Source organism: Ignavibacteriota bacterium, assembly GCA_016713565.1.
Lineage (GTDB): Bacteria > Bacteroidota > Ignavibacteria > Ignavibacteriales > Melioribacteraceae.
Genome location: JADJOX010000005.1, coordinates 115,343 through 173,013, shown reverse-complemented (window position 1 = coordinate 173,013; position 57,671 = coordinate 115,343). Strand labels below are relative to the sequence as shown.

Below are 57,671 nucleotides of genomic sequence, written 5' to 3'. Positions count from 1 at the left end.
AAATGCGGCATCCATTTTTTCTTTTGCTTTTTGAATTGGGTCTGAATTTATTAACCATGGATATTTTTTTGTATCTGAACCGAAGGGATCCGCGCCGTTGGCTCCAAATGAATGCCAATAAGCAATTGCAAATCTAAAGTGTTCTTTCATAGATTTTCCCGCAACAACTTTATTCTCATCATAGTATTTAAACGACATTGGATTTTTGGAATCTTTTCCCTCAAATTGAATTTTACCAATACCTTTAAAAAATTCTTTTTCGCCGATTGATATTTTGACTGCCATAGTTATTCTCTCTTTTTTATTGTGAATTTCAATTAAATTAAATATAATTAAATAGTGTAATAAATACAATATGTATTGTGTTAAAAATACACTAAGTTATGAGGAAAAATTGATACATAAACCCAACCAAACTATTAAAAATTTATCAATTGATTGTGTTGTATTTGGATTTGAAAATAATCGTTTAGAAGTTCTTTTAATCAAGCGTTATGTAAATCCGGATAAAGGGAAATGGGCATTGCCCGGCGGATTTGTATTGAAATCTGAAACTCTGGATCAAGCTGCCGTAAGAATTTTGGAAGAAACGAGTAACGTTAAAAATATATACCTTGAACAAGTTCACACGTTCAGTAAAATTGACAGATTCCCAATCAGACGCGTAATCAGCGTCGCATATTTCGCGCTTATAAATCCGGAAAAACATTATCTAAAAGCCGGTTTAGGTTCAACGGATGTTAAGTGGTTTAGTATAAATGATGATTTAAATTTACCTTTTGACCATTCTGAAATATTATTGAAGTCGCTTAATTTACTTAGGCAAAAAGTTCGTATCAAACCTATTGGTTTTGAACTTCTGCCCGAAAAGTTTTCATTAACTCAGCTGCAAAACTTATATGAATGTATTCTGGGAGAAACGTTGGATAAACGAAATTTTAGAAAAAGAATCATCGCTTTAAAGATGCTTACTCAGTTAAATGATTTTCAAAAGGATGTACCTCATAGAGCCGCAAGATTATATAAGTTTAATTCAAAGGCATACAACGATCTAAAAAACAAAGGGTTTAATTTTCAACTATAGTGAGAATAAAAATGACAAAAAGTTATTTACTTGGATTTGATATTGGCAGTTCATCAATTAAAGTTTCTGTGATCAATAGCCAAACCGGAGAATTGGTCAGCTCTGCATTTTCTCCCGAAACCGAAATGAAAATTGAGGCTCCGAATTTCGGCTGGGCAGAACAGCATCCTAATATTTGGTGGGAAAATTTAATTGACGCAAATAAGAAAGCTTTTAATAAAATTTCAGAAAAAGATTTTGAGGTGCGTGGAATCGGAATATCTTATCAAATGCATGGATTGGTTATGGTTGATAAAAATAAAGAGATTTTGTATCCTTCCATTATTTGGTGCGACAGTCGCGCGGTTGAAATTGGTGAAAACGCGTTTGAAAAATTAGGCTCTGAATATTGTTTAGGAAGTTGTTTAAATTCTCCCGGAAATTTTACCGCTTCAAAATTAAAATGGATTAAAGAAAACAAACCGGAAATTTATTCTAAAATAAATAAAATTATGCTGCCTGGAGATTACATCGCTTATAAATTATCCGGTGAAATAAATACAACTATTTCTGGTTTAAGCGAAGGAATTTTTTGGGATTTCAAAAAAAATAAATTAGCCGATGAAATATTTTCGAATTACGGATTAGATAAAGATTTTATTCCTGAAATTGTTCCAACATTTAGTGAGCAAGGCAAATTAACAAAATCTGCCGCTAATGAACTTGGACTTAAACCTGGGATCCCAATTTCATATAGAGCCGGAGATCAGCCCAATAACGCATTTTCGTTAAACGTTTTGAATCCCGGAGAAATAGCCGCAACCGCGGGAACTTCCGGCGTAGTTTATGGAATTGTTGAAAATAATTCTTATGATCCTTTTTCCAGAGTTAATAGTTTTGCGCATGTAAATTATTCAAAAGAAAAGCCTATAAAAGGTGTTTTGCTTTGTATAAATGGAACTGGAATTATGTATAGCTGGATGAGAAATGAAATTATGAAAAGTAATGTACCTTATGAAGAATTAAATAAACTGGCTAATGATGTTAATGTAGGTTCCGATGGAATAATAATTTTACCATTCGGCAATGGAGCGGAAAGAGTTTTAAAAAATAAAAATATAGGCAGCAGTATTTATGGGATAAATTTTAATACTCATTCTCATAAACATTTAATTCGCGCCGCACAAGAAGGCATTGCATTTACTTTCAGATATGGAGTTGATATAATGAAAGAAATGGGAATTTCTGTAAACACAATGAGAGCCGGCAAAGCCAATATGTTTTTAAGCGATATTTTCTGCGAAGCCGTTTCAAATTCAACAAATTCATGCGTTGAACTTTATAATACAGACGGCGCTCAAGGCGCGGCAAGAGGCGCTGGAGTCGGTGCAAAGATTTACAATTCATTCAGTGAAGCATTTGTTGGATTTAAGAAATTAAAAGTGATTGAACCAAATACCGAATTGATTTCCAAATATGAATCTGCATATTATAAATGGAAAGAAAAATTAGATCAATTTTTAATATCTTAGAATTATAGTTTTGCAAAATTAATTATGGAGAATTTGTGAATAAGAAAGTTGTGACTTTTGGCGAAATTATGCTTCGTTTATCAACAAAAGGTTTTTCAAGGTTTATTCAAGCTCAAAATTTTGACGTAACTTTCGGAGGCGGTGAAGCAAATGTTTCTGTTGCTCTAGCAAATTTCGGTTTGAATAGTTTTTTTGTAACCGCGCTTCCAAATCATGAGATTGGCCAATCAGCTGTAAATCATTTGAGAAGATTTGGCGTAAATACAAATTCTATTTCAAGAAAAGGTGATAGGATAGGCATTTATTTTTTAGAAACTGGAGCTAGCCAAAGAGCTTCAAAAGTAATTTATGACAGAGCAAATTCGGCAATAGCCAATGTAGAAAGAAAAGACTTCGATTGGGAAAATATTTTGGAGAATTGTACTTGGTTTCATTGGACAGGAATAACTCCGGCAATTGGAAAAAACGTTCAGTTAGTATTAAAAGATGCTCTTGAAACCGCAAAATCAAAAAAAATTAAGGTTAGCTGCGATCTTAATTTTAGAAAAAAAATGTGGTCGACAGAAGAAGCTCAAAAAGTCATGATACCTTTGATGGAATATGTGGATGTTTGCATTGCCAATGAAGAAGACGCAGAAAAAAGTTTGGGCGAAAAACTTGGCAAAACTCAAATTGAAAAAGCCGCGATTGACGAAGATGGTTACTTTAAAACCGCTGAGTTGCTTAAAAATAAATATGACTTTGAAGCTGTAGCAATTACATTGAGAGAAAGTTTTTCGGCTTCCAGAAACGGCTGGAGCGCCATTTTGTTAGATAATAAAAACTGTAAAAGTCCATACAGATCGAAAAAATATGATATTCAAATTGTTGATAGAGTCGGCGGCGGAGATTCTTTTGCTAGCGGATTAATTTATGGATTATTAAATTATGAGAATACAAAAAACGCTTTGGAATTTGCGGTCGGCGCTTCATGTTTAAAGCAGACAATTCCCGGTGATTTTAATTTAGTAACTGTCGATGAAGTTGAGAAATTAATTAAAGGCGATGGTTCCGGCAGAGTTGAGAGATAGTCCAAATAATTAAAAATTTAAGAATTTAAAATGGTAAGTGAAATGAATCAATATATACCTTCGGAAAACCGATATGAAAAAATGATATATAAAAGATGCGGAAACAGCGGATTGAAATTACCTTTAATATCATTAGGTCTTTGGCATAATTGGGGCGGATTTGATGTGTTTGAAAACAGCAGAAATATGTTAAGAACAGCTTTTGATTTAGGTATAACTCATTTCGATTTGGCAAATAACTATGGGCCGCCGTATGGATCTGCCGAAGAAAATTTTGGACAAATGTTTAAGAAAGATTTTTCAAATCTTAGAGATGAATTAATCATTTCATCAAAAGCCGGCTGGGATATGTGGCCGGGACCATACGGCAATTTTGGATCGAGAAAATATTTAATAGCAAGTTTGGATCAAAGTTTAAAAAGAATGGGTCTGGATTATGTTGATATTTTTTACCATCACCGACCAGATCCGGAAACACCGCTTGAAGAAACAATGGGCGCGTTGGATTTTATTGTAAAAAGCGGAAGAGCTTTATACGTTGGAGTTTCTCAATATAATGCCGAACAAACTTATAACGCGTATAATATTTTGAAGCAAATGGGCACAACTTTGCTGATTCATCAGCCGAAATATAATTTATTTGAAAGATGGATTGAACACGGACTTACTAACGTTTTAGATGAAAAAGGGATTGGGTGTATTCCTTTTTCACCGCTTGCACAAGGGATTTTAACAGATAAATATTTGAACTCTATTCCCGCCGATTCCAGGGCCGGAAAAATTCACGGCTATTTGAAAAAGGAACAATTGACCGATGATAAAATGAGCAAGGTCAAAGCATTAAATGAAATCGCGAAAAATAGAAATCAATCATTGGCGCAAATGTCCGTCAGTTGGGTACTTAATAATAAAACAACAACATCAGCGTTGATTGGCGCCAGTAAACCGGAACAGATAATTGAATTGGTTAAAACAATTGATAATCATAATTTTTCGAATGATGAGATAAATCAAATAAATTCGATTGTCGGTTAAACTAGTTTGAATCTATTTTAAAAGAAGCATCTTTTTTGATTGAATAAAATGATCGGTTTTTAACTGATAAAAGTAAACCCCGCTTGATAAAGCAGTTGCGTCAAAATTAATTTTATAATTGCCGGGTCTTTGATTCTTATTCACAAGTGTTTTAACAACATTGCCTAATGCATCATAAATATTCAATTGAACTGACACTTGGGTAATCAGTTTAGCTTTTGACGTTTCACTTTTCACATTTGACGGAATAGAATATTCAATTGTTGTAGTTGGATTAAACGGATTTGGATAATTTTGGTATAAGTTAAATTCTGAAATTACGGTTGGATTCTCTTCATTTGTTGAAGTTATATTCGGGAGATTTTCTTCAATCCAATTTATTCTTCTTATTATCCATCCTTTTAAAGTTAAAATTTCATCATAATAATTATTGGGATTTATTATTCCTGTCCATTTATTAAAATTTCTAACACGAGCTTCCGCTGTATAATCAACAAGACTGTCTATCGTCGAAAACAAACTATCGTACGATAATACATTCTCTCTTAAGCTGTACCATCTTCTTGTAAATTTTTCTTTGAATTCCTGATTTTCAAATAATTTATTCCACCAAAAAGGAACTCGAAATCCATCATATGGGTGATCGATAGTATAATTAACTTGCCAGCCGTCGGCTCTGAACATATCTTCTTCATTCCATGCATCGCCGAATGTTAAATTATAATCCCAAATTGGTCCGGCAAATAATTTCCCATTGATCGAATCTCTGTCCTTATACAAATATGAACTTAATCTAAACGCGTCAACATTTTTTGTAAATTCACCTAAAATTAAATGATCGACAAAAGAACCATCATCAATGAAATTTTTATAATTTTCCGGGTGTGTAAACATTAATTCTTCAAAATCATTAAAATAGTTTTGAATATAAGACTTTTGTTTGGCTGTAATTTCATTTGCTTTGGGATAATGATATTGATAAGGTGTTCCGTAATTTGAGTACCACATGTCATAGTTTTCACCATCCATCTTATCTATTTTTACAATATAACCGCCGGAAATATCATTTAAATTCTCTGCGATGTTTACACGGTGTTTATCTCGTTTAACCGTTTCCAAAAGCAAATAAACTCCTTGATATTCGCTGTTTAAGAAAAGTTCAACGAAAACTACTCTGCTTGCGTATCTGCCAATTTTATTTGATAGACCATAAGAAATCGCGTTTCTTAACAGCGTTTTATCGTTATACGGTCCATTTAGAATCCAATCATTTTCTTTTGGTAAACCGCAAAGTTTTACGTTTAAATTTTCACCCGTTGAATCTACAGTTTCAATTCTAAATTGTTTTTTTGGATATGCAATCGAAGAACTTCCTCTCAGTTCAATTGTTATTTTACCATTATAATTATTTAAGCTGTCCGCTAAATAATTAACTTTACCGGAGTCATTATAAATAACTCCCATATCAGCGTCAATTCTATATTCGTCAACAATTTCCTGCCCGTTTGTGTTAATAAAAAAAAGCGGCAAATTAGAATATTCAAAATCATAATTTTTTTGAACAGAATATTCTTTTTTAAGTTGAGGAAATAAATTTTGATTAAGTAAAAATAAAATGATTATCGGAAATATAAATTTTCGAAGGTAATAATCAATTAACCGGAGAATTAGATATTTATTCATATTAAAAATTTAATTAATAAAATTAATTGAAATTTCCTTACAAAAAAATGTAATTTATTTAATCGGAATATTATTGGATAATATAGATCAAATTATTAAATCATCATCGTAATAATTTCATTTTAATCAAACTTTTAATTAAAAAAAAAGATGCTTAATTTTAGATTATAAAGTAATTTTGACAATAAATAATTTTAGGGAATCTACATGGCGACAGATAAAATAATTTGGACAAAAATTGATGAAGCTCCTGCATTGGCTAGTTATTTTTTACTTCCGATAGTAAAATCTTTTACAAAAGGTACCGGCATTGATGTTGAATCAAAAGATATTTCATTGGCCGGAAGAATAATTGCAAATTTTCCGGAAAATTTGTCAGATGAGCAAAAGATACCGGATTATTTAAGTGAACTTGGTGAATTGGCAAAAACACCAAATGCCAATATTATCAAATTGCCGAACATAAGCGCTTCAATTCCCCAATTACAAGCGGCAATTAAAGAACTTCAGGAAAAAGGTTATAATATTCCAAATTATCCTGAAGAACCAAAAACAGATGAAGAAAAAGAACTGCAAAAAAGATTTTCCAAAGTTTTAGGCTCGGCGGTTAATCCTGTCTTGCGTGAAGGCAATTCTGATAGAAGAGCATCAGCTTCTGTTAAAAAATTTGCCCAGAAATTTCCGCATAAAATGATGAAGCCTTGGCCATCTTCAGGGTCAAAATCCAAAGTTGCATTTATGAAGGATAAGGATTTTTACGGAAGTGAAAAATCGGTTACAATTGAAAATCCAACTAACGTTAAAATTGAATTTATTGATGAAAATGGGAATTCCAAAATTCTTAAAGAGAAAATTTCACTTTTAGCGGGAGAAGTAATAGACGCCGCGGTAATGAACGTAAATGCGTTAAGAGAATTTTATGCAGAACAAATAAATGAAGCAAAAAATAATAATGTGCTTTTATCTCTTCATCTAAAAGCGACAATGATGAAAGTCTCCGATCCGATTATGTTTGGTCATGCCGTTTCGGTTTATTTTAATAGCGCTCTTTCTAAACACGCTGAAACACTTAAGGAAATTGGAGCTAATGTAAATAATGGATTGGCTGATGTATTAGATAAATTAAATAAACTTCCGTCTGAGAAAAAGTTAGAAATTGAAAATGATATAAATGAAGTTTATAAGTTACAACCTCAATTGGCAATGGTTGATTCAAGAGTTGGAAAAACCAATTTACACGTTCCTAATGATGTAATTGTCGATGCGTCAATGCCGAATGTTGTTAGAGATGGCGGGAAAATGTGGAATAAAAATGACGAACTTCAAGATTGCATCGCAATGATTCCGGATAGATCTTACGCAACAATATATAATGAAATTATTGAAGACTGCAAGATCAATGGTCAGTTTGATCCCGCAACTATGGGCGCGGTTTCTAATGTTGGTTTAATGGCGCAGAAAGCAGAAGAATATGGCTCTCACGATAAAACATTTCAAGTTGCTGATAACGGAATAATTAATGTAACTGATTTTAACGGAAATATTTTACTTCAGCAAAAAGTTGAGAAGGGCGACATTTTTAGAATGTGTCAAACAAAAGATGCTGCAATTAAGGATTGGGTTAAATTAGCCGTGAACAGAGCAAAAGCAACAAATTCAGATACAATTTTTTGGTTAGATGAAAATAGAGGTCATGATAGTGAAATAATAAAGAAAGTTAATAAATATCTTGCTGATTATAATCTGAATGGATTAGTAATAAAAATATTAAAACCGCAAGACGCAATGAAATATACTTTAGAAAGAACTCGAAAAGGTTTGGATACAATATCGGTAACGGGCAATGTGCTGAGAGATTATTTGACCGATCTATTCCCGATATTAGAATTGGGAACGAGCGCAAGAATGCTTTCCATCGTTCCTTTATTAAACGGCGGCGGATTGTTTGAAACAGGAGCAGGCGGTTCGGCTCCAAAGCACGTACAGCAATTATTAAAAGAAAATCATTTAAGATGGGATTCTTTGGGCGAATATTGCGCGTTGGTACCTTCGTTCGAACTGATAGCAGAAAAATCCGGAAATAAAAAAGCAACATTATTGGCTTCCACACTTGATAAGGCAATTGGCAATTACCTTGAAAATGGTAAGATGCCTTCTCGTAAGGTAAATGAATTGGATAATAGAGGCAGTTCATTTTATCTTTCGTTATACTGGGCTGAAGCATTGGCACAGCAAAATGATGATTTGGAATTGAAATCCAAATTTGAAAAAGTATATGAAGAATTAAAAGAAAATGAAAATAAAATAAATGATGAATTAACTTTTGTTCAAGGTAAAGCCGCGGATATTGGCGGTTACTATATACCGGATAATGATAAGGTTAATAAAGTTATGCGTCCAAGCTTAATTTTCAATTCTATAATTGATTCATTGTAAATTAAAATTTGAAGCGGGGAATTATCTCCGCTTCTTATTTATAATTTTTTACGGTTTCAACAAAAGCTTTTACCAAAGCCAAATTTGCGGCACCGTTTACTAACACACTTGAATATGCGTGAAAAGAAATTTTATTAGATTTATTTAATAATTTTTCTAAAATTTTTACAACATTATTTTGAGCTATTCCGCCGCCAATAACTACTTCAATTTTATTTTCCGCAGAGTTTATTATTTTGTTAAGAATATCCACACCATCAACAGCTGATTTATTCTCGTTCCACTTTGTACCGCTTGTTAAAATTCTGTCGACTCCATATTCAATCAAAATTTCTAACGTCTCAAGCGGATTTGGAGTCGCGTCAAAAGCCCTATGGAATGTAACTAGTAAGTCGAGACTTTTAGAAATATCAACACAGCGCTTTAGTGAATCAATATCAACATTATTATTTTCGCTCAATGGTCCGAACACAACTCCGTTTGCTTTGCATTCGGCAGCTAATTTAATTTGATTGCACATTTCCGAAATTTCAATTTTGGTATAATTGAAATTTCCGGCTCTGTTTCTTATCATTACCATTAATCCTGATCTGTCTTCAAAAGCTTTTCGAGCTTTTATTATTTCTTTCTTCCCGGGTGTTAATCCCGATAAATGCATTTGACTGCAAAGTTCAATTGTATCAGCGCCTCCAATGTAAGCGGAAGAGACAGACTGTGAAATAAAATTATCGCTGTTAACACATATTTCAGTTTTAATCATATATTGTTAGTGCTTTATTCAAAATTAATTATTAATTATCTTTTAAAAATACAAAATCTCTGCCGTTCCAGTATTTAATTTGTGATTTTAATAAATTACAATATTCCTCGGTATCTGTAAGTGGTGGATTTGAAAAGTTACAGTACTTTGCTTTAATAAAATATTGAACATTTATTTTAACAAAAATATTGCTTCTTATTTTTTATTTTTATGTAATCAAAAACGAAATTTAGAAAAGGATATAAATTGAAATTTTATTTGCTCCACCCTCGAGAACAAATTGTTCGCATAATGAATAGAATATACAACAATAAAATGACAACACTTTCCGGAGGTAATTTATCCATAAGAGATTATAACGGTGATATCTGGATTTCACCCGCGGGAGTTGATAAAGGAAATCTTACGCCCGGTGACATTATGTGCGTTAAAGATAACGGTGAAATAATTGGCAAACATAAACCATCGTCGGAATTGCCTTTTCACGTTTCAATATATAAGGCTCGACCTGATATAAAAGCGGTTGTTCACGCTCATCCGCCTGCGTTGGTTTCGTTCAGCATCGTAAGAAATTTACCTGATACAAATATTATTCCCCAAGCAAAACGCGTTTGCGGTAATGTCGGTTACGCGCCATATGCATTGCCCGGAAGCAAGAAATTGGGAGAAAATATTGCAGAAACCTTTGGAAAAGGTTTTGATGTTGTTTTGCTGGAAAACCATGGGGTGGCAACAGGTGGTAAAGATATTTTAAATGCGTTCCACAAATTAGAAACTTTGGAATTTTGTGCCAGAACAATAATCCAGGCAAAAAGAATTGGGGATTTTTCAACTTTAACCGAAGAACAAATTTCCTTTTTTGACCATAGGAAATATGATTTGCCCGAATTTGAAATAACGGAACATTCAAGTCTTGAGAGAGAAATAAGAAGTCAAATTATTGAAATTGTGCACAGAGCTTGTGATCGGAATTTAATGATCAGCACAGAAGGAGTTGCGTCTATCAGATATGAGAATAATGACTTTCTAATTACTCCAACTGGATTAGGAAGAAGAAGTATTGATATTGAAGATATAGTAATGATAAAAAACGGAAAAAAGGAAAAAGGTAAAAACCCAAGCCGTTCGGTTTTACTTCACCAGGAAATTTACAATAATAACCCAAATATAAACTCAATTATTACCGCACAATCTCCCAGTGTAACAGCTTATGCAATTTCTAAAGAATATTTCGAAACAAGAACAATTCCGGAAAGCTATGTCGTCCTCCGCGACATTCCCAAAATTGAATTCGGCGCGCAGTTTAACGACCCGATAAAAATAGCGCGAACATTATCTGAACGTAAACACACAATTTTAATTCAAAATGACGGTTTATTAACTACCGGCAAAAATATTCTTGAGGCATTTGACAGATTGGAAGTTGCGGAATTCAGCGCTAACTCTTTGATCACTTCTCACGATCTTGGAAATTGTTTTAAAATAAATGATGAGCAGATCAAAGAATTAAATGAAAGGTTTTTTCTTGAGCATTAATAAATTTCTTACGGTATGAATATGAGAATTGCTTTCAAAATGAATTTATTTCCCGGAAACGAGAAAGAATATAAAAAAAGACATAATCCCATTTGGTCTGAATTGGAAAATACATTGATTTCTCATGGAGTCAAATCCTATACAATTTTTCATGATAGACAAACAAATTATTTATTCGGTTATGCTGAAATAAATAATTTACAAAAATGGCATGAAATTGCTGAAACGGAAATTTGTAAAAAATGGTGGCATTTTATGGCTCCTTTAATGGAGGTAAACAAGGATGAAAGTCCGGTTACAACTAATTTGGAAGAAGTATTTCATTTTGAAATATAGAAATTAAAGATTATGCTATGATTAAAAATATTATTCCCATTTTCATATTTTATTTATTCTACTTGCCAACTATTTTTGCACAAAATTATAAGTTGCTTTTATGGGAAGATAAAATTCCCAACCAAAATAATATTAAAGTAGAAGAAAAAGTTCAAATAACAGATAAACTCAGAATCACAGAAGTTGATAAACCAATGGTTGACGTGTATTTACCTGAAAAGAACTATTCCAGCCGTGCCGCAGTAGTAATATTCCCAGGCGGTGGTTATAAAATTTTAGCTTATGATTATGAAGGAACTGATGTCGCTAAATGGCTTAATTCATTTGGAATAGCCGGAATAGTTGTAAAATACAGACTTCCGCACACACCAAATAATATTGATGGAAGATTATCTCCTTTTTTGGATGCTCAAAGAGCAATACGTTTAACAAGATATAATTCGGAAAAATGGGGAATTGATTCTAATAAAATTGGTATCATGGGATTTTCAGCCGGTGGTCATCTGGCAGCTACGTTAGGAACCCACTTTAACGAAAATTTTTTTACATCTGATTCAATTGATTTGCTAAACTGCAGACCTGATTTTATGATTTTAATATACCCGGTTATAACATTTACAGAACCTTATTTGCATTCAGGCTCAAAATTAAATTTAATAGGCGAAAACCCAAAAACAGAACTTATCGATTATTATTCAAATGAACTCCATGTTACCCAATTTACGCCGCCTACATTTTTGGTGCACGCATCGGATGACAGCGGAGTTCCGGTTTACAATAGTTTAATGTTTTTTAATGAGCTTAAGAAAAATAATGTTAGATGCGAAATTCACATTTTTGAAAAAGGCGGACATGGTTTTGGATTAGCAATAGGAAAAGGAAGATTGGAACAATGGAAAGATGTTTGTATATCTTGGATCAAAGATATTATTTCAAAATAATTTTTGAATAAGTTAGCTTTAACAATCTAGGAATGACAATGAAAATAATTTCGAAAATTTCTAAAATTCTTAATTTAACTTTTTTCCTTTCCTACATAATTTTTGCTCAAGGAAAAATAAAAACCCCTTCATTTATTTCTGATAATATGGTTTTACAGCAAAACTTTAATGCTCCAATCTGGGGTTGGGCTGAAAAAGATTCAAAAATAACAATAATACCCAGCTGGGATAAAAAAAATTATCAAACCACTGCGGATCAAAACGGTGATTGGAGTATCAAAATTAAAACACCTTCTGCCGGTGGACCATATTCAATTATCATTAATGATGATACCTTAAAAAATATTTTAATAGGTGAAGTTTGGATTTGTTCAGGCCAATCCAACATGCAATGGTCGCTTGAACAATCGGAAAATTCAGAAGCTGAAATTCCCAAAGCTGATTTTCCAAATATCAGAATGTTTTATGCTGCCAGAGATAACGCGAGACAACCTAACAAAGATGTTTATGGCAGCTGGAAAGAATGTGCGTCTGAAGTAGCAAAAACTTTTAGCGCTGTTGCGTATTATTTTGGAAAGGAATTATTTAAGGAACTTAATGTTCCAATTGGACTTCTGCATTTCAGTTGGGGCGGTTCTCCTGCTCAGGCTTGGACAAATCCCGAAGCATTGGCTAAAACAAAAGAAGGAAAATATTATCTTGATCTATTTAATGAAAAAATAAAAAATACTCCGCCCGGAGAATTGCCAAGAAATTACAGAGATCCCGGCGCAAATTATTATGGAATGATAAAGCCATTAATTCCATTCGCTATAAAGGGTGCTATTTGGTATCAAGGAGAGAATAATGTATTTGAACACGAAATGTACAGGAACTTATTTGAAACAATGATTACCAATTGGAGAGATGAGTGGGGACAAGGTGATTTCCCATTTTATTTTGTTCAGCTCGCGCCGTTTAATTATTCCAAACCAGTTGTTGGTGCCGCTCTTCGCGACGCGCAGCGCGAATCTCTTGAAATTAAAAATACCGGAATGGCGGTTACTCTGGATATAGGAAATCCGGATGATATTCATCCAAAAAATAAATTGGATGTTGGTAAAAGATTGGCATTGTGGGCTTTGGCAAAAACTTATGATAAAAATAATATTGTATTTAGCGGTCCAATTTATAAATCAATGAAAGTTAAGGAGAATAAAATTATCTTACAGTTTGATTATATCGGCAGCGGACTTTTATGCAAAGGTGAAAAACTTACTAATTTTACCATTGCTGGAGAAGATAAAGTATTTCATAAAGCTGAAGCTGTTATTGAAGGAAATGAAATAGTGGTTTCTTCGAACAATGTAAAAACACCAGCTGCTGTTAGATATGCTTTTGAAAACACTGATCAACCAAATTTATTTAATAAAGAAAATTTACCAGCCTCAACATTTAGAACAGATAATTGGGAGATAATTACTGAAGATAAAGAATGATATTTATTGTAAAAAAATATTATCTTGGATTGTCATGAAGAGAGTTACAAAAATTATTATTCTTAAAATAAAATTATTAGGAATGAGCCTCCCGCTTTTATTATTGTTCAGTTACAGAGCGGAACATGTTCATAAGCCCGAAAATACAAAACCGAACATTGTTTTATTTGTCGCAGATGATCTTGGTTGGAATGATGTAGGATATCATGGTTCGGAAATTAAAACTCCAAATATTGATAAACTCGCTAAGAATGGAGTTGAACTAAATCAATTTTATGTTTATCCAACAAGCTCACCGAGCAGAGCTTCGCTGCTTACGGGAAAGTATGCAAGCAGATTTGGAATTGGCGGACCAATTGCACTTAACAGTAAACAAGTATTACCATTAAACGTTGAAACAATTCCTTTAATCCTTAAAAAAAGCGGGTATGAAACAGCAATAATGGGAAAATGGCATTTAGGACTTTCGTTAGAAAACGGACCTAATCATTACGGCTTTGATTATACATACGGATATCTTCATGGACAAATAGATCAATACACGCATTTATATAAAAACGGTGAAATAACATGGAATAGAAATGGAAAATTTATAAATGAAGAAGGTCATGCAACAGATTTGATAACAAAAGAAGCCATTAAATACTTAAAAGAAATTCATAAAAAGGAAAATCCATTCTTTTTATATATTCCATACAGCGTTCCGCATTATCCGCTGCAAGAAGAAGCAAAATGGATTGAACCATATCAAAATTTAAATGATGTTGAATCGCGAAAAATATTTGCGGCTTCCGTAGCCCATATGGATTTTTCTTTGGGTGAAATATTGCGGTATTTGGAAAATGAAAAATTGCTGGAAAATACTTTAATAATTTTTATAAGTGATAACGGTGCTGAAAGAGACTGGTATCCAAATAAAGAAAAAGGATTAAATTTATATAATGGTAAACACGGACCATATCCAAAATTGGGAGACAACTCACCTTTAAAAGGATTTAAAACTGAGCTTTCCGAAGGCGGAATTAAAGTTCCGGCTATAATTTATTGGAAAGATCATTTAATGAAAAATAAGTTGGAACAATTGATTAAAGTGACTGATATTTTTCCAACAATTCTATCTGCTGCTCAAATTGACGGAAGTAATTTGAAAAACTTGGATGGAGAAAGTGTTTGGAAAAGCGTTATTGATCCTGCTAAAATTACTTTTGAAAGAGAGCTTTATTTAAGGACTGATAAACATTCAATGCTAAGAATGGGTGATTGGAAAATTATTCAGCTTAATAATTCAGATAATACAAAATATGAACTTTACAATATTCTTCAAGATCCGTTTGAAAAAGAAAATTTAATAGATAAATACCCGCAAAAAAGAGATGAACTTATTGCAAAATTGAAAATCCTAAATACGCAATAAATTATAAAGTTTAATCAAATTCTGAAAGTTTTTAGAAATTCCTCAATTCTTCACAAACTTTTTATTGTTTTTAGAAATATTATTACAAATAAATTGCGAAGTTATATTATCTTTGTATAACTTACTAAAACGGTTTAGTAAATATTTACGAAAATCACATAATAAGCACGAAAAGAAAATTAAATTTTGTAAAATTAAATAAAGTGCTTTAGTAAAATAATTTATTCACGCTGTGAAAAGGAAATAAAATGAAAAATTTAAGCAGAGAAGATTTTATTAAAACCAGTTTACTGGCTTTAGGCGCGGTAATGGTTCCCAAAAATTTTCACTCCATTGATAATAGTCCTAATAATAAATTAGATGAAATAATTTTAGAAAAACTTATATACGGCAATAATAATACAATTGATAAATTTCTAAGTGAAAAGGATTCACCTCAAAGAATACAATATTATAGGAATTTAAGCGGTATACTTGCAAATCTAAGCGCCGGATTTTGTCATCCTAAATCAAAATACTATAAGTCATCTGAAATAATTTCTCCAATGGAAAATACAATAAAAAAACTTTTAAGTTTACAGTATCCTGATGGAACTCTTGATTCTGGCGGAAATAGAAAATCAGCTCCCGATACTGCTTTTCTTCTTGAAAGTTTGTGTCCCGCCGCTAAAATTATAAAAGAAAACAATTTTCCTGAATTGGAAAAGATTAATAAACTGCTCGATTCGTTTTTGATTAAAGCCGGAGAAGGCATAAGTACCGGCGGTGTGCACACTCCGAATCATAGATGGGAAGTTTCAGCTACGTTGGCAAAATTGTATTCACTTTATAAAGATGAAAAATATCTTCAAAGAATTGATGAATGGCTTGAAGAAGGAATTTATATCGATGAAGACGGTAATTATCCCGAGAGAAGCAGAAACTACGCTGTGGTTGAAAACAGCTCCTTTATAACTCTAGGTGAAATTTTAAAACAACCAAGATTTTTTGAAATTGTAAAGAGAAACCTGACTGAAAGTTTTTATTACCTTGAAGATGATGGTGAATTAGTAAGCCTAAATTCCCGCCGTCAAGATCAGTATGCGCCAATATCAATTTTAAAGGCTTATTTAGAATATAGATTTATGGCAATCCATGAAAACGATAAATTTCTTTCGGCTGTTACGAGTAAAATAGAATTACTTCCGGATTTTCAAAAGAGTATTTTGTCGAGGAATCTACCACATTTTATGGCAACTCCGCTATTGCTTAATGAACTGCCAAAGGGTGAAGAACTTCCCCAAAATTATACTAAGTTTTTTACTGTTTCAAATTTAGTTAGAATAAAAAATGGTGATATTTCAGCTTCTATTTTCGGAGGAAACGACAAACCTTTGATTATTGCTTCAGGTAGATCTTGTATTCCGACGTTTTTTACTTATCGTAAGAAAACCGCCATTCTAGATTACATGAGAATGTCAACGTCGTTTTTCAGTATGGGTTATTTTAGAAGCGATGGAATTAAAAAAGATGGGAATAAATATATTTTGCACGAGAAGAAAGAAGCGTATTATTATCATCCGTTTCCTAAAAATAAATTAAATAAAGATGGTGATTATGAGCTGACTGAATCGGTTGACGGAAGATTCTGGAGTAAAATGAATTTTGGCGATAGACCCAAAACTACGATGTCAATTGATTCAACTATACGAATAGAGGAAATTAATGACGGTTTCGATTTGGAATTTGAAATTACAGGCGCGGAAAATGTGGAAGTAACAATTGAACTTTGTTTTAAGGAAAACGGAAAATTAGAAGGAGTAAGCAACGGAAATAATCAAGATGATTTTTTCTTGGAAAGTGGCTCGGCAAAATATACGTTTGGTAATGATTCAATTGAAGTTGGTCCAGGAAAATTTGAGCATTCAAGTTTATATAATTTGGATGGCGAAGAATATTCTACGCATTTCGGAACTCTAAAAGGTAAAGGAATGCATTTATATATTACCGGATTAGTTCCATTCAAACATAAATTAACAATTAAATAAAGTTGAACATGAAAATTAATGATTCAAACACACAGCTGCATTTGCTGAAAGCTGCTTATCCAATATCGTATGAAATTCCTGAACCAAAAAAAATTATTTACGAGCTAAGTAAAGTTTTGAATTTTTTAGAAAAGTCGACACCTTCCAATCTAATAGATAAGACTACAAAAAAAATAATTTCTCAAAAAAATCATGTGAATGAAAATACGATAATTCCCAATAGTACGTTTCGTTTGACAAGTTATGAATGGGGTGTTACATATTTTGGATTGTTGAAATTTGCGCAAATTTCCGGTAATGAAAAATTCTCAAACTATACAATAAAAAGACTCGAGATGATCTCGAGATTATATGATTTCCATATAAAAAACCCACAAATAAAAATTGAAGAAAATTCAACAATATATTCAGTTGTTTTTCCCGCAGCTCTTGATGATTGCGGCGCTCTATGTTTTGCCATGTTAAATGTAAATCAACTTAACACAAGCATTATATTAGATCCGATTATAAAAAATTTTATTGAATACATCAGCGAAAAACAATTTAGATTTAAAGACGGTACATTAGCAAGAAATCGTCCTTATCAAAATACTTTATGGATTGACGATTTATTCATGAGTGTTCCCGCTCTAGCTATGATGGGAAAAATATCAAAAGATGAAAAATACTTTAATGACGCAATTAACCAAGTTTTGAGATTTTCACAAAGAATGTTCATTAATGAAAAAGGATTGTTTGCTCACGGTTGGGTTGAGAAAATGGAACCGAAACCAAAATTCTATTGGGCAAGAGCAAACGGCTGGGCATTAATGGCAATGGTTGAACTTTTATCCGTAATGCCTAAAAATCATAAAGATTATCAAAAAGTGTTGGATCAATTTTCAGCTCATTTAAATGGGTTGATAGAATATCAATCAGGTTCTGGCTTTTGGCACCAATTATTGGATAAGAACGATAGTTACTTGGAAACTTCAGCTACTTCAATTTTTACATACTCTATAGCAAAAGCAATAAATGAAGGAATAATTAATAAACTTACATATTCACCGATTGCGGTTTTAGGCTGGAACGCAATTTCGTCTAAAATAAAATCGAATGGTCAAATAGATGGCATATGTGTTGGTACGGGAATGGGTTTTGATAATTCATTTTATTATCATCGTCCGGTAAATAATTTTGCCGCGCATGGTTATGGTCCAATGTTTTTAGCCGGTGCGGAAGTTCTTCAATTAATAAATTCAAATAGTTTTAATATAATAGAAGGTTCAATTCAAATTTCATAAAAAAGATTTTTTTATTAATTGGAGAACAAAATTGTTAAAACCCATCATAAAGATCTCAACAATTTTTTTATTTGTTTTCGCTCAAATTAACTTTTCACAAGATTTTTTATCGCTAGACTCGCTTAAAAAAATATCTAAAACACATGATTTAACATTGCCCGATTGGGGTCCTTATACAAAAAGATATATTGGCATTTCACACATTCCTGACGTTAAAAGCGGACTTCGATTTGATCTTAGTGTTTTTCCGGGTCTTTATAGAAGAAAAATTTCAGTACCTAATGTACATTATGAAAGCGATTACCATCCTTGGGAAGCTTCGCCCAATTTAGAATATTTCAGCTTTAGACATGAAGTAATTTGGAAAGATCAACTGTACACGGATATTTCTTATTCCAACATTTCTGAAAAAAGCAGATTAATAAAAATTGAATGTGTAAATAATACTGAACAAAATGAAAACCTTGTAATTCATTTTATGGCATCTATGAATTTTCCGCCAATAAAAGAATATAGTCCCTACACGCCAATTTATCCTATGCGAATTACATTACCAAATGGAGCTCAATGGATTGACGCAATTGATTATTCTGATTTGAAGTTTGCAAATACAAGACCATCAGATAATTTAGTTTACGACGGAAAAATGCGAGGCGAAATTAGAGTCGATAAATTTGTAAACGGAAGCGGAATAGGAACCGGATTTGGAAAAGATATTGGAGATGAAATTTCATTTAATATCAGTTTGCAAAATGATATGGAAAATGCCGTATTGATGTTCAGATACAAAATGAAAAATAATTCTCGACTTTCCTTTAATGTTGCCGGCTTGATAAAAAGTGAAATATTATTTACAGGTAATGATGACTTTTCCGAATCAACTCTTGAATTGGGTAAAACCAAAAAAGGTAATTATGAACTTAAATTAATTTCTAACGGCGGTAGTGAAATAGAACTTGATGGATTTGCAATCGTGGAAAAAGATCAGACAAAAAATATCAAATATGATTTAAAGATATGGAATTATACACCGCAAATAACCGAAGGTCCGGTTAATAATTCACTGATACTTAAATATGAAGATGTCGATAAATATTACGGCTTAATTTGGTTTTACGATGAATTTGAAATCCGTGAATGGTATGGAAGAGATCTTGCTGATTACTTTAAGCGTAATGTAAATGAACATAATCAAAAAGTGTTTCACGGCGAGGAAGATGGACATTTTACAAATGTATTTTTAAGACCAATAATAATGGAACCAAATTCCAAACGAAATATTTACGGAGTTGTTTATTACGGAACAAAAAATGAAATTGAAGATTATTTCGAAAATTTAAAATACAGTCCAGAAAAATTTGAAGAAATTTACAGCGGCGCAAAGAGAAATGTTCCAAATATTGAATGCACGCCGGATGGTGAGAAGTATAAATTTAGTATTGAAAAAATGAACGCTACATTGGATTGCAACGTTGTTTATCCGATATATACTCAAAAGCAATATATTCGTCATCACGCGCCGGGAAGATGGTGGGATTGTTTGTATACTTGGGATTCCGGTTTTATTGGCATGGGTCTTTTACAGAGTGATGTTCTTCGCGCAGCGGAAAATTTAAATGCTTATACGCAGGAAGTCGGGGAACAATCCGCATTCATTCATCACGGAACACCCGTTCCGACTCAACATTATTTATTTCTAGAATTATGGAACAAAACTCAATCAAAGGATATGCTTGAATATTTTTATCCAAGACTAAAGCAATATCATGAATTTATGGCCGGAAAACTTGGAAGTTCATCGACAAAGATCCTTAAATCAAATCTTTTAAAAACTTGGGATTATTTTTATAATTCCGGAGGTTGGGATGATTTGCCTCCGCAAAAATATGTTCGTGATAATGGATTGGAAAAAACACTTTCCCCAGTAATTACTTCATCGCAAGTTATTAGAACGGCAAAAATATTGAAAATGACCGCGGAAAAACTTGGTTATAAAAACGATGTAAAAGAGTTTGATAACGATATTGAAACATTTTCAAAAGCACTTCAAAAGTATTCATGGGATAATGAAACCGGATACTTTGGCTATGTTGTGCATGATGAAAATGGAAATCCAGATCATATTTTAAAGTACAATAATGAAATAAACTATGATATGACTTTCGACGGAGCTTATCCATTAATTGCTGGAATTTGTAATGATAGTCAGAAAGAAAGAATACTATCCTCATTAAAATCCGATAAACATATTTGGTCAAATGTCGGACTTTCAGCTGTTGATCAATCAGCACCGTATTATAAAATTGACGGTTATTGGAACGGGACCGTTTGGATGGCGCATCAATGGTTTTTCTGGAAGACTATGCTTGATCTTGGCGAATCGGAATTCGCGTTTAAAATTGCAAAAACGGCTTTGGATGTTTGGAAGAATGAAGTAGAAACATCGTATAACTGTATGGAGCATTTTTTAATTGAAACCGGAAGAGGTGCGGGCTGGCATGAATTCGGTGCATTGTCTTCGCCTGTAGTTATTTGGTTTGCAGCATATTATCAGCCAGGTAACTTTTCCGCCGGGTTTGACGTTTGGATTGAAAATAAAAAATTCGATAAATTATTCACAAATTTCAGCGCAGATATATCTGTAATTAAAAATAATAATAGAACAGCTTCATTTGTTGTTTGTATGAACCCGAATTTTAACTATGAAGTAAAATGGAATAATAAAGTAATTGATTATAAAATGCTTGGGAAAGGAACATTAAGTATTGATTTAAATTTGTCTAAAAATAGAAAAGGTAAACTTGATATAGTACAAAAACCTTTTTAATTAAGTAATATTTTTATTTAACTTTTGGGGGAATTTCAGAATGAAAAGAAACAATTACATTGTTATATTAATATTGTCTACATTTTTTGTGATTTCTTTCATTACAAATATTCTGGGTGCCTTAAACCCAGATGTGATTAACAGCTTTAGTCTGAGTTTAACCTTATCCTCACTATTACCATTTGCATTTTTCATTGCGTATGGAGTTATGTCAATTCCTGCCGGCATTTTGGTCGAAAAGTTCAAAGAGAAAAATACCATGATCGCGGCGTTTTCATTAGCGTTAATCGGTTCCTTATTATTTTCCTTATTCCCAAATTATTTAGTGTTTTTGATTTCATTGTTCCTTATGGGATCCGGAATGGCTATGCTTCAAGTTGCAATAAACCCATTATTAAGAGTTTCCGGCGGCGAAGAACATTTTGCGTTTAACTCAGTTTTGGCTCAATTGTTATTCGGTGCCGCATCGTTCATTTCACCTATGATTTTGACATATTTGATCTCTAATCTAAATGCGCAAAGTTCAGATAATTTTATCAAATCAATATTTTCAACAATTATTCCCGTAGATCTTTCATGGGTTTCGGTATATATTTTATTTTCAATAATTCTATTAATTATGATCGCCTTAGTACTTTTTACAAAATTTCCAAATGTTGAAAGAAAAGAGGACGAAATAACCGGAAATTGGGAAATTCATAAAGAGCTATTTAAAAACAAAACAGTAATATTATTTTTTATTGGGATATTTGCATATGTTGGTACCGAACAGGGTGTTTCATTTTGGATATCAAAATTCTTATATACTTATCATAACGTTGATCCCTTAACTACGGGCGCTTCAATTGTCGGATGGTTTTGGGGAATGATGTCAATAGGATGCTTAGTAGGATTAGGTTTACTTAAATTATTTGACAGTCGAAAAATTTTGGTTGTTACATCAGTCTTGGCGATAATATTTTTGGCATTTGCGCTAGAAGGTAGTGCGGATATTTCACTTTTTGCGTTTCCCGCCGTTGGGTTTTCCATTTCAGTAATGTGGTCAATTATTTTTTCATTAGCGCTTAATTCTTTAAATAAGCATCATGGTTCTTTTGCCGGAATTTTGTGTACTGCAATAATTGGCGGAGCAATTGTTCAACTATTCATTGGTTGGCTTGGAGATAATTTTGGTCTTAAAACAGGGATGTCTTTCATTTTCGTAATTTTACTATACATCTTTAGCATTGGAATTTGGGCAAAGCCAATAATTTCCAATGAAACAATAAAAAGAAATTAGTTTTGGACTAAAATTAAAAATGAATTTAAGATCTTTCATCACTGTTCAGATTACTGCAAACTGCATATTTATTCATTTTAAAATTCTTTTTTAAAAAAATAACTTGCTTTTAAAAATTAAAAACAGTATTTAACTAAACCGTTTTAGTAAAAATAATTGATTATTGGTTTAAAGTGTTTAATCATTTGACTTAACTATAAGTAAATCGGTATAGTAAATAGTCAATTTCCTTTTCAGATAGTGCTTAATTCGAATTACAAAGTCTAAAGTTACAAAGTGTCTTATTTATAATTTGGTAAAATTTATAAAAATTATAGTTTGTTAATATTTCAATTTTGTTTCTTAAAAATACATTGAACAAAGAAAACTTAATAACTATTTGCAAAAAAACATGGAAATGAAATTATGCAATCATTCAATACTAATCTAAACAACTTCGGCAGTTTAATTTTTCGTTCATTCTTATTATTGATATTTATTAGCAGTTTTCAACTTGCACAAAGATCCGGAAATATTATAGGAGTCGTAAACGACAAAGCGTCCGGTGATCCATTGCCCGGTGCAAATGTTTTTTTAGATGGAACAAGTTTTGGAGCTGCTTCTTCATTGGATGGTGAATATGTAATAAGACAAGTGCCACCTGGTGATTACAATATGATAGTTAAATATATCGGCTATAAGGAAAAGAAAATAGCAATAAATGTTAAATCAGGTTCAACACTTAAATTAGATGTTGATCTTGAATATGTTGCAGTTGAAAGTGAGGAAGTTCTTGTTTCAGCTCAAGCGGTTGGACAGATTGAAGCTATAAATCAGCAGTTGTCATCTAATACAATAAAAAACGTAGTTTCAGCTGATCGTATTCAGGATATACCTGATATTAATGCTGCGGAATCTGTGGCGCGGTTGCCCGGAATTAGTATAGTTAGAAGCGGAGGAGAAGGACAAAAAGTTACCGTCCGCGGATTATCACCTAAATATAATGTAATGCAAGTGAACGGCGTTAGAATGCAGTCCACTGACCGTGACGACAGAAGCGTTGATTTAAATATGATTGCTCCTAATGTACTTTCCGGAATTGAAGTAACTAAAGCTCTTACGGCGGATATGGACGCGGATGCAGTTGGCGGAACCGTTAATTTAAAAATCGGAAGTGCCGACGAAGGATTTCATAGTAGATTTGGCGCTCAAGGCGGTTACGGTTCAATGGCAAATACTTACGGTAATTATAGGATTAACGGGTTAATAAGCGATAGATTTTTCGATGAAAAACTTGGTGTTCAAGTTTCAGGTTTCTTAGATAATTTTAACAGAAATTCTGATGTATTAAGTGCTTCGTGGATAACAAATAGATCAACTGTGACAGAACAAGGAAGTGATTTACTGCTTACGGAACTTGAGTATGCTACAATTACCGATAGAATTACAAATAGAAAAAGAGCCGGTGGCGGTTTAGTGCTTGATTATCAATTGCCGTTTGGTAAATTATTTCTGAATAATTTTATTAGCAACTTATCAGAAAATCAAAAAGAAGTTTGGAATGGCATCTATACTAACGGTGCATTTTCAGCTTATGCTACTTTAAGTGAGGCAAGCAATACTGTATTTAATAATGCGCTTCAAGGCGAATTTGAATTTTCTAATATTGGTATGGATTTTTCTATTTCAAATTCTGTTTCTTCTCAATATAGACCTGGAGATCTGCGCATGAATGTTGGTACGGAACAGGGGCAGACAGGAACAATAATTCCGCAGGGATTTATTGCTAGAGAATCAGAACCGGATGTTTTCTTAAATACTATTTCTGTTAGTAAAAATTTGAGAGTAACAAATTTTAATACTTTAAAAAGAGATGTAAATGAATCTGCTCAAGAAGGTCTATTAAATTTTAAAATTCCATATAATTTTTCTACTTATCTTTCAGGAACATTAAAATTTGGCGGAAAATTTGTACACAACAATAGAAAGAACGACGAAACACAATGGTTCAACACTCCGGATCGAGTTCATGTTGGCGAATTATTTGTTCAACTTTTAGAGGATTCAGTATGGACAGATTTGGGCTTAGCTCCGGAAGATAGAAATTTAGGAATACGAGCTTTTTTATTTGAAAACGCAAATTATGACGTAGGTGATTTTTTATCTGGAAAAGAAGGTATCAACACCTTTTTTTACTTACCTAATACAGATAGAATGAAAATTTTTGAAAGATTAGCGAAAGCCAATACAGTAAATGACAACGGTATAATTTATTCAGCTTATCCAATTGAAGAACAGCCTTCAAGGCAATATGATTATGATTATTCAAGAAATTTATCCGCATTTTATGTTCAGACCGATTTAAATATTGGACGATATGTTACTTTGTATCCCGGTATTCGTTATGAAAATTTTGATGTTGATTATTCAGCATATTTTACCGAAAGATATGGCCCGAATACTTTTGATTTTAGAAGTACTAAATTAAATGTTGATACAATAAATACCATTAACGGAAAAAATTGGTTTCCACAACTTCATGTGCGTATTAAGCCGCTTGATTGGCTAGATATTAGATTGGCTTCGACAAAGAGCATAATTTATCCTGATTACAGAGCGATTTCGCCTTATAGATACCTGAATACTTTTAATAATCCGCCAACTTTATTCATTGGAAATCCTTATTTGAAACCAGCAATTTCACAAAATTATGACGTTTACGCTTCGGTATATGATAATAAAATTGGATTGTTCACAGCCGGTTACTTTTATAAAGAAGTAGATAATTTAATAGTAGCATCAAGTTTTAAAACAAAAGATGCTTCAACTATCAATAATATGATGCTATTAACCAAGACTCAAGACACGCAAATTGACACATGGATTAACTTGGAGCAAACATCATTTATTCGCGGATTCGAATTAGATTGGCAGACCCATTTTTGGTATCTTCCTTCTTTCTTACATGGAATAGTTTTTAACATTAATTATACACATATCAGTTCAGAAACTAGCTACCCATTCCAAACATCAAAGAAGATAGGAACAGGACCATTTGCTAAAACTGTTTTTATAGATTCATCAAGAGCAGGTCGTATGCCTGATCAACCAAATGATATTCTCAATGCAACAATTGGTTACGATTACAGTGATTTTTCTGCGCGTCTTTCATTCGTGTTCCAAGATAACGTTTTAATTTCAGTAGATAGGACATTTGACGAAAGAGATGCTTATACCGACGCTTCATACCGATGGGATTTTACTGCGATTCAAAAATTACCATGGGTGCAAGGGTTACAGGTTTATTTAAATGTGAATAATATTTCAAATGAACCGGATCGCCGTTTTATAAGTGTCTTGAAAAAATTAAATTCTGTTGAATATTATGGGATGACAACTGATTTGGGAGTAAAGTACGAATTTTAATTATTAAAAATTTTACCTAAAAAAATAAAAGGAGATTTAAAAACAGTATTGAAAATTATTTATAACTAAAAAAAATAAAACATACCTAAAATAAAAAGGGAGGAATGAATGAAAAAAATGATGCAATCTATGTTGTTTTTAATCGCATTTGGAACAACATTAATGGCTCAAACAACTTTGGATGCAAACCAATTTGTAAATGATCAAATTACTGGTCCTGGAGTTTATTTAGTTGAAACTGGCAAGATATATGCATTTGACGGAAGACTAGATGTAACTTGGGATATTACAATCCAGGGTCCTGCAGTAGATTGGATTGGTTCAGCGGAAAATCCGCCGGTATTGGTTAATACTCCTGGCGATGATGGTCTTGCAAGACAATTAATGGAAATTGGTACTGGGGGAAAAGTTACACTTAAAAACCTCATGCTAAGCGGGTTGCACAGCAATGGCGCTGTTGTTGGCACTTTTGTTGCAAATGTTGGCGGAGAAGGCTTTGTAGCAGACAATGTTGCCGCGGTTGACTGGCAGGATTTTGCATTTAGAAATCAATTTAAAGGGTCCGTAATTTCTCTTACAAACTGCGTCTTCTTAAATGGTGTTAGATTAAGTTATTCACCTTGGGGCGGTTTTCCATTAAGAATGGATGTTGCTTGTACAGATGTAACACTTGAAAACAATACAGTATTCAACTCAGGACGATTGATTGCAAATAGTGGTCCCTGGCTTAATGCTACAGTTCACGAACTACATTGTACATATGTAAATCAAACAGTAAACGGACACGAACAGCGTGCATACGAAATGATTCAAGCCAATAATATTTTCTATAATTATCATTTTGTTGGTCGTAAAACAACAAGCAACGTTTATGATTCATATTTTACAACATGGAATTATTTCGCAGATGCAAAAGCAAAATTGGATTCAATATCATTGTACCTTGGCAATAACTTCTTTTATCGCCAACCTGAAATTGATAATTGGTTTGTAACTTCAGGCGGAGATTCAATTTTACCGAGCTTATTGTGGGAACATGCTAATGTTGATTCTTTTGTAACTATTGATAACAACTATAAAATTGGTACTAATTATGCTGAATTTGAAATTGGATTTAATAACTATCCTGATATTCTCGCAAAACAAATTCAGTTCTTAGATGAATATTGGTATTCGGCACACAGAGGAACAGATTGGCCGGATTGGAGAGTTCCATCACCAGTAGTTTGGGATACAACAACCGGAATTCCATCAATCGCCGCTTGGCCTCCTGCTATGGATTTAAGCTATACAAACACATATTTGCAGAAAGCCGGAACTGATGGATTGCCTTTAGGCGATTTAAACTGGTTCCCATCAAAGAAAGCAGAATTTTTGACAAATAAAACTGCAATTATAGCTTCATTAAGAGATTCAATTGCAAATGCAAAAGCTTTATATGTTCCTGGCTCAGCCACACCAATGATTACACCAAACATGGTATCGGTTAAACAAGAAGGTTCTGTAATTCCACAGGATTACTATTTATCAAATAATTACCCAAATCCGTTTAACCCATCGACAAAAATTACATTTGGAATTCCAGAACAAGCAAACGTAACAGTATCGGTGTATAATGTTTTGGGACAAAAAGTATTTGAGATGACAGAACATAATCTTGCAGCCGGAAGTCATTCATTTAATTTTGACGCGTCAAAATTAAGCAGCGGAATTTATGTATATTCAATTAGTACAATAAATGCAGCAGGACAGAAATTTGCTGCATCAAAGAAAATGATGTTCTTAAAATAATATTAGTTATTGTTCAATTAAGTTTCTCCATATAAATTATGGAGAAACTTTTTTAATAATATTTAGGTAAACTTTGCGCTATGTGAAAAATCATATTGAATCATTTCTTAATAATTTCAATAAAATACACCTTCTTTTTAAATTCTCAATTATATACTCTGCATTTTTATTATTCCCGCAAGATTTAGTTTTAGGAGAAGTAAAAGATTATAACATTTTAGATTATGGTGCAAAATCAAATTGTAACACTTTAAATCATATTTATATTCAAGCCGCAATAGATGATGCCTATAAAAATGGAGGAGGAAAGGTTATTGTACCACCTGGAATATTTTTAACAGGATCATTTTATCTTAAATCAAATGTTGAATTGCAAATTGATAAAGGAGCTGTATTAGTCGGCTCTACAGATATTAGCGATTATAAAAATATAGATGATTGGAAAGCTCTTATATTAGCTGAAAATCAGAGCAATATAAAAATTACAGGCGATGGAATAATTGACGGTCAGGGAAGAAGTTTAGCATTAAAAATTGACAGTTTATTTTATGCCGGTAAATTAGATTCTATTTATTATAATAAAAACAGAAAAAGACCAAATGAACATATTAGGCCTGAATTAATCAAATTTTATAAATGTGATTCTATTGAAATAAAAAATATAAATCTTAAAAATTCTTCATGCTGGGTGCAGACTTATCAATTATGCAGCAATTTGAAAATAGATAATATTAAAGTTATAAGTGATGCTTATTGGAATAATGACGGTTTGGATATCGTTGACTGTAAAAATGTTCATGTTTTTAATTGTTATATAAATTCAGCTGATGATGGAATTTGTTTAAAATCTGAAGATAGTAGTGCATTAAATGAAAATATCGTTATTGAAAATAATACGATAAGATCAAGCGCAAGTGCGGTAAAATTCGGCACTGCATCATCCGGCGGATTTAAAAATATTACAATTAAAAATATCAAAGTATTTGATACATTCAGATCAGCAATAGCATTAGAATCTGTCGACGGCGGTATTTTAGAAGATGTTTATATTAAAAACATTACTGCATATAATACAAGAAATGCGGTTTTTATAAAATTAGGACATAGAAACGTTGATGGTAAAATAGGAACCCTTAAAAATATTGTAATAAAAGATATAAAAGTTCATATTCCATTTAATGTACCTGATTTAAATTATGAAATTCGCGGACCGGAATTATCATTCATTCACAATCCATTTCCCGCATCAATTACAGGGCTTCCGGAAAACTTTATTGAAAATGTTACTTTAGAGAATTTTGAAATAGTTTATCCAGGTAAAGGCAATAATGGATTAGCCAATCTACCCTTATTTAAATTAAAAGATGTTCCGGAAAATGAAAAGGAGTACCCTGAATTTCACATGTTTGGTGAATTACCTTCTTGGGCATTTTATATTCGGCATGTAAAAAATTTGACTATGAAAAATTTCATCATTGTTGCAGAGAATCCAGATTATAGACCGGCTTTTGTTTTTGATGATGTTGAAAAATTAAATTTAGAAAAAATTGATATTTTGGAAGATGAAATTGATAAGCATCAAATAATTCTATTTAATGTTAAAGATTATTTCATTGATGATAAATTAGAAAAAGAACTATTTATAATTAAATGAACATTATTCTTTAAAGATTATTAAATTTGCAATTATAAAATAATTGAATTGTTCTGTTAGGAATTTTTATGAAGTTGACAATTGTAGACATTGCAAAATTATCCAACGTTTCGGTTTCTGCCGTATCTATAGTACTTAATAATAAACCAGGAGTTTCTAAAAAGACTAGAGAAAAAGTTCTTAAAGTAATTGAGAAGTATAATTATAATCCAAATCAAATTGCGCAATCTCTTGCGTTAAAGGAAACGAAAAGTATAGGTTTAATAATTAAAGAAATTGATAATCCGCATTTTGCCAAAGTAATGAAAGGCGTTTATGACACCGCTTCGGAATTTGGTTACTCTGTTTTGTTGGGAAGTTCGGAATTAAATGCTGAAAAAGAAGCTGAAATAATCAATACAATGTTAAGTAAAAGAGTTGACGGGTTGATTATTTCTCCAATTCAAAATGACGTAAGAAACTTTTTTTCATTGGCAAATTTGATGAGTGACAATGTTTCATTTGTAATTCTTGGCATGATTGATAATTATACTGTTAATAGTGTGGATATTGATAATCGTAAAGCAGCAAAGGAAGCAGTGCTGCATCTAATAAAATTAGGACATAAGAAAATTGCCTACTTTGGCGGTCCGCCGCATTCGGGACATGCTCAAAAAAGACTATATGGTTATCAAAACGCGTTGAATGAAAATTTAATTCCAATTGATGATGAGCTACTTTTTACAGTCGGACCAAACATAGAAGATGGTTATAATCTTGCTCATGAATTGTTTTCCAATAGCAATGGCAATAGACCAACCGCAGTATTTTGTTATAATGATCTTGCTGCAATTGGTGTAATAAATGCGTTAGAAAAATTAGAAATAAGCGTACCGGAAGATGTATCTGTTTTTGGTTTTGATAACATTGATTTCGGTAAATACTTAAAGTTCCCTTTATCAACCATTGACATGCCCGCATTTAAAATTGGTGAAGAAGCCACTAAATTGCTCATTAGAGTTATTCAATCAAAAGGTGAAATAAGGAATGAAAAAGTAATTTTGGAACATCAATTAGTAATAAGAAATACATGCTCTAAGGTTAAAAGAATGTATCAAGCTAAGGAATAATTAATTATTCAAAAATAATGTATATTTAAACAAGCCCGCATAGAAAAATCTTGATTTTGACCTCAAATTTCGTTAAATAACTAAAGCGTTTTAGTAAGAATAATCAGTAATGCCGGAACATTATAAATTACTTAATGTTACAAAATCATTTTTATTATGAATCGATTTAGTGAGCTGAAATTTTAAGAACTATTTTATTTGTTATATAAGCTGTATTATTTAATTTATCACGCTAACCAAGTTAAAATAAAAATTTACAATAGTTAATATTAATAATATCTAAATATCTTATATAAGTTTAATTTATAATTAATAATATTAAAATGAAAAAGACAATTATTAAAATATATCATACTATAATTATAATTTCACTTTATAATTATTCACTAATAATTGCCCAAAATGATTTAGTAAAGTATGTAAATCCATTGATTGGAACAGCTCCTTCAAGAACAATAAGCGCCTTAAAACATGGTGAAGGAACTGAAAATAACGCTCAAGTAATTCCTTCTGTTACGGTTCCATTTGGGATGACAAATTGGACGGCTCAAACAAAGAACGTTGAAACAAAGTGTGTGGCACCTTATTATTATAAGGATTCGCTGATTACCGGATTTAGAGGCTCACATTGGTTAAGCGGTTCTTGCACTCAAGATTATGGAAGTTTTACAATTATGCCGATTTCAGGTAAATTAATTTACCTGCCTGAAAATAGAGGTTCGGTATATAATCATGATAATGAAATTTCAACACCCTATTATTATAAAACGCATCTGGATAATTACAACATTGATTGCGAATTAGCAGCTACCGAAAGATGCGGCTTCTTAAAATTTACTTTTATTGCCGATGAAAATAAATATGTAATTGTAGAACCCAACAGCGATGAAAATGAAGGCTTTATTAGAATTATTCCTGAAGAAAATGAAATTGTCGGTTATAACCCAGTTAATAGAATTTACCAGGGCTGGGGAGAAAAAGCCGGTTTCAGCGGTTATTTCGTTTTACGTTTTGATGTACAAATTTTAAATTACGGTATTTATCAAGGTAATAATGTTTTTGAAAATCAAAATGAAATTGCGAACCTTGAAAAAATTGGCGCTTATGTTGATTTTACAAAATCTGAAAAAAAAATTATAAATGTAAAAATCGGGACATCCTTTGTAAGCATTGAAAATGCAAGAAAAAATTTAGAAGCCGAAATTGGGGACAAAAATTTTGATGAAATAAAATTTCGGTTAAAGAATATATGGAATGACTATCTATCCAAAATAAAAATAGAAACAGACAGTAATGAAGAAAAAGTAAAATTTTATACTTCATTTTATCATTCTCTTCAACACCCGCGGACATTTAGCGATTTCAATGGTGATTATCCTTCTTTCAATGGAGGAAAGGAAACAAAGAATTCTGGCAATGATAATTATTATTCCGACTTTTCCGTTTGGGATACTTATAGGGCGCTTCATCCGTTATTTAATATAATAATTCCTGAGAAAAGTCGAGGTATGTTGAAGTCTTTGCTGCTTATGGCAGAACAAGGCGGTTGGCTTCCAATTTTCCCTTGCTGGAATAGTTATACTTCTGCTATGATAGGCGATCATGTTATTTCATTAATAGCCGACGGATATGTTAAAAATATTTTAGATTTAGATCAAAAGCAGTATTCATTTTTAGTGAAAAATGCTACCCAATCACCAATAGATTTTAAGGAATATAATGATGGAAAAGGCAGAAGAGCTTTAAGCTCATATTTGCAATATGGGTATATTCCACTTGAAGACAGCGTAAAACAATCATTCCATAAGCAAGAACAAGTTTCAAGAACTTTGGAATATGCGTATGATGATTTTGCGTTGAGTCAAATATCTAAAAAAATGGGTATGACTGAAGATTACCTGAAATTTTATAATAGGTCGAAAAATTATAAAAATGTTTTTGATCCTTCCGTAAAATGTGTAAGAGGAAAATTTAAAGACGGTAAATTCACGAATGAATTTATCAAAGATAAAAGGATGCCCTATATTACTGAAGGAACGCCTTGGCAATATACTTGGTATGTTCCTCAAGATATTGACGGACTAATAAATTTAATGGGCGGTAAAGATGAATTCAATAAAGAACTTGAATATTTTTTTCAAAGTGAAAATTATTGGCATGGAAACGAACCAGGTCATCAAATTCCATTTCTGTTTGCTTACAGTGGTGAATTAGATAAAACAAATGTAATTGTTGATAAAATTTTGAATGAAGAATATGGCGCCGATCCAGGCGGACTTAGCGGGAATGATGATTCGGGACAAATGTCAGCTTGGTACGTTTTTGCTTCAATGGGATTTTATCCGGTTTGTCCGGGCTCAACTGAGTATGCTATATTTTTACCAAAAAATAATTCAAGCATTATTGATTTGGGAAATGGTAAAACATTTAAAATTTTTAAAACCGGTACAAGTAAAAATTTCATTGTAAAATCAATTTTACTTAATAATAAAGTTTTGGGAAAAAATACAATAGATCATTCTGAAATTATGAATGGCGGTGTTTTGGAATTTGTTTTAGAATAAATCAATGAAAATATCCTTACAAAAATTATACGAAAAATATTACGGCAGTTATGGAATTCCTGCGTTCAACGTTTTTACGGCTGAACAAGTAATGGGAGTTTTTAAAGGCGCTAATAAAGCGGAACTTCCAATAATAATTGCAATAACGCCGGCAGCTCGAAATTATATTTCACATGAAATGCTTCAGGCAATGATTTCGGCTGCTGCTATTCTTTATCCCAATGTTGAATTTTCAGTACACCTAGATCACGGAAATATCGATCATTGTATTAATGCAATTAACAGCGGTTTTTATGATTCGGTTATGATCGACGCGTCTCACGAAACATTTGAAAATAATATTTCAATAACTTCGGAAATTGTTAATCGAGCACACGAAAAAGGAATCGCGGTTGAAGCTGAATTGGGAGTACTTAGCGGAGTTGAAGATAATATTAATGTTTCAGAATTTAATTCTAGATTTACTGATCCGGATCAAGCGTCTGAATTTATTAAAAGGACAAATATCGATTCATTAGCTGTTGCAATTGGTACTAGTCATGGCGCATATAAATTACAAAATGTTGATGGATTGCAATTTAACATTCTTGAAAAAATAAATAATAATCAATTTGGATTCCCAATTGTTCTTCATGGCGCGTCGAATGTTTCTAAAAGTGAAATAATTAGAATTAATGACGTTGGCGGAAAATTGCAAAACAGCGCAAAAGGAATTGAGATTGAACAAATTCGAAGAGCAATTAAACTCGGCATATCAAAAATTAACATAGCAACAGATTTAAGATTATTATGGACGAGAGTTCACCGCGAATTTTTTATGGAAACACCAGAACTTTTTGATCCTACAATTCCTGGAGAAAAATATATTAACGAAATTTCAAAATTGGTTTATATAAAATGTATTTCATTTTTCTTAGGAAATAACTTAGATGCATTATTTATAAATACAAACAATATTATGGATTACAATGATTAGAGATCTTAATTGTAAATTATTAGTTCACCCTTATAATATTAAAAGTGGACAATACCATGATTTGACTACTGATAATATTGGGTGGAAACATTTAAACTTCGGCGCAAGGAAAATATCAAAAGGTGAAATCTGGAAAAGTAATTCTGAAGAATTTGAAATTTGTATTGTACTGCTTGGAGGGAAATTTTCAATTGAATCTAAATATGGAAATTGGTTTACAGAAAACGGCAGAAAAAATGTTTTTAACGGTTTACCGCATGCAGTCTACTTACCTGCGCATACTGAATTTAGTCTGAAAGGCGAAAGTGATGAAGTTGATTTTGCGTTTGGCTATACTAAATCGCAAAGTGAACATGTAGGATATTTTATTACACCTAAAATGGTAAAAGATTTCGGCATTGAGCTAAGAGGTGGAGATAATGCATCACGACAAATAAATTCTATTTTGCCTCCTGGATCTGCATGTGGTAAACTCGTTTGTGTTGAAGTTTATACGCCGTCTGGAAATTGGAGTTCTTTTCCGGCACATAAACACGATGAAAGAAAAGTGGCCCCCAATGGAAAAATAATTGAAGCTGAACTTGAAGAAATATATTTTTACAAGTTTGAAAAACAGCAGGGTTTTGCTTTACAGAAAGTTTATACAGATAGTAGAGATCTAAATGAAATTGCCGAGCCGCATAATAATGACGTAGTATTAATTCCAAGAGGTTATCATCCTGTTTCAGCAGGACACGGTTATAATACTTATTATTTAAATTTTCTTGCAGGATCGGATCAATCATTGGCTAATACAGATGACCCTGATCATAAATGGATTTACGGAACTTGGAAAAAGATGGATGAGAGACTTCCTTTAGTAACTTTGGAAATGAATAATGAATAATACAGAAAAAAAATATGACGTTTTTACTTATGGTCGTTCATCTATTGACCTTTATAGTAATAATATTGGCGCGCCATTTATTGACATTAAAGAATTTGGCGCATTTGTCGGCGGTTCGCCATTAAATATTGCGGTTGGATTACGACGTTTGGGATTAAAATCTGCTCTTCTTTCCGCGGTTGGAAATGATATGGTTGGAAAATTTCTTCTGAACTTTTTAACTAAGGAAGATGTTGAAACTAAATTTATACCTATAAAAGATGGTTCAAGAACAAGCGCGGTTATTTTAGGAATTGAACCGCCTAATAATTTTCCGTTAGTGTATTATCGTGATAACTGCGCTGATTCAAAATTTAATATTGATGATGTAATTAATGCAGACATTTCAAGCACTAGATTATTGGAAGTTTCCGCAACTGCGCTGAATATTGAACCAAGCAGATCCGCCGCGTTTTTTGCCGCCGAACAAGCCAGAGAAAATAATATTCCGATTTTAATTGATTTGGATTTTAGAGCTGATCAGTGGTATGATGCAAGAGCATTTGGCGTTACTACAAGAGCCTTCTTGAATTACGCAAACTTAGCTATAGGAACCGAAGAAGAAATTTTAGCTACAATGTTAAAAGATCCGACGCAGATCAGTATTAAAAATCAGCAAATCTCTGCTCCTGAAATTACCGGGAACATTGATGAAGCAATTGAGAATATTCTTAAAACCGGAGTTGAAGCATTAATTGTAAAACGTGGATCTAAAGGTGCTTCATATTATTTGCAAAATGGAAAACGAATTGACGTGCCCGGTTTTCCGGTTGAAGTAATTAATATTTTAGGGGCGGGTGACGCTTTTGCAGCCGGTTTCATTTTTGGTTTTCTAAATAATTGGGATTGGTATAAAAGCTGCCGATTAGCAAATGCCTGCGGTGCTATATTAGTCACAAAACATGGATGCGCAAATTTTAATCCCACTTACAATGAAGTAATGCAATTTATTGAATCATATGGAGGATTTTAATGGAAACAGTTAAACTAACGGTTGCTCAAGCAGTAATTAAATTTTTAATGAATCAATATGTTGAAAGAGACGGTAAAAAGAACAAATTTTTTGCGGGCTGTTTTGGCATTTTCGGACATGGAATTGTTGCCGGTATTGGTCAAGCTCTTCATGAAAACCCAGAATTCAAATATTACCAAACCCGAAATGAACAGTCAATGGTGCATACTGCCGCTGCTTACGCAAAAATGATGAATCGTTTAAGTACGTTTGTTTGTACAACTTCTATTGGTCCGGGTGCGACAAATATGCTTACGGGAGCCGCTGCCGCAACAATTAATAGATTGCCGGTATTATTAATTCCCGGCGATATTTTCGCAAGGCGAAACGTTGCGCCTGTTCTGCAGCAGCTTGAATTACAATATACACAAGATGTTTCTGTAAACGATTGCTTTAAACCCGTTTCAAAATATTGGGACAGAATAAATAGAGCAGAGCAATTAATTACAGCACTTCCTGAAGTTATGAGAGTACTTACATCACCATCTGAAACGGGGACAGTAACACTTGCTCTTCCTCAGGATGTTCAAGCCGAAGCTTTTGATTTTCCAAAAGATTTATTCAAAGAAAGAACATGGTTAATTCAAAGAACCAGAGCGGATAAAGAATTATTATCAACCGCGGCGAACATGATAAGGAAAAGCACAAAACCTTTAATAATTGCCGGAGGCGGAACAATATACAGTGATGCAACATATGAACTCGATAAGCTTGTTGATTTAACAGGAATTCCGGTTGCAGAAACTTTTGCTGGTAAAGGATCCCTGAAATATGATAAGCCCGAAAATTTAGGTGCGGTCGGCGTTACCGGAACTCCGGGTGCGGTTCAAATGTCTGCCGAAGCGGATTTAATTATTGGCATAGGAACAAGGTATAGTGATTTTACAACATCGTCTAAAACAGCGTTTAAAAACCCAAATGTAAAATTCATAAATATTAATATCACCGATTTTGATTCTCATAAACATTCTGCACTACCTATAATTGGTGACGCAAAAGTTGTTCTGCAGGAGTTGATAGAATTATTAGATAATTATAAAATTGAAAGAGACTGGAGAAATAAAGCTATTGAATTTAATAAATCTTGGGATATTAAAGTTACAGAATATTATGAAAAAACAAATAAATTCCCTTTAACTCAAGCGGAAGTTGTTGGAGCGGTTAATAATTTTGCCGATGAAAAAGATGTTGTACTTTGTGCAGCCGGTAGTCTGCCCGGAGATCTTCATAAATTATGGCGCACAACAAGTAATAAAGGATTCCATTTAGAATACGGATATTCAACAATGGGTTACGAACTTGCCGCAGGAATTGGCGCTAAAATGGCTTGTCCGGATAGAGAAATATACGTTATGGTTGGCGATGGAAATTATTTGATGAATAATAATGAAATTATAACGGCAATTCAAGAAGGTATAAAATTTACAATAATCCTTTTGAACAACAACGGATTTGCAAGCATCGGTGGTTTATCTGAATCAATTGGAAGTAAAAGATTTGGAACTAAATACAGATATAGAAATACCAAGTCTGGTAATTTGGATGGTGAGATTTTACCAGTTGATTTTATTAAAAATGCCGAAAGTCTTGGGGCAAATGTTTTGGAAGCTAAAAGTTTTGACGAATTAGTTAAATGTTTAGCAAAGGCAAAAACAGCCAATAAAACAACATTAATTTATGTTGAAACAAACCTTGAAAAAACCGTTGAAGGTTACAGCTGGTGGGAAGTTGCCATATCTCAAATTTCTGAAATGGAGACGGTTAAAGAGGCATATAAAGATTATGTTAAAAATAAAAGTGAGCAAAGATATTATTTATAATTGGAAGAAACCTATAAGATGAAAAAATTAAAAAATTATATTAATGGAAAATGGACGGAAAGTAAATCCAATAAATATTTAAATGTAAAAGATCCAGGCAGCGGTGAAATTATAAGCAATGTTCCTGAAGGTTGTTTCGAAGATGTAAATTTAGCCGCCTCTGCAGCAGCCGAAGCATTTCTGAAATGGAGAAACACTCCTGCAGAAAAAAGAATCCAATATTTATTTAAAATGAAAACAATTTTGGAAAATAATGCAGATGAAATAGCTGAAATAAGCACAAAAGAATGCGGCAAAACTTTTAGTGAATCAAAAGCTGAAATTGTAAGAGCAGTTGAAAATATTGAGGTTGCTTGCGGTATTCCAACCTTAATGCAAGGTGAATTTTCAGAAGATATTTCTGCTGGAATTGATGAATATGTAATTCGCCAGCCATTAGGCGTTGGCTCATGCATCGCACCATTTAATTTTCCAATTATGATTACATTTTGGTTCATGCCTTATGCAATAGCGGCTGGTAATACATATATTGTCAAACCTTCGGAAAAAGTTCCTGAAACAATGACAAGAATCTTTGAACTTCTAGAGGAATTAAAACTTCCTGAAGGCGTATTGAATTTAGTTCATGGCGGAAAAGAAACTGTAGATGGAATTCTTAAACATCCCGATATAAAAGCAATTAGTTTTGTCGGTTCTTCAAATATTGCCAAATATGTTTATTCTGAAGGTACAAAACATGGTAAACGAGTTCAAGCACAAGGCGGCGCGAAAAACCCCGTTGTAATAATGCCGGATGCTGATTTGGAAACAACTACAAATATAATTGCTGATAGTGTTTACGGCTGTGCCGGTCAACGCTGTTTGGCTGCCTCTACCGTAATTCTAGTGGGCGAAGCAAAAGAAAAATTTACAAAAAAATTAATTGATGCCGCTAAATCAAAAACCACTTGTTATGGTTTGGATAATTCTTCCCAAATGGGGGCAATTATAACTAAAGAAAGTAAAGAAAGAATATTAAAAATCATCGGTGAAGCGGAAAATAAAGGAGCAAAAATTCTTTTAGACGGAAGAAATAAAAATGTTGATAATTACGAAGGCGGGAATTACATTTTTCCTACAATTATTGAAAATGCCCCAATCGACACTGACGCGGCTACGACTGAAATTTTCGGACCCGTAATGAATTTAAAATATGCGGATAATTTAAGCGAAGCCATAGATTTTATAAATAATAGTAAATACGGCAATGCCGCATGTATTTTTACTTCCGACGGTTCCTCTGCGAGAAAATTTAGACATGACGTAGTTGCGGGAAATATTGGTGTAAATATTGGTATCGCGGCACCAATGGCATTTTTTCCTTTCAGCGGATGGAAAGAATCATTTTTTGGCGATCTGCATGGTCAGTCAAAACATGCAGTTGAATTCTATACGCAAACGAAAGTAGTGATAGAAAGGTGGTATAGTGAATGGACAAGAAGGTTTTAATATTTATTGGAGATAAATTATGATTAAAATTGCAAATGCACCATGTTCATGGGGAGTTTTAGAATTTGATCTGGATGGAAAAGCGCCGGATTATATTCAAGTACTAAATGAAATTAAGGAAACAGGTTATGTTGGGACAGAACTTGGAGATTGGGGATTTATGCCGACTGATCCACAGGATTTGGATAATGAATTAAAACAAAGAAATTTAATAATGGTTGGAGCTTTTGTTCCGGTATCTTTAAAAGATGTATCAAAACATAAAGATGGAATTGAAGTTGCGGTAAAAACGGCCTCGCTTATGAAAAACGCGGGTTATGGAAATGCGTTTATTGTGCTAGCTGATAATAATGGCTCTGTTGAAAAAAGAACAAAAAATGCGGGAAGAGTAAATCGTGATTTAAGTTTATCAGATGAAGAATGGAAAAACTTTGCGCAAGGCGCGGACAAATTGGCAAAAGCTGTTAAGGATGAAACCGGACTGCGTACTGTATTTCACCATCATTGCGCCGGTTATGTTGAAACACCTTATGAAGTTGATAAACTAATGGAATTAACGGATCCGAAATTGTTAGGGTTAGTTTTAGATATGGGTCATTTTATGTTTGGCGGCGGTGATCCGCTTGAAGCATTGAAAAAACACAAAGAAAGAATTTGGCATATTCACTTTAAAGATTGTGAAACTAATATTGCACAAAGATCTAGAGATGAAGGATGGGATTATTTTGAATCAGTAAAGAATGGTGTTTTTTGTGAGTTAGGAAAAGGAGCAGTTGATTTTCCTTCAATTGTTGAAGAATTAAAAAATATGAATTATGACGGCTGGATTGTTGTTGAACAGGATGTTTTACCGGGTATGGGAAAACCAAAAGAATGCGCGCAACATAACAGAGATTACATAAAATCTTTAGGATTATAAAATTAGGAACTATAATGGAAAAATTAAAAATTGGAATTATTGGTGCCGGTAGAATCGGCAAGGTGCATACAGAAACAATTGTTCAAAATATACCCGATGCGGAAATACTTGAAATTGCGGATGTTAATATTGAAGAAGCAAAAAAATTAGCCGGAAAATTCAACATTGCGAAATTTTCTTCAGATTATAAAAATATCATAAACAATCCGGATATTAATGCTGTAGTAATTTGCTCGCCAACAAATACTCATGCTCAATACACTATTGAAGCGGCAAAGGCCGGGAAACATATTTTTTGCGAAAAACCGGTTGACTTAGATATTAAAACAATTCAAAACGTAATTGATGTTGTAAATGAATGCGGTGTTAAACTTATGGTTGGATTTAACAGACGTTTTGATTCTAACTTTAGAAAAATAAAACAAATGGTGATAGAAGGTAAAATAGGCGAACCTCATATTTTGAAAATTACTTCAAGAGATCCCGCTCCGCCTCCGGCTGAATATGTTGCCGTTTCCGGTGGAATGTTTTTGGATATGACAATTCATGATTTTGATATGGCAAGATATATTGTAGGCAGCGAAGTTAAAGAAGTATTTGTCAAAGCGGCTGTTCTTGTTGATCCTGAAATTGGGAAACAAGGCGATGTTGATACGGCTGTCATTAATCTTGAATTTGAAAACGGCGCTTTAGGTGTTATTGATAACAGCAGAAAAGCAGTCTATGGATATGATCAGCGCGTAGAAATATTCGGCTCAAAAGGAATGATCAAAGTTGATAATAACGCGCCTGATAATCATCAATTTTACAGCGATTGCGGCGTACATGCTTCGCTTCCGCTAAATTTCTTTATGGATAGATATATTGAAGCTTATGCCTTGGAAATGAAAGAATTTTGTTCGGCGGTAATTGATAATAAGGAAATTTCAGTCGACGGTACAGATGGTTTAAAATCAGTTGTTATTGGATTGGCTGCAAAAAAATCTGTTATGGAAGGTAGACCGGTAAAAATATCTGAAATAATTTAAATTAAAATGGTTGAATATAACATATTAGATTTTGGTGCAGTTGCCGAAGAGGAAAATGACAATTCCCTGGCTTTTCAAGCAGCTATAAATAGATGCGCAGAAAATGGTGGTGGATATGTCATTGTTCCTTCTAACATGAAATTTATGACCGGACCGTTTAGTTTAAAATCGAACGTAACTCTGTACGTTGAAACAAATGCTGTGATTCTTGCCAATCCTGATGAAACAGTTTATACAAAAAGTGCATTTCGTGAAAATCTTGGTGAAGGTACAATTTGGATAGGCGGTGAAAATGAAACTAATATTTGTATTGAAGGAAATGGAACCATAGACGGCAACGGAATCGCGTTTATGGGTCCCGAAGAAAAAGCGGCATACATCTTAAAAGAATTTAATGTTATAGATCCAAGACCGCATTTACTTACATTAGTTAATATTGAAAACCTATTAATTCGTGATGTTACATTTAAAAATTCCGCATACTGGTGTTTGCATATTGTCGGTTGCGATAATGTAAAAATTGAAAGCGTAACAATTCTTAATAATCTAAAAATAAGAAATGGCGACGGGATTGATCTTGACCATTCTAGAAATGTAAGAATTAGCAATTGTTATATTGAATCTGCAGATGATTGCATTTGTTTTAAGACCAGAAGAGAATATGATGAATTAGGACCAACAGAAAATGTTGTTGTTTCAAATTGTATAATGACATCGACATCCTGCTCAATTAAATTGGGCAGCGAAAATATGGACGCGATAAGAAACGTAATTGTTTCAAATTGTATTATTAAAAATAGCAATAGAGGAATAGGGATTCAAAATAGAGATGAAGGAATTGTTGAAAATATTATTTTTGATAATATAATTGTTGAAGGCAGATTATTTGATGATGTTTGGTGGGGTAAAGCCGAGCCTATTTATATAACAGCATATAAAAGAAAATCAGAAAATAATAAAGATTCCAACTGGCGCTTTGCCAAAGGACAAACAGAAGGAAAAGTCGGCGAAGTTAGGAATATTAAGTTCAGCAATATTTTCTGCAAAAGTGAAAACGGAGTTTTCATTGGAGGCGAAGAAAATAAAATCAGCGGCATAAGTTTGTATAATGTAAGCTTAGAAATTGAAAAATCAACTAAATACAAAGGCAATGTATACGATCTGAGACCATCCGATACAATAGGGTTAATGGAAACAAACATTTCAGGTTTTCACATTGATTCAGCAGATGATATATTACTTAGCAACTGCAGGTTAGTATGGGGAAAAAATAGCGAACCGTATTTTAGTCATGCACTTGCTTTTAACAATGCATCAAATATAAATATTGTAAACTTTAACGGCGAATCAGCTCAAGATCAGTTTGAACCTCACAAATTCAATAACTGCGGAGAAATTAATATCAAATAATAGGAGTTTATATTGTTCGGTTTAGAGACCTTAGATATAATAATTATTCTTGTATACTTTATCGTTGTTATTGGTATAGGCGTTTGGTCTAGTAGAAGAATAAAGAACCAAGAAGACTATCTTCTTGGCGGAAGAAAATTCGGTAAACTTATTCAAACATTTGCTAGTTTCGGACAGGCAACATCGGCAGATGGACCAGTTGGTACCGCAACTACAACATTCCATAACGGAGCTGCTGGAATTTGGAGCGCTTTACTTTTAGTTTTTTCAACTCCGCTTTATTGGATCACTTCGCCATGGCAAAGAAGAATGCGTATCTTAACAATGGGTGATTTTTATGAAGAAAGATACGGCAGTAAAAACATGGCCGCGACTTATGCATTAGTCGCCAGCATTGGAATGATGGGATTGGTTTCGCTAGGCTATTCCGCAATGAGTAAAACTATTGTAGCGATAACTCCTAAAACAATAAATGAATTTTCATTTGAAGAAAAGAAAGAATATGAGCTTGCTGCCGAACTTTCTAATTTAGAAAATAAAAATGCACAGTTACTTACTGAAGCTGAAACTAAAAGACTTCATGAATTGAGAATGCTAAATCCTAATAATTTATTTTCTCATTTAACCGAAGAATCACTTATTTGGTTGGTTTGTATCATCAGTTTGATTTATGCTGTTATGGGAGGTTTGGAAGCCGCATTTTACACCGATCTTTTGCAAGGATCATTTATTATAATATTATCTATAATATTAATCCCTTTTTCTTGGATGAAGATTACTACTGTATTTGGATCGGGTGCAAATGAATCTGCGCTTAAGATTTTGCACCAAAAACTGCCAGAATCTTTCTTTGAAATATTTGGCTCGCCTACTTTAATTGATTTTACTTGGTATTATATTCTTGCAGCCGCATTAGTTGCCGGAATTACGGTAGTTACACAGCCAAACCAGTTAGTTACAAATGGTGCGGCAAAAGATGAGCACGCAGCAAGATTCGGTTTTGTTACAGGTGTTTTTATTAAAAGATTCTGCACAATTCTGTGGGGACTTTTAGGATTAGCGGCAGTTCTGCTTTACACCGGAAAAATTCAAGACTCCGATTTAATTTGGGGATATGCAACTCATGATCTATTAGGACCTGTTGGATATGGATTAGTTGGACTAATGATAGCCTCGCTAATGGCAGCACTTATGTCAACGGCAACTGCATTAATGTTAACAGTTTCAGGCTTGCTTCTTCATAATGTTTATCGTCCATTGGTTGAAGGAAAAAGTGAAGTCCATTATGTTTGGGTCGGCAGAATTTTAGGAGCAGCATTTTTAATTGGAAGCGCAATTATTGCTACTCAATTCAGCAATATATTTGAAATATTAAAATTCATTTGGGAATTCTTTGTCATTTTTGGCGCCGCGTTTTGGTTAGGACTAAAATGGAGACGCGCAAATAAAAAAGGCGCTTGGGCATCAATTTTAATTACATTAGGATTATTTTATATAATTCCGGTTTTAGTTTCAAGTTTATCCTCGGATATTTCAAGAAATGAATGGATGCTTTCAAAGACAGAGCCGGAGCCGGTTGTTAGGACTTATACCGCACGTGAAATTGACGTTGTTGATAGAGATTTGGAAATTAATTCGGTAATGCACAGAATTGGAAATGGCGAAACAAATTTAAGTATTCCGGAAAAAATTATAGTGGGTCAAAAATTCACAAAAAAATTTGCACAACCATCAAGAGCAATATTTTGGTCAAAACAGCCAAAATTAAATGATGATGGAATTTTAGAAGCTCGAGGTTATTTTTTTCCTGAACTTATGTTTTTAAAATCTCTCGGTTTTGAACTTAACAAATATCCTTATGCTCTAAATGAAACATTAAGACTTTTAATTAGATTAATATTTCCATTTATTATTTTGATATTTGTTTCATTGATTACTAAACCTGATGATCAAAAAGTAAGTTATAATTTCTTTATGAAAATGAGAACAAGAGTTAGAGGTTTGGGTTTAAATCAAGATAATGAAGATATTAAATTGTCTTTATCAAATCCTGAAAAAGCTAAAGAGGTTTTATTGTTTCCTAATACGCAATTGGAAATTTATAAATGGAATAAACAAGATATTGTTGGATTTATGTTATCAGTTTTAGTCGCATTTATTGTTATTGGTACGTTATTCGTTGTAATTAAAATATATTAAAATTAATCATATTATTAAATAATTTGAAATTATTATTACTCTAAAATTTAAGGCAATATAATGAATACAGTCATGTTCAAAAGTCCAATTTTCTTTTTAACAATTTTCTTATTTATGTTTTTTGTAAGAATAAATGTAGCTCAAAAGAAAGCTGAAATTATTTTAGACTTGGACAAACTCGGTAGCCAAATCGACCCGAATATTTATGGACAATTTGCAGAACATTTGGGAAGCTGTATTTATGGTGGAATTTGGGTTGGAGAAAATTCTAAAATACCAAATACGCATGGATATAGAAATGACGTTCTAGAAGCTTTAAAAAAATTGGAAGTTCCGGTTTTACGATGGCCCGGCGGATGTTTTGCCGATGAATATCATTGGATGGACGGAATTGGTCCGAGAGAAAACAGACCTTCAATGGTAAATACAAATTGGGGCGGAGTAGTTGAAGATAACAGTTTCGGTACGCATGAGTTCTTAAATTTGTGCGAAATAATTGGCGCAGAACCTTATATCAGCGCTAATGTTGGAAGCGGAACTGTTGAAGAATTTGCAAATTGGGTTCAATATACAACTTCGGAAAGCGGCAATCCAATGTCCGATCTTAGAAAAAAAAATGGTAGAGAAAAACCTTGGAAAGTTAAATTTTGGGGAATAGGGAATGAAAGCTGGGGATGCGGCGGAAGAATGAGACCTACTTATTATGGAGATGTTGCGAGAGTTTATTCAACATACGCAAAAAATTATGCCGGGAATCAAATATTTAAAATTGCATCGGGACCAAATGTTGATGATACTTTATGGACTGACGGTGTAATGCAGGTTGCCGGTAAATTTATAAACGGTATCGGAATGCATTACTATACAAATAATTCAAAAACAGCTGCAGACTTTGATGAAAGCGGTTGGTTTTCTGTTATTCAAAAAACATTGAAAATGGAAGATCTTATCAAAATGCATATAAAAGTGATGGATAAATATGATCCGGCAAAAAATGTCGCATTAATTGTTGATGAATGGGGAACTTGGCACAATGTTGAAACCGGGACCAATCCTTCATTTTTATATCAGCAAAATACACTTAGAGACGCAATAGTTGCCGCAAGTAATTTAAACATTTTTCACAAATATACTAATCGTGTAAAAATGACAAACATTGCTCAAATGATTAATGTTCTTCAAGCAATGATTTTAACAAATAATGAAAAGATGGTTTTAACTCCTACATACCATGTCTTTGAAATGTATAAAGTTCATAAAGGTGCTATAAGTTTACCTCTTGAACTGCAAAGTCCAAATTATACTTACGCGCGTGAATCTATTCCAGCTGTAAACGCAACCGCATCAATTAATTCTAAAGGAATTGTGCATATATCTTTGTGTAATGTAAACCCTATTAGTGAAGAAAATGTAAAAATAAATTTAAAGGGATATATTGGTAAAAATATATCCGGCAAAATTTTAACTTCAGATGAAATGAATGATCTAAATTCATTTGATAATCCAAAAAATGTTGAACCAAAAGTTTTTAACAATTTTAAATTATCCGAAAATGATTTAACAGTGGAATTGCCTTCTAAATCTATTGTTGTGCTTGAACTAAAAGGTGAACTAAATTCAAGTATAGGTAAAGCAATTGATGTTAAAAATCCTAAAGCAAAACTAAGTTTTAAATATTATCAAAAAGTACTTATGTACTTACCTGATTTCAAAGAATTGGAACCGGTAAATGAAGGACTAATAGAACAAGTTAAAATCCCACAAACAAATGACGGTTCTGATTTCGCTGTTTTGTATTCCGGATTAATTGAAATTAATGAAGATGGATTTTATAATTTTTACGCAAATTCTGATGATGGTGCAAAATTATATATCGACGGTAAATTATTGATAAGCAACGATGGAAGGCATGCACCAACTGAAGTTCAGGGATTTGCATCATTGAAAAAAGGATTTCATAAAATTGAAGTTGAATTTTTTCAATCCGGAGGCGGTTTAGAATTATCTGTAAGTATTGAAGGCGGTGGATTGAAAAAGCAAGAAATTCCGGCAAGTATGTTCTTTCATGAAGCCGAATAATGATAACTATGAAAAAATATTTATTTACAATTATTTTGTCTTTTTCATTTAATTTATTGTTTGGACAGATTAAAAATTCTGATATAAAAACTATATGTTCATCTCCGCCGATGGGATGGAACAGTTGGGATTGTTTCGGAACTACTGTAACCGAAGATGAGGTAAAAGCCAACGCGGATTACATGTCAAAATATTTAAAGGATTATGGTTGGAAATATATTATTGTTGACATTCAATGGTATGAACCGAACGCAAAATCACACGGATATAGAAAGTTTGCAGAATTAGATATTGATGAATTCGGCAGATTAATTCCCGCTGAAAACAGATTCCCCTCAGCAGCGAACGGAAATGGTTTTAAACTTCTTGCTGACTATATTCATAGTTTGGGTCTAAAATTTGGCATTCATATTATGCGTGGAATTCCAAGACAAGCAGTTAAAAATAACTTGAAGATTAAGAATAGTAAATTTAACGCTCAAGACGCTGCGGATACAACCAGTATTTGTCCTTGGAATACAGATATGTATGCCTTAAAGAATAACGAAAGCGGACAATCTTATTACAATTCAATAATTGAATTATATAATTCTTGGGGCGTGGATTATATAAAAGCCGATGATATGACCGCGGTTTCTGGTAAACCTGCGGATGTAAGTAGAATGGCAAATATCAAAATGTTGAGTAATGCTATAAATAATTTTGAAAGACCTATTACGTTAAGTTTATCACCTGGTCCGGCAAGCGTTGAACAAGTTGAACTTCTACAAAACAGCGCTCAGCTTTGGAGAATATCAGATGACTTTTGGGATAAATGGACTGACATTCTGCAAATGTTTGATTATATGAGAACTTGGCAAAACTATATTGGCCCTAATTCTTGGCCTGATGCCGATATGCTTCCAATTGGAAAAATCGGTATTCGAGCAGAAAGAGGCGAAAATAGATTTACTCACTTTACAAAAGATGAACAAATAACTTTGATTTCTCTTTGGTCTATGTTTAAATCACCTTTGATGTTCGGAGGAAATTTACCTGATAATGATGATTGGACATTGAAGTTAATTACAAATGAGGAAGTTCTTTATGTTAATCAGAACAGCATTAACAATAAAGAGATTTTCAATAAAAATAAAATAATTGTATGGACCGCAAATCCCAAAAATTCTAATGACGTTTATTTCGGAATTTTTAATACCGGCGACGCTGATACTGTATTATCAATTGCATTTGAAGAATTGAAATTAGATAAAGCAAAATTTTCGTTACGGGATTTATGGGAGAAAAAAGATCTCGGTTTAATAACAAACTCAATAGATTGTGAAATTAAATTACACGGTGCGAAATTATTTAGATTAAGCAGGAAATAATTTTGTAAAATTATTGTAATTTTTCATAATACAATTATTAGATAAAAGTTAATTCTATAATTGGCAAACTTTATTCGGTCGATTTAACAATAATCAATAGTGGTTGTAACTTTATGAAGACAAAAACAATTTTTTTTGTTTATCTAGTTTTAATGTCCCTAATTATTTCTTGTAATTCAGAAAAAGATTCAATTACTATTTCTGAAAAAACACTGTTCGGAAAATTATCTGACGGAAGTGAAGTATATAACTTTACATTGAAGAACAAAGCTGGAATGAAAATTACGATTTCAGAATTCGGAGCAACAGTTATTTCTATATTGGTTCCGGATAAAAAAGGTAAGATTGATGATGTAGTACTGGGCTATGATAAACTCGAAGATTATGTAAACGGCACTTCATATTTTGGCGCAATTGTGGGCAGATATGGAAATAGAATCGGAAAAGGAAAATTTTCTTTAGACGGAATAGAATATCAGTTAACAATAAATGACGGTGAAAATCACTTGCATGGCGGTAAAATCGGTTTTAATAAAGTTTTATGGAAAGGTGAATTTTCAAAAAGCGTTTCTGGAGAATCTGTAAAATTAAAATATGAAAGCGCTGACGGAGAAGAAGGATATCCCGGGAAAGCAAATATTTCGGTTATTTATACATTGACCGAAAACAACGAAGTAATTATAGACTATTCGGCAATTACGGATAAACCTACCATTATGAATCCTACTCACCATTCATATTTTAACCTTACCGGAAATTTTCAAAACACAATATTAAATCATGATTTAATGATTGATGCCGATTATTTTACTCCTGTTGATAAAGGACTAATTACAACGGGTGAGTTGGTTAAAGTTATAAACACGCCAATGGATTTTACTCTACCTGAAAAAATCGGTAAAAGAATAAATGATTCATTTGAACAACTGAATTTTGGTAAAGGATACGATCACAATTGGGTAATTAATAATTTTGATGGAAAAGTAAAAAAAATTGCAAACTTGTTTGATTCCACTTCTGGAAGATTAATGGAAATTTTATCCGATCAGCCGGGTCTTCAATTTTATTCCGGTAATTTTTTAAATGGTACAATAACAGGTAAAAACGGTGAGAAATACAATTACAGAACCGGCTTATGTTTAGAAGCTCAAGTATTTCCTGATTCTCCGAATAAAGCAAATTTCCCCAACGCAAGATTAAATCCAAATGAAATATATAAACAAAGGACGATTTATAAATTTTCAGTAAAATAAATTGTTTATTAAAAATGTAAAAAAAATTCAAAGCGGAGCAATAAATGAAAATATTTGTAGTACTGATTTTAATATTTGCCGTTGCGGTATTTGGACAAAACAAAAATAAATATGATAGAGCTCCACTTTCTGAAATAGAAGATCCGCAAATTCAAAGCATCAATAAAGAAGAACCACACGCGTCATTCATGACATTTAAAAATTATGAGAAGGCATTAGCAAACAGAAAAGAAAATTCTGATTATTTAATTTCACTTAACGGAATTTGGGATTTCAACTTTAGACAAGGCATAGTTAACAGAATTGAAAATTTTGGAGAACAGGATTTTAATAAAATCCAATGGGAAAAAATTCCTGTTCCCTCTGATATGGAGATTCAAGGATATGGAATTCCAATCTATACCAATATTAGATATGAATGGGCTTTTGATAATTCACAAGTCCCGCCTTTGGTTGATATGGAAAATAATTATTTCGGATATTATAAAAGAGATTTTGACGTTCCCGCGGAATGGAAAGATAGAGAAATATTTATTCACTTCGGTTCACTCAAATCTGCGGGATATGTTTGGATAAATGGAACTAAAGTCGGTATGTCTAAAGATGGAAAAACTCCTGCCGAATTTGACATAACAAATTTTGTTAAGTCCGGATCAAATAATTTAGCGGTTGAAGTTATAAAATGGACAGACGGAAGTTTCTTGGAATGTCAGGATTTTTGGAGATTAAGCGGAATTACCAGAGAAGTTTATATTTATTCGCAACCAAAAGTTAGAGTTAGAGATTTCTTTGTAAAACCTTCTTTAGTAAATAATTATTCTGATGGCAAACTGAAACTTGAAATTGAATTAAAAAATCATTTGAATAAAAACGAAAAAAGAAACGTAACCTTTGAATTATTTAACAATAATAACGAAAAATTAATCTCTGAGAATAAAAATATCAGTATTGATAAAAACGAGACGCAAACAATTAGCTTTGAAGCTGAAATTAAAAACGTGAAACAATGGTCGGCTGAAATTCCAAATCTCTATACATTATTAATTTACCTTAAATCTTCTAATGGTAATATTGAAGAAATAATTCCTTCAAAAATTGGATTTAGAGAAATTGAAATTAAAGATGGTTTGTTATTAGTAAATGGAAAGCCAATTCTAATTAAAGGTGTAAATCTTCATGAGTTCAATGAATATACGGGACAGGTAATTGACGAAGCGACAATGATGAAAGATATTCAGACAATGAAAAAATTAAACGTAAATGCCGTTAGAACAAGTCATTATCCTCAACCCGAATTATGGTATAACTTATGCGATAAATTCGGACTTTATTTGGTTGCCGAATCAAATATTGAATCGCATGGAATGGGCTATAAATTGGACAAAGGACAAACATTGGGCAATAATCCTCAATGGCTAAAAGCACATCTTTACAGAACCAAGAACTCTGTTGAAAGGGATAAAAATCATCCAAGCGTAATAATTTGGTCAATGGGAAATGAAGCAGGAAACGGATATAATTTTTATAACGTTTATAATTGGATTAAACAAAGAGACAATACTAGATTGGTTCAATACGAAAGAGCTTTAATGGAATGGAATACTGATATTTATGTGCCAATGTATGATAGAATTTGGGATATGGAAACTTACGCTAAAAATTATCACGATAGACCTTTAATACAATGCGAGTATGCCCACGCTATGGGAAACAGTTTGGGAAATTTAAAAGATTATTGGGATATGATAAAAAAATATCCAAATCTACAAGGCGGATTTATTTGGGATTGGGTTGATCAAGGAATTGTTAAAAAAGTTGGAGATAAAAGCTTCTGGGCTTTCGGTGGTGATTATGGACCTAAAGACGTTCCATCCGACGGTAATTTTTTAATTAATGGAGTTGTTTTTCCCGATAGATCATTAAAGCCGCATAGTTATGAAGTGAAAAAAGTCTATCAAAATATTTCCTTCAATCCAATTGATCTTACAAACGGCGAAATTGAGATTTCAAATGATTATTTCTTTAAAACTTTAAATAATTGTTATCTTGATTGGACAATTGAAATTGACGGAAGAGTTGTTAAACAAGGTACTGAAACAAATATTGCAATTGATGCTAACTCCAAAAAGAAAATTAAAATTGACTTCGAAAATTTGAATAAAAATATTGGCAGTAATGTTTTTCTGAATCTTTCAGTAAAATTAACAAAAGATGAATTATCCATACTTCCAGATAATTATGAAATTGCGAAAGAGCAATTTAGAATTCCTATTATACTTAAACAAATTGAAAAATCTGAAATTAAAAATAATAATCTTACTGTTGATGAAAATAATGATATAGTTGCTGTCTCCGGCAAAAACTATAAGTGTATTTTAGATTTGAAAAAAGGTTTGATTACATCGTATGTTTTGGGAAATAAAGAATTAATAAAGAATGAAGAAGGATTTAAGCCAACGTTTTGGAGAGCTCCAACAGATAACGATTACGGATGGAAATTGGCTGAAAAATGTCAGCAGTGGAAATTTGCCTCCGAAAGTGAATTAAATGTTAAATCTTATAAAGTTTCAAAAAACAACGATGGTTCATTAAAAGTTACATTGGAATATTATTTTGATAATGTTAAATCAACTTGGAATGCAGATTATACTTTTTATGAAGACGGTAAAATAAATATTAAAAATAAATTTTACAGCGAAGAAACATCTAATGATATAATTCCGCGTATTGGTATGAAAATGACACTGCCCGCGGAATTTGAAAACGCCGAGTATTTTGGAAGAGGACCGCTTGAAAATTATATTGACAGAAACTACTCAACACATTTTGGATTATATAATTCAAAAGTCAATGACTTTTATGTCCCATATATTAGACCTCAGGAAAATGGGCATAGGACAGATGTAGCTTGGTTAAATTTGAGAAACAGCAACGGAACAGGTTTGCGTATTGAATCCAATCAGCCTTTCGAATTTAATGTATTGAATAATTACGTTTCTGATTTCGATGCCGGTTTAGATAAAAATACCGACTTAAAACATACGATAGATATATTCAAAAAAGATTTAATTCAGCTTCATATTGATTATAAAATGATTGGGCTGGGAAGTGACGACAGTTGGGGCGCAAAACCTCATGAAGAATATTTAATACATCCAAGTAAAAGAGGATATGAATATTCATTTACTGTTGTGCCTCTTACAAATTAGTTTAGTTATTACCTTTATTTATATGGATATTTAGTAAATTAAACTAACTGGTAATGAATTTGGAAAGTGAAGATAATGGTTAAAAAAAAAGAAATTATAATTATTATTCTAATTCTGATTTGTTCATTGTCTTCATTGACAAAAGCTCAAAACCAAGTTAAAGATTTTAGAAAATCATCAGAAGAAGTTCTAAAAAAAATAGCTGATCGAATTCTTTCCGAAACAACATATCAATTTATAGATGAGGAAACAGGCCAAATATACAATTCTACCAAAGGGCTTGAACCAAAATTGAGTATAAAGGTCAAAAGCAAATATAATGATTGGCATTATACTAACGGTGTACTCAACTTTGGAATGTATGAACTTGGCAATATCTTAAGTGATGTAAAATATAAAAAATACGTTGATAAAAATTTTGCATTTGTTTTCGACAATGGCGACTTAGATTACTTTAAAAATTTGTATGATGAACAAAAGAAAATAGATTGGATGAGCGTTAGGAAAGTTAACTGGCATATGTTTTTTAGAATGGTAAGATTAGATGACTGCGGTACAATTGGCGCTAGTCTTATTGATGTTTATAAAAGTAAACCGCAGGAAAATTATAAAAATTATATTGAACTTGTTGCCGAACATCTATTTTATAAAGAACCGCGTTTAGCTGATAATACAATCGCAAGGTATTGGCCCCATGAAAATACCATTTGGGCAGATGATCTTTTTATGAGCGTCGCATTTTTAGCGCGGATGGGTAAATTTTCAGGTGAAACGAAATATTTTGATGACGCAATACTTCAAGTGAAAAATTATTATAAATATTTATGGAATAATGAAAAACAATTGTATTATCATTGTTATCACACTGATACAAAAGAAAACGGAGCTGTGCATTGGGGCAGGGCTAATGGTTGGATATTCATGGCTATCGCCGATTTGCTTGACGTATTGCCGTTAAATTACTCCGGACGGAACGAAATTTTAGAAATATTTAAGAAGCAAGCGGAAGGTGTCGCCAGATGGCAAAGTGAAAACGGATTATGGCATCAATTATTAGATAAAAATGATTCGTACCTGGAAACGTCCGCTTCTGCAATGTTTGTTTTTGGTTTGGCTAAAGGAGTTAATAATAATTGGCTAAATCAAGACTTTTCATATGTTGCTGATATTGGGTGGGAAGGAGTTCTATCTAACATTGATCAAAAAGGAAATGTAAACAATATTTGTGTCGGCACCGGAATAATGCCTTCGTTAGCTTTTTATTATAAACGACCTCTTGAATCAAACATTCCAATGGGCGAAGGTCCGGTCTTACGCGCGGGTTCGGAAATATTAAAAATGAACAAATATTTTGAATTACCGGCTGAATCAAAATATGATAAAATATTATTTGAAGCAAAAAAATAAATAAATATAATTTTTTTATAACATTATTACTTGCTTGTATTTTTTCAAACCAAACCCAAATTTAATTATGAAAAACCAATACGGCATAACTAATTCTAATAAAGCCATTTTTTTATTTTTTATCTATTGTGTTATTAACTTCTCAGAATCCTTTGCGCAATCAATTGAGTATAGAGCAGAATGGCCTCAAATTACAAATGCGACAAAACCATGGACAAGATTCTGGTGGCATGGAAGCGCAGTTAATGAAATTGACTTAAAAATAAATTTAGAAGAACTTAAAAATTGCGGAATTGGAGGAATTGAAATAACACCAATTTATGGTGTAAAAGGAAATGAAAAAAATGATTTAAGTTTTCTCTCTAATAAATGGTTTCAAATTTTTGAAAAATCTTTGGAATTTGGAAAGGAAATGGATTTGGGTGTTGATCTTTCAAATGCTTCCGGATGGCCTTTCGGAGGAAATTGGGTTACCGATGAAGATGCTTGTAAAGAAGTAAAGTATAAATTTTATACTCTACGTGAAGGTGAATTTCTAAATGAAAAAATTGAGTTTATTCAAGAACCATTCGTAAGAGCCGTTGGTCATGAAGTAAATATAGATCAAATAAAATTTCCGATTAACAGAAATGAAAATTTGCAGGAGTTGGCTTTGGATCAAGTGAGATTTGCAACTAAGCTGCCATTGCAAACATTAAACGCGTATGATAAATCCGGAAAAAAAATAGAACTTACTAATAATGTTGATAATGAAGGTAAATTAAAATGGATTGCTCCCAAAGGTGAATGGAAATTGATTGCGGTTTTTCAAGGCTGGCATGGTAAAATGGTTGAAAGAGCCGGTAAAGGAGGAGAAGGAAATGTTATTGACCATTTTTCAGAAAGTTCGACAAAAAATTTTCTTAATTATTTTGATAAACATTCTGAAGGTTTTGACATTTCAGGAATAAGAGCCTTTTTTAACGATTCTTATGAAGTCGATGATTCTCAAGGCGAAGCCGACTGGACGCAATTAATGTTTGAAGAGTTTAAAAATTACAGAGGCTATGATCTAAAAGATTATTTACCCGCATTGTTCGGATATGATACCGAAGAAAACAATAAAAGGGTTTTATGTGATTACAGAGAAACAATTTCTGATTTGCTTTTGGATAGATTCACATATGTATGGCGAAATTGGTCAAGAAAATATAATTCGATTATTAGAAACCAAGCTCACGGTTCACCTGCTAATATTTTAGATTTATATGCTGCAAGCGATATCCCCGAAACCGAAGGAATTACTCCAATTAGAATTAAAATGGCATCTTCAGCCGGACATGTAACTGGAAAATCACTAATTGCATGTGAAGCTTCAACGTGGTTGAATGAACACTTTTTAACAAAACTTTCAGATGTTAAAAATAATATTGACAGATTTTTTGCAAATGGAATAAATCATATTGTTTATCATGGAACTCCTTATTCACCAGTTAATGAAAAATGGCCGGGATGGCTTTTCTATGCATCGGTTCATTTTGCGCCAACTAACACGTGGTGGAGCGATCTTAAAATATTAAATGATTATATAGCAAACTGCCAATCTTTCTTACAAAGCTCTAAACCGTCAAACGATATTTTGCTTTATTATCCAATTTATGACAGCTGGTCATCAAAAGGGAGCACGATGCTCCAGCATTTTGGCGGCTCGAAAGATACATTGATAAAAGAAATTAGTGAATTATTATTAAAAGAAGGTTATACATTTGATTTTATTTCCGACAGACAATTACAAAATTTGTCGCTAAAAGATGGTAAAATATATTCGGGTAAATCGGCTTATAAAACTATTATTGTTCCTAAATCAGAATTTATTCCTATATCTACTTTTGAAAAATTAATTGACTTGGCGGAAAATGGTTCTAATATATTGTTTGAAGATAATATGCCGACTGATATTTCAGGTATGTACAATCTGAAAGAGAGACAAGGACTTTATTCAAAGTTAAAGTCAAAGTTAACTTTCGAAAAATTTAAAGATTATGAAGCATGTAAATTCGGAAAAGGAAAAATTCTAAAGGGAAAAGAAATTGAATTGCTTCTTGATGAAGTTGGAGTAATTCCGGAAGCATTGGCAAAAGAAAATTTATGGTTCAATAAAGTAGAAAGGGAAGATGGGACTTGTTATTTCATTAGTAACTGGGGAAACAGCGAAGTAAATAAATGGATTAAATTAAATTCTACGGGCAAAGACGCGGTTTGGTTTAATCCAATGACAAAAGAAATAGGTAAAGTTCTAATTAGAAAAATTTCGGATAAAGAATCAGAGATATTTCTAAAATTGGATAAAGGTGAAACGCTTATCCTTCAGTGGTTTCCCAATAAGCAAGATTTGAAATTCTACCCCATGTATTCATCTTTTGTTAATCAAATAGAAATAAATGGAGAATGGAAAATTGAATTTATAAAAGGCGGTGCTTCGTTGCCGAACCCAATAAAAATTTCCAAATTAAGATCATGGACGGAATTATCTGAAGAATTAAAATGGTTTTCAGGTTCAGCTAAATATTCAACCGAGTTTACACTAAATAATTTGGAATCTGAATTTTATAATTTAGATTTGGGCGGAGTTCATGAATCGGCTGTAATTATTCTAAATGGAGAAAATATTGGAACTTTGCTTGGTCCTAAATTCAATATTACTATCAGTTCTGATAAATTAAAATATCATAATAAACTCGAAGTTATTGTTACAAACCTTATGGCTAATAGAATTATAAAAATGGATAAAGAAGGAGAAAATTATAAGAAATTCTATAATATAAATTTTGCGGCAGGGAAGAAAGAAAATCTTGATTCCAACGGAATTTTTACCGCAATAAATTGGGAGCCGTTAAGCTCCGGTTTAGTTGGTCCGGTTATTTTAAGTACTTGTAAAATTATAAAATGAAATTATATAACTATTTGTAATAAAATAATTTAAGAAATTTTATTTAACAAAAAATATAGCTGTTTTACTTTTATTATTTCAGTTCACATAACTCGCATCTTTTTTCTTTGTGAATTTTTCACATGACCAATCTTCATTTTGTCTATCACTAATTTTAAACTTTCCAATCAATTTTTGGAGATTTTCAACCATATACATCAAATCATTAGTTGAATCAGCAACTGTTTTTATTCCTGCCGCATTTAAATTTGCAACTGAATTTATCGAATCTACATTCTTTGAAATTTGTTCAACTGCTGCAGATTGTTCTTCACTGGCAGCCGCAACTTGAGAAGATGCTTCAAGTAAAAGATCGGAAGATTTTACAATTTCGTGCATTGAATTGCCGGCGTTAATTGAATTTTCCATACCAACCGAAACTTGC

General features: G+C 32.5%; 38 protein-coding genes (2 of these 38 running past the window's edge). 34 read left to right on the top strand and 4 right to left on the bottom strand.

All coding sequences use genetic code 11. The features are described from left to right. Positions 1-285, bottom strand: partial view of a xylose isomerase gene (xylA, locus tag IPK06_05415; GenBank protein ID MBK7979439.1) — the 5' portion only. It extends 1,050 nt beyond the left edge of the window; only the first 285 of its 1,335 coding nucleotides appear in the window; its start codon is at positions 283-285; the stop codon falls past the left edge of the window. Between the two features lie 70 nt (positions 286-355). On the opposite strand from xylA, the gene IPK06_05410 reads away from it, so the two are divergent. From IPK06_05410 to mgrA, 4 genes are read left to right on the top strand one after another with little or no spacing between them, the layout of a single operon-like run. After that, on the top strand, positions 356-1,084 hold the full coding sequence (locus tag IPK06_05410; protein MBK7979438.1) for an NUDIX hydrolase: 729 nt from the start codon (positions 356-358) through the stop codon (positions 1,082-1,084). 11 nt (positions 1,085-1,095) lie between these two features. Next, positions 1,096-2,595 carry a carbohydrate kinase gene (locus IPK06_05405; GenBank protein ID MBK7979437.1) on the top strand — a complete coding sequence of 500 codons (1,500 nt, stop codon included), beginning with the start codon at positions 1,096-1,098 and terminating at the stop codon, positions 2,593-2,595. A gap of 35 nt (positions 2,596-2,630) precedes the next feature. Further along, positions 2,631-3,665, top strand: coding sequence for a sugar kinase (locus IPK06_05400; GenBank protein MBK7979436.1), 1,035 nt, complete (start codon positions 2,631-2,633; stop codon positions 3,663-3,665). A gap of 42 nt (positions 3,666-3,707) precedes the next feature. Next, positions 3,708-4,700: an L-glyceraldehyde 3-phosphate reductase gene (gene mgrA / locus IPK06_05395; protein MBK7979435.1), complete on the top strand. Its 993-nt coding sequence runs from the start codon at positions 3,708-3,710 to the stop codon at positions 4,698-4,700. 12 nt (positions 4,701-4,712) lie between these two features. Here the strand turns inward: mgrA and IPK06_05390 are convergent, their stop codons facing one another. Next, positions 4,713-6,383: a CotH kinase family protein gene (locus IPK06_05390; protein MBK7979434.1), complete on the bottom strand. Its 1,671-nt coding sequence runs from the start codon at positions 6,381-6,383 to the stop codon at positions 4,713-4,715. A gap of 207 nt (positions 6,384-6,590) precedes the next feature. On the opposite strand from IPK06_05390, the gene IPK06_05385 reads away from it, so the two are divergent. Beyond that, positions 6,591-8,819, top strand: coding sequence for an NADP-dependent isocitrate dehydrogenase (locus IPK06_05385; GenBank protein ID MBK7979433.1), 2,229 nt, complete (start codon positions 6,591-6,593; stop codon positions 8,817-8,819). 34 nt (positions 8,820-8,853) lie between these two features. Here the strand turns inward: IPK06_05385 and IPK06_05380 are convergent, their stop codons facing one another. Beyond that, on the bottom strand, positions 8,854-9,579 hold the full coding sequence (locus tag IPK06_05380; protein ID MBK7979432.1) for a copper homeostasis protein CutC: 726 nt from the start codon (positions 9,577-9,579) through the stop codon (positions 8,854-8,856). A gap of 291 nt (positions 9,580-9,870) precedes the next feature. Here IPK06_05380 and IPK06_05375 point away from each other — a divergent pair, with 291 nt between their 5' ends. The 29 genes from IPK06_05375 (at position 9,871) to IPK06_05235 (ending at position 57,247) form a co-directional block, all read left to right on the top strand. Beyond that, a complete protein-coding gene (locus IPK06_05375; protein ID MBK7979431.1) occupies positions 9,871-11,115 on the top strand; it encodes a class II aldolase/adducin family protein in 1,245 nt (414 codons plus the stop codon). A gap of 21 nt (positions 11,116-11,136) precedes the next feature. Beyond that, the gene (rhaM, locus tag IPK06_05370) at positions 11,137-11,451 is read left to right on the top strand and encodes an L-rhamnose mutarotase (GenBank protein ID MBK7979430.1); all 315 of its coding nucleotides are present in this window, start codon (positions 11,137-11,139) and stop codon (positions 11,449-11,451) included. Between the two features lie 17 nt (positions 11,452-11,468). Further along, a complete protein-coding gene (locus IPK06_05365; protein MBK7979429.1) occupies positions 11,469-12,392 on the top strand; it encodes an alpha/beta hydrolase in 924 nt (307 codons plus the stop codon). Between the two features lie 38 nt (positions 12,393-12,430). Continuing rightward, the gene (locus IPK06_05360) at positions 12,431-13,870 is read left to right on the top strand and encodes a sialate O-acetylesterase (protein ID MBK7979428.1); all 1,440 of its coding nucleotides are present in this window, start codon (positions 12,431-12,433) and stop codon (positions 13,868-13,870) included. Between the two features lie 34 nt (positions 13,871-13,904). After that, on the top strand, positions 13,905-15,284 hold the full coding sequence (locus tag IPK06_05355) for an arylsulfatase (GenBank protein ID MBK7979427.1): 1,380 nt from the start codon (positions 13,905-13,907) through the stop codon (positions 15,282-15,284). A gap of 248 nt (positions 15,285-15,532) precedes the next feature. Further along, a complete protein-coding gene (locus IPK06_05350) occupies positions 15,533-17,311 on the top strand; it encodes a hypothetical protein (GenBank protein MBK7979426.1) in 1,779 nt (592 codons plus the stop codon). Positions 17,312-17,319: 8 nt separating this feature from the next. After that, entirely contained in the window at positions 17,320-18,594 is a 1,275-nt protein-coding gene (locus tag IPK06_05345) for a glycoside hydrolase family 88 protein (GenBank protein ID MBK7979425.1), read from the top strand. 130 nt (positions 18,595-18,724) lie between these two features. Next, complete coding sequence (locus tag IPK06_05340) at positions 18,725-21,421, top strand: hypothetical protein (GenBank protein MBK7979424.1); 2,697 nt, start codon at positions 18,725-18,727, stop codon at positions 21,419-21,421. Positions 21,422-21,461: 40 nt separating this feature from the next. Beyond that, the gene (locus IPK06_05335) at positions 21,462-22,700 is read left to right on the top strand and encodes an MFS transporter (protein MBK7979423.1); all 1,239 of its coding nucleotides are present in this window, start codon (positions 21,462-21,464) and stop codon (positions 22,698-22,700) included. A gap of 405 nt (positions 22,701-23,105) precedes the next feature. Beyond that, the gene (locus IPK06_05330) at positions 23,106-26,105 is read left to right on the top strand and encodes a TonB-dependent receptor (GenBank protein MBK7979422.1); all 3,000 of its coding nucleotides are present in this window, start codon (positions 23,106-23,108) and stop codon (positions 26,103-26,105) included. Positions 26,106-26,213: 108 nt separating this feature from the next. After that, positions 26,214-27,896, top strand: a complete 1,683-nt coding sequence (locus IPK06_05325) for a T9SS type A sorting domain-containing protein (protein ID MBK7979421.1) — start codon at positions 26,214-26,216, stop codon at positions 27,894-27,896. Between the two features lie 73 nt (positions 27,897-27,969). Beyond that, a complete protein-coding gene (locus tag IPK06_05320) occupies positions 27,970-29,550 on the top strand; it encodes a glycoside hydrolase family 28 protein (protein ID MBK7979420.1) in 1,581 nt (526 codons plus the stop codon). A gap of 68 nt (positions 29,551-29,618) precedes the next feature. Further along, positions 29,619-30,659 (top strand): LacI family DNA-binding transcriptional regulator, encoded by a 1,041-nt coding sequence (locus IPK06_05315; protein MBK7979419.1) that lies wholly within the window; start codon positions 29,619-29,621, stop codon positions 30,657-30,659. A 323-nt stretch (positions 30,660-30,982) separates the two neighbouring features. After that, positions 30,983-33,223, top strand: a complete 2,241-nt coding sequence (locus tag IPK06_05310; protein MBK7979418.1) for a GH92 family glycosyl hydrolase — start codon at positions 30,983-30,985, stop codon at positions 33,221-33,223. Positions 33,224-33,227: 4 nt separating this feature from the next. Continuing rightward, entirely contained in the window at positions 33,228-34,199 is a 972-nt protein-coding gene (locus tag IPK06_05305; GenBank protein ID MBK7979417.1) for a class II fructose-bisphosphate aldolase family protein, read from the top strand. Next, entirely contained in the window at positions 34,192-35,085 is an 894-nt protein-coding gene (iolB, locus tag IPK06_05300) for a 5-deoxy-glucuronate isomerase (GenBank protein MBK7979416.1), read from the top strand. The genes IPK06_05305 and iolB overlap by 8 nt, the downstream gene beginning before the upstream one ends. Next, positions 35,078-36,097: a 5-dehydro-2-deoxygluconokinase gene (iolC, locus tag IPK06_05295; GenBank protein MBK7979415.1), complete on the top strand. Its 1,020-nt coding sequence runs from the start codon at positions 35,078-35,080 to the stop codon at positions 36,095-36,097. The genes iolB and iolC overlap by 8 nt, the downstream gene beginning before the upstream one ends. After that, positions 36,097-37,956 carry a 3D-(3,5/4)-trihydroxycyclohexane-1,2-dione acylhydrolase (decyclizing) gene (gene iolD / locus IPK06_05290; GenBank protein ID MBK7979414.1) on the top strand — a complete coding sequence of 620 codons (1,860 nt, stop codon included), beginning with the start codon at positions 36,097-36,099 and terminating at the stop codon, positions 37,954-37,956. The genes iolC and iolD overlap by 1 nt, the downstream gene beginning before the upstream one ends. Before the next feature lie 18 nt (positions 37,957-37,974). Then, positions 37,975-39,444: a CoA-acylating methylmalonate-semialdehyde dehydrogenase gene (locus IPK06_05285; protein ID MBK7979413.1), complete on the top strand. Its 1,470-nt coding sequence runs from the start codon at positions 37,975-37,977 to the stop codon at positions 39,442-39,444. A 19-nt stretch (positions 39,445-39,463) separates the two neighbouring features. Then, positions 39,464-40,363 (top strand): TIM barrel protein, encoded by a 900-nt coding sequence (locus tag IPK06_05280; protein MBK7979412.1) that lies wholly within the window; start codon positions 39,464-39,466, stop codon positions 40,361-40,363. A 14-nt stretch (positions 40,364-40,377) separates the two neighbouring features. Further along, positions 40,378-41,391 carry an inositol 2-dehydrogenase gene (iolG, locus tag IPK06_05275; GenBank protein ID MBK7979411.1) on the top strand — a complete coding sequence of 338 codons (1,014 nt, stop codon included), beginning with the start codon at positions 40,378-40,380 and terminating at the stop codon, positions 41,389-41,391. A 6-nt stretch (positions 41,392-41,397) separates the two neighbouring features. Beyond that, positions 41,398-42,801, top strand: coding sequence for a glycoside hydrolase family 28 protein (locus IPK06_05270; protein MBK7979410.1), 1,404 nt, complete (start codon positions 41,398-41,400; stop codon positions 42,799-42,801). A gap of 12 nt (positions 42,802-42,813) precedes the next feature. Then, positions 42,814-45,000, top strand: a complete 2,187-nt coding sequence (locus tag IPK06_05265) for a sodium:solute symporter family protein (GenBank protein ID MBK7979409.1) — start codon at positions 42,814-42,816, stop codon at positions 44,998-45,000. 60 nt (positions 45,001-45,060) lie between these two features. Then, positions 45,061-47,079: an alpha-N-arabinofuranosidase gene (locus IPK06_05260; protein ID MBK7979408.1), complete on the top strand. Its 2,019-nt coding sequence runs from the start codon at positions 45,061-45,063 to the stop codon at positions 47,077-47,079. Between the two features lie 8 nt (positions 47,080-47,087). Next, positions 47,088-48,449, top strand: coding sequence for a glycoside hydrolase family 27 protein (locus IPK06_05255; GenBank protein MBK7979407.1), 1,362 nt, complete (start codon positions 47,088-47,090; stop codon positions 48,447-48,449). A 113-nt stretch (positions 48,450-48,562) separates the two neighbouring features. After that, a complete protein-coding gene (locus tag IPK06_05250) occupies positions 48,563-49,702 on the top strand; it encodes a galactose mutarotase (GenBank protein ID MBK7979406.1) in 1,140 nt (379 codons plus the stop codon). A 44-nt stretch (positions 49,703-49,746) separates the two neighbouring features. Then, the gene (locus tag IPK06_05245; protein ID MBK7979405.1) at positions 49,747-52,911 is read left to right on the top strand and encodes a DUF4981 domain-containing protein; all 3,165 of its coding nucleotides are present in this window, start codon (positions 49,747-49,749) and stop codon (positions 52,909-52,911) included. A 75-nt stretch (positions 52,912-52,986) separates the two neighbouring features. Further along, positions 52,987-54,318: a glycoside hydrolase family 88 protein gene (locus tag IPK06_05240; protein MBK7979404.1), complete on the top strand. Its 1,332-nt coding sequence runs from the start codon at positions 52,987-52,989 to the stop codon at positions 54,316-54,318. 67 nt (positions 54,319-54,385) lie between these two features. Then, entirely contained in the window at positions 54,386-57,247 is a 2,862-nt protein-coding gene (locus IPK06_05235) for a glycoside hydrolase family 2 protein (protein ID MBK7979403.1), read from the top strand. A 78-nt stretch (positions 57,248-57,325) separates the two neighbouring features. Here the strand turns inward: IPK06_05235 and IPK06_05230 are convergent, their stop codons facing one another. Then, positions 57,326-57,671: the 3' portion of a methyl-accepting chemotaxis protein gene (locus IPK06_05230; protein MBK7979402.1), read on the bottom strand. 1,751 nt of this gene lie beyond the right edge of the window; the window shows 346 of its 2,097 coding nt (coding positions 1,752-2,097); its start codon lies off the right edge, out of view; it ends in the stop codon at positions 57,326-57,328.

Excerpts from the sequence above, each read along its gene's own strand:
- IPK06_05410 (MBK7979438.1), top strand. The coding sequence starts at position 356 with ATGTATTGTGTTAAAAATACACTAAGTTATGAGGAAAAATTGATACAT.
- IPK06_05405 (MBK7979437.1), top strand. The coding sequence starts at position 1,096 with ATGACAAAAAGTTATTTACTTGGATTTGATATTGGCAGTTCATCAATT.
- mgrA (MBK7979435.1), top strand. The coding sequence starts at position 3,708 with ATGAATCAATATATACCTTCGGAAAACCGATATGAAAAAATGATATAT.
- IPK06_05390 (MBK7979434.1), bottom strand. The coding sequence starts at position 6,383 with ATGAATAAATATCTAATTCTCCGGTTAATTGATTATTACCTTCGAAAA.
- IPK06_05385 (MBK7979433.1), top strand. The coding sequence starts at position 6,591 with ATGGCGACAGATAAAATAATTTGGACAAAAATTGATGAAGCTCCTGCA.
- IPK06_05380 (MBK7979432.1), bottom strand. The coding sequence starts at position 9,579 with ATGATTAAAACTGAAATATGTGTTAACAGCGATAATTTTATTTCACAG.
- IPK06_05375 (MBK7979431.1), top strand. The coding sequence starts at position 9,871 with ATGAATAGAATATACAACAATAAAATGACAACACTTTCCGGAGGTAAT.
- rhaM (MBK7979430.1), top strand. The coding sequence starts at position 11,137 with ATGAGAATTGCTTTCAAAATGAATTTATTTCCCGGAAACGAGAAAGAA.
- IPK06_05365 (MBK7979429.1), top strand. The coding sequence starts at position 11,469 with ATGATTAAAAATATTATTCCCATTTTCATATTTTATTTATTCTACTTG.
- IPK06_05360 (MBK7979428.1), top strand. The coding sequence starts at position 12,431 with ATGAAAATAATTTCGAAAATTTCTAAAATTCTTAATTTAACTTTTTTC.
- IPK06_05355 (MBK7979427.1), top strand. The coding sequence starts at position 13,905 with ATGAAGAGAGTTACAAAAATTATTATTCTTAAAATAAAATTATTAGGA.
- IPK06_05350 (MBK7979426.1), top strand. The coding sequence starts at position 15,533 with ATGAAAAATTTAAGCAGAGAAGATTTTATTAAAACCAGTTTACTGGCT.
- IPK06_05345 (MBK7979425.1), top strand. The coding sequence starts at position 17,320 with ATGAAAATTAATGATTCAAACACACAGCTGCATTTGCTGAAAGCTGCT.
- IPK06_05335 (MBK7979423.1), top strand. The coding sequence starts at position 21,462 with ATGAAAAGAAACAATTACATTGTTATATTAATATTGTCTACATTTTTT.
- IPK06_05330 (MBK7979422.1), top strand. The coding sequence starts at position 23,106 with ATGCAATCATTCAATACTAATCTAAACAACTTCGGCAGTTTAATTTTT.
- IPK06_05325 (MBK7979421.1), top strand. The coding sequence starts at position 26,214 with ATGAAAAAAATGATGCAATCTATGTTGTTTTTAATCGCATTTGGAACA.
- IPK06_05315 (MBK7979419.1), top strand. The coding sequence starts at position 29,619 with ATGAAGTTGACAATTGTAGACATTGCAAAATTATCCAACGTTTCGGTT.
- IPK06_05310 (MBK7979418.1), top strand. The coding sequence starts at position 30,983 with ATGAAAAAGACAATTATTAAAATATATCATACTATAATTATAATTTCA.
- IPK06_05305 (MBK7979417.1), top strand. The coding sequence starts at position 33,228 with ATGAAAATATCCTTACAAAAATTATACGAAAAATATTACGGCAGTTAT.
- iolB (MBK7979416.1), top strand. The coding sequence starts at position 34,192 with ATGATTAGAGATCTTAATTGTAAATTATTAGTTCACCCTTATAATATT.
- iolC (MBK7979415.1), top strand. The coding sequence starts at position 35,078 with ATGAATAATACAGAAAAAAAATATGACGTTTTTACTTATGGTCGTTCA.
- iolD (MBK7979414.1), top strand. The coding sequence starts at position 36,097 with ATGGAAACAGTTAAACTAACGGTTGCTCAAGCAGTAATTAAATTTTTA.
- IPK06_05285 (MBK7979413.1), top strand. The coding sequence starts at position 37,975 with ATGAAAAAATTAAAAAATTATATTAATGGAAAATGGACGGAAAGTAAA.
- IPK06_05280 (MBK7979412.1), top strand. The coding sequence starts at position 39,464 with ATGATTAAAATTGCAAATGCACCATGTTCATGGGGAGTTTTAGAATTT.
- iolG (MBK7979411.1), top strand. The coding sequence starts at position 40,378 with ATGGAAAAATTAAAAATTGGAATTATTGGTGCCGGTAGAATCGGCAAG.
- IPK06_05270 (MBK7979410.1), top strand. The coding sequence starts at position 41,398 with ATGGTTGAATATAACATATTAGATTTTGGTGCAGTTGCCGAAGAGGAA.
- IPK06_05260 (MBK7979408.1), top strand. The coding sequence starts at position 45,061 with ATGAATACAGTCATGTTCAAAAGTCCAATTTTCTTTTTAACAATTTTC.
- IPK06_05255 (MBK7979407.1), top strand. The coding sequence starts at position 47,088 with ATGAAAAAATATTTATTTACAATTATTTTGTCTTTTTCATTTAATTTA.
- IPK06_05250 (MBK7979406.1), top strand. The coding sequence starts at position 48,563 with ATGAAGACAAAAACAATTTTTTTTGTTTATCTAGTTTTAATGTCCCTA.
- IPK06_05245 (MBK7979405.1), top strand. The coding sequence starts at position 49,747 with ATGAAAATATTTGTAGTACTGATTTTAATATTTGCCGTTGCGGTATTT.
- IPK06_05240 (MBK7979404.1), top strand. The coding sequence starts at position 52,987 with ATGGTTAAAAAAAAAGAAATTATAATTATTATTCTAATTCTGATTTGT.
- IPK06_05235 (MBK7979403.1), top strand. The coding sequence starts at position 54,386 with ATGAAAAACCAATACGGCATAACTAATTCTAATAAAGCCATTTTTTTA.